Source organism: Vagococcus sp. WN89Y (assembly GCF_052220145.1).
Classification (GTDB): domain Bacteria; phylum Pseudomonadota; class Gammaproteobacteria; order Enterobacterales; family Enterobacteriaceae; genus Kosakonia.
Window position 1 is genome coordinate 1 of record NZ_JBQPOM010000011.1, and the last position, 57,671, is coordinate 57,671.

42 protein-coding genes and 2 pseudogenes (1 of these 44 running past the window's edge) are annotated in these 57,671 nt (G+C 52.1%); 22 read left to right on the top strand and 22 right to left on the bottom strand.

From position 1 onward, the window contains the following. The 4 genes from ACTU3N_RS01870 to ACTU3N_RS01885 all read right to left on the bottom strand — a co-directional run. Positions 1–808, bottom strand: an 808-nt coding sequence (locus ACTU3N_RS01870; RefSeq protein ID WP_443084611.1) for a hemagglutinin repeat-containing protein, incomplete at its 3' end; no start/stop codon positions are given. A 310-nt stretch (positions 809–1,118) separates the two neighbouring features. Then, positions 1,119–1,451: a hypothetical protein gene (locus ACTU3N_RS01875; RefSeq protein ID WP_443084437.1), complete on the bottom strand. Its 333-nt coding sequence runs from the start codon at positions 1,449–1,451 to the stop codon at positions 1,119–1,121. After that, a complete protein-coding gene (locus ACTU3N_RS01880) occupies positions 1,448–13,174 on the bottom strand; it encodes a hemagglutinin repeat-containing protein (protein ID WP_443084438.1) in 11,727 nt (3,908 codons plus the stop codon). The genes ACTU3N_RS01875 and ACTU3N_RS01880 overlap by 4 nt, the downstream gene beginning before the upstream one ends. Positions 13,175–13,185: 11 nt before the next feature. Continuing rightward, positions 13,186–14,838, bottom strand: coding sequence for a ShlB/FhaC/HecB family hemolysin secretion/activation protein (locus tag ACTU3N_RS01885; protein ID WP_443084439.1), 1,653 nt, complete (start codon positions 14,836–14,838; stop codon positions 13,186–13,188). A 427-nt stretch (positions 14,839–15,265) separates the two neighbouring features. Between ACTU3N_RS01885 and ACTU3N_RS01890 the strand changes: the two genes are divergently transcribed. Beyond that, positions 15,266–15,403, top strand: a complete 138-nt coding sequence (locus tag ACTU3N_RS01890; protein WP_443084440.1) for a bacteriocin immunity protein — start codon at positions 15,266–15,268, stop codon at positions 15,401–15,403. Positions 15,404–15,511: 108 nt separating this feature from the next. Here the strand turns inward: ACTU3N_RS01890 and ACTU3N_RS01895 are convergent, their stop codons facing one another. After that, positions 15,512–15,838, bottom strand: a complete 327-nt coding sequence (locus tag ACTU3N_RS01895; RefSeq protein WP_443084612.1) for an EamA family transporter — start codon at positions 15,836–15,838, stop codon at positions 15,512–15,514. 222 nt (positions 15,839–16,060) lie between these two features. Here ACTU3N_RS01895 and ACTU3N_RS01900 point away from each other — a divergent pair, with 222 nt between their 5' ends. Continuing rightward, entirely contained in the window at positions 16,061–17,395 is a 1,335-nt protein-coding gene (locus tag ACTU3N_RS01900) for an aminotransferase-like domain-containing protein (RefSeq protein WP_443084441.1), read from the top strand. A gap of 138 nt (positions 17,396–17,533) precedes the next feature. Then, positions 17,534–17,839 carry a hypothetical protein gene (locus ACTU3N_RS01905; protein WP_443084442.1) on the top strand — a complete coding sequence of 102 codons (306 nt, stop codon included), beginning with the start codon at positions 17,534–17,536 and terminating at the stop codon, positions 17,837–17,839. A gap of 432 nt (positions 17,840–18,271) precedes the next feature. On the opposite strand, the gene ACTU3N_RS01910 is transcribed toward ACTU3N_RS01905, so the two are convergent. Beyond that, positions 18,272–18,751 carry an Hcp family type VI secretion system effector gene (locus ACTU3N_RS01910; protein ID WP_443084443.1) on the bottom strand — a complete coding sequence of 160 codons (480 nt, stop codon included), beginning with the start codon at positions 18,749–18,751 and terminating at the stop codon, positions 18,272–18,274. Positions 18,752–19,010: 259 nt separating this feature from the next. Here ACTU3N_RS01910 and ACTU3N_RS01915 point away from each other — a divergent pair, with 259 nt between their 5' ends. Together ACTU3N_RS01915 and ACTU3N_RS01920 are read left to right on the top strand one after the other, a co-directional pair. Continuing rightward, positions 19,011–19,535, top strand: coding sequence for a TetR/AcrR family transcriptional regulator (locus ACTU3N_RS01915; RefSeq protein ID WP_443084444.1), 525 nt, complete (start codon positions 19,011–19,013; stop codon positions 19,533–19,535). Continuing rightward, on the top strand, positions 19,532–20,692 hold the full coding sequence (locus tag ACTU3N_RS01920) for an MFS transporter (protein ID WP_443084445.1): 1,161 nt from the start codon (positions 19,532–19,534) through the stop codon (positions 20,690–20,692). Before ACTU3N_RS01915 ends, ACTU3N_RS01920 begins: the two co-directional genes overlap by 4 nt. Positions 20,693–20,854: 162 nt before the next feature. Here the strand turns inward: ACTU3N_RS01920 and ACTU3N_RS01925 are convergent, their stop codons facing one another. Together ACTU3N_RS01925 and ACTU3N_RS01930 are read right to left on the bottom strand one after the other, a co-directional pair. Continuing rightward, the gene (locus tag ACTU3N_RS01925; protein WP_443084446.1) at positions 20,855–21,637 is read right to left on the bottom strand and encodes an ABC transporter ATP-binding protein; all 783 of its coding nucleotides are present in this window, start codon (positions 21,635–21,637) and stop codon (positions 20,855–20,857) included. Positions 21,638–21,655: 18 nt separating this feature from the next. Then, positions 21,656–23,374: an ABC transporter permease gene (locus ACTU3N_RS01930; protein WP_443084447.1), complete on the bottom strand. Its 1,719-nt coding sequence runs from the start codon at positions 23,372–23,374 to the stop codon at positions 21,656–21,658. A 1,068-nt stretch (positions 23,375–24,442) separates the two neighbouring features. Here ACTU3N_RS01930 and ACTU3N_RS01935 point away from each other — a divergent pair. The 6 genes and pseudogenes from ACTU3N_RS01935 (at position 24,443) to foxA (ending at position 30,529) form a co-directional block, all read left to right on the top strand. Continuing rightward, positions 24,443–25,123 carry an OspG family effector kinase gene (locus tag ACTU3N_RS01935; RefSeq protein ID WP_443084448.1) on the top strand — a complete coding sequence of 227 codons (681 nt, stop codon included), beginning with the start codon at positions 24,443–24,445 and terminating at the stop codon, positions 25,121–25,123. A gap of 234 nt (positions 25,124–25,357) precedes the next feature. Beyond that, entirely contained in the window at positions 25,358–26,311 is a 954-nt protein-coding gene (locus ACTU3N_RS01940; RefSeq protein ID WP_443084449.1) for a ChuX/HutX family heme-like substrate-binding protein, read from the top strand. A 308-nt stretch (positions 26,312–26,619) separates the two neighbouring features. After that, a complete protein-coding gene (locus ACTU3N_RS01945) occupies positions 26,620–26,844 on the top strand; it encodes a hypothetical protein (RefSeq protein ID WP_443084450.1) in 225 nt (74 codons plus the stop codon). Between the two features lie 39 nt (positions 26,845–26,883). Further along, positions 26,884–27,096, top strand: a pseudogene (locus tag ACTU3N_RS01950) (hypothetical protein); the annotation flags it as partial. Between the two features lie 211 nt (positions 27,097–27,307). After that, complete coding sequence (locus ACTU3N_RS01955; protein WP_443084451.1) at positions 27,308–28,297, top strand: helix-turn-helix domain-containing protein; 990 nt, start codon at positions 27,308–27,310, stop codon at positions 28,295–28,297. A 138-nt stretch (positions 28,298–28,435) separates the two neighbouring features. Continuing rightward, positions 28,436–30,529: a ferrioxamine B receptor FoxA gene (gene foxA, locus ACTU3N_RS01960; RefSeq protein ID WP_443084452.1), complete on the top strand. Its 2,094-nt coding sequence runs from the start codon at positions 28,436–28,438 to the stop codon at positions 30,527–30,529. A gap of 111 nt (positions 30,530–30,640) precedes the next feature. On the opposite strand, the gene murP is transcribed toward foxA, so the two are convergent. Next, positions 30,641–32,080: a PTS N-acetylmuramic acid transporter subunit IIBC gene (gene murP / locus ACTU3N_RS01965; RefSeq protein WP_443084453.1), complete on the bottom strand. Its 1,440-nt coding sequence runs from the start codon at positions 32,078–32,080 to the stop codon at positions 30,641–30,643. Next, positions 32,080–32,991 (bottom strand): N-acetylmuramic acid 6-phosphate etherase, encoded by a 912-nt coding sequence (gene murQ, locus ACTU3N_RS01970; protein WP_443084454.1) that lies wholly within the window; start codon positions 32,989–32,991, stop codon positions 32,080–32,082. The genes murP and murQ overlap by 1 nt, the downstream gene beginning before the upstream one ends. Positions 32,992–33,414: 423 nt before the next feature. On the opposite strand from murQ, the gene ACTU3N_RS01975 reads away from it, so the two are divergent. Continuing rightward, positions 33,415–34,392: a sigma-54-dependent transcriptional regulator gene (locus tag ACTU3N_RS01975; protein ID WP_443084455.1), complete on the top strand. Its 978-nt coding sequence runs from the start codon at positions 33,415–33,417 to the stop codon at positions 34,390–34,392. Between the two features lie 591 nt (positions 34,393–34,983). Here ACTU3N_RS01975 and ACTU3N_RS01980 read toward each other — a convergent pair. Together ACTU3N_RS01980 and ACTU3N_RS01985 are read right to left on the bottom strand one after the other, a co-directional pair. Beyond that, the gene (locus ACTU3N_RS01980; protein WP_443084456.1) at positions 34,984–35,454 is read right to left on the bottom strand and encodes a hypothetical protein; all 471 of its coding nucleotides are present in this window, start codon (positions 35,452–35,454) and stop codon (positions 34,984–34,986) included. After that, entirely contained in the window at positions 35,426–36,391 is a 966-nt protein-coding gene (locus ACTU3N_RS01985) for a winged helix-turn-helix domain-containing protein (protein WP_443084457.1), read from the bottom strand. The genes ACTU3N_RS01980 and ACTU3N_RS01985 overlap by 29 nt, the downstream gene beginning before the upstream one ends. Positions 36,392–37,137: 746 nt before the next feature. Here ACTU3N_RS01985 and ACTU3N_RS01990 point away from each other — a divergent pair. From ACTU3N_RS01990 to ACTU3N_RS02015, 6 genes are all read left to right on the top strand, one after another. Next, the gene (locus ACTU3N_RS01990) at positions 37,138–37,746 is read left to right on the top strand and encodes an ATP-dependent Clp protease proteolytic subunit (protein ID WP_443084458.1); all 609 of its coding nucleotides are present in this window, start codon (positions 37,138–37,140) and stop codon (positions 37,744–37,746) included. 106 nt (positions 37,747–37,852) lie between these two features. After that, entirely contained in the window at positions 37,853–38,902 is a 1,050-nt protein-coding gene (locus tag ACTU3N_RS01995; RefSeq protein WP_443084459.1) for a DUF1176 domain-containing protein, read from the top strand. A gap of 62 nt (positions 38,903–38,964) precedes the next feature. Continuing rightward, entirely contained in the window at positions 38,965–39,381 is a 417-nt protein-coding gene (locus ACTU3N_RS02000; RefSeq protein ID WP_443084460.1) for a FosA family fosfomycin resistance glutathione transferase, read from the top strand. Positions 39,382–39,479: 98 nt separating this feature from the next. Next, positions 39,480–39,944, top strand: a complete 465-nt coding sequence (locus tag ACTU3N_RS02005; protein ID WP_443084461.1) for a MarR family transcriptional regulator — start codon at positions 39,480–39,482, stop codon at positions 39,942–39,944. A gap of 4 nt (positions 39,945–39,948) precedes the next feature. Next, entirely contained in the window at positions 39,949–41,016 is a 1,068-nt protein-coding gene (locus tag ACTU3N_RS02010; protein WP_443084462.1) for an HlyD family secretion protein, read from the top strand. Next, complete coding sequence (locus ACTU3N_RS02015; protein WP_443084463.1) at positions 41,006–42,073, top strand: DUF2955 domain-containing protein; 1,068 nt, start codon at positions 41,006–41,008, stop codon at positions 42,071–42,073. Before ACTU3N_RS02010 ends, ACTU3N_RS02015 begins: the two co-directional genes overlap by 11 nt. 6 nt (positions 42,074–42,079) lie before the next feature. Here ACTU3N_RS02015 and ACTU3N_RS02020 read toward each other — a convergent pair whose 3' ends face one another. The 5 genes and pseudogenes from ACTU3N_RS02020 to ACTU3N_RS02040 form a co-directional block, all read right to left on the bottom strand. Then, positions 42,080–42,322, bottom strand: a complete 243-nt coding sequence (locus tag ACTU3N_RS02020) for a DUF3343 domain-containing protein (RefSeq protein WP_443084464.1) — start codon at positions 42,320–42,322, stop codon at positions 42,080–42,082. Beyond that, positions 42,322–43,091: pseudogene (yjiL, locus tag ACTU3N_RS02025) on the bottom strand (putative 2-hydroxyacyl-CoA dehydratase activator YjiL). Before yjiL ends, ACTU3N_RS02020 begins: the two are co-directional and overlap by 1 nt. Positions 43,092–43,094: 3 nt before the next feature. Continuing rightward, a complete protein-coding gene (locus ACTU3N_RS02030; RefSeq protein ID WP_443084465.1) occupies positions 43,095–44,246 on the bottom strand; it encodes a double-cubane-cluster-containing anaerobic reductase in 1,152 nt (383 codons plus the stop codon). An 87-nt stretch (positions 44,247–44,333) separates the two neighbouring features. Next, a complete protein-coding gene (locus ACTU3N_RS02035; protein ID WP_443084466.1) occupies positions 44,334–45,614 on the bottom strand; it encodes a DUF445 domain-containing protein in 1,281 nt (426 codons plus the stop codon). 113 nt (positions 45,615–45,727) lie between these two features. Continuing rightward, positions 45,728–46,243, bottom strand: coding sequence for a VOC family protein (locus tag ACTU3N_RS02040; protein ID WP_443084467.1), 516 nt, complete (start codon positions 46,241–46,243; stop codon positions 45,728–45,730). 87 nt (positions 46,244–46,330) lie between these two features. Here ACTU3N_RS02040 and ACTU3N_RS02045 point away from each other — a divergent pair, with 87 nt between their 5' ends. Continuing rightward, positions 46,331–46,588, top strand: a complete 258-nt coding sequence (locus tag ACTU3N_RS02045) for a type II toxin-antitoxin system RelB/DinJ family antitoxin (RefSeq protein WP_443084613.1) — start codon at positions 46,331–46,333, stop codon at positions 46,586–46,588. 444 nt (positions 46,589–47,032) lie between these two features. Continuing rightward, the gene (locus ACTU3N_RS02050; RefSeq protein WP_443084468.1) at positions 47,033–48,403 is read left to right on the top strand and encodes an NAD-dependent succinate-semialdehyde dehydrogenase; all 1,371 of its coding nucleotides are present in this window, start codon (positions 47,033–47,035) and stop codon (positions 48,401–48,403) included. A 58-nt stretch (positions 48,404–48,461) separates the two neighbouring features. On the opposite strand, the gene yjiA is transcribed toward ACTU3N_RS02050, so the two are convergent. The 4 genes from yjiA to ACTU3N_RS02070 form a co-directional block, all read right to left on the bottom strand. Next, positions 48,462–49,418 carry a GTPase gene (yjiA, locus tag ACTU3N_RS02055; RefSeq protein ID WP_443084469.1) on the bottom strand — a complete coding sequence of 319 codons (957 nt, stop codon included), beginning with the start codon at positions 49,416–49,418 and terminating at the stop codon, positions 48,462–48,464. Between the two features lie 10 nt (positions 49,419–49,428). Further along, positions 49,429–49,632, bottom strand: a complete 204-nt coding sequence (locus ACTU3N_RS02060; protein WP_443084470.1) for a YbdD/YjiX family protein — start codon at positions 49,630–49,632, stop codon at positions 49,429–49,431. An 83-nt stretch (positions 49,633–49,715) separates the two neighbouring features. Then, positions 49,716–51,869, bottom strand: a complete 2,154-nt coding sequence (locus ACTU3N_RS02065; protein WP_443084471.1) for a carbon starvation CstA family protein — start codon at positions 51,867–51,869, stop codon at positions 49,716–49,718. 234 nt (positions 51,870–52,103) lie between these two features. Next, a complete protein-coding gene (locus ACTU3N_RS02070) occupies positions 52,104–52,646 on the bottom strand; it encodes a hypothetical protein (RefSeq protein WP_443084472.1) in 543 nt (180 codons plus the stop codon). A gap of 301 nt (positions 52,647–52,947) precedes the next feature. Here ACTU3N_RS02070 and tsr point away from each other — a divergent pair, with 301 nt between their 5' ends. Together tsr and ACTU3N_RS02080 are read left to right on the top strand one after the other, a co-directional pair. Further along, positions 52,948–54,621 (top strand): methyl-accepting chemotaxis protein, encoded by a 1,674-nt coding sequence (gene tsr / locus ACTU3N_RS02075; protein ID WP_443084473.1) that lies wholly within the window; start codon positions 52,948–52,950, stop codon positions 54,619–54,621. An 86-nt stretch (positions 54,622–54,707) separates the two neighbouring features. Continuing rightward, entirely contained in the window at positions 54,708–55,550 is an 843-nt protein-coding gene (locus ACTU3N_RS02080; protein WP_443084474.1) for a GNAT family N-acetyltransferase, read from the top strand. On the opposite strand, the gene opgB is transcribed toward ACTU3N_RS02080, so the two are convergent. Then, on the bottom strand, positions 55,525–57,671 hold the 3' portion of the coding sequence (opgB, locus tag ACTU3N_RS02085; protein ID WP_443084475.1) for a phosphatidylglycerol--membrane-oligosaccharide glycerophosphotransferase. The gene runs 145 nt beyond the window's last position; only the last 2,147 of its 2,292 coding nucleotides appear in the window; the start codon falls outside the window, past its right edge — the gene reads right to left on this strand; the stop codon is at positions 55,525–55,527. The genes ACTU3N_RS02080 and opgB overlap by 26 nt on opposite strands.

Genomic DNA, 57,671 nt, shown 5'->3' on the forward strand with positions numbered 1-57,671 from the left:
CCACATCAGCCACTACCCGGTCGCCGCGCAGCTCTGCACCCAGCAGGAACGTATCACGGCCGCTGTTAACGTTCAGCGTCTCATCCGCATGAACCTGGCTGTTATGGTTGACCAGGCTGGAGCCATTCTCTTTGCTCTGCGAGCGGCTGGCACCCACATCCACACTGAAGCCATTTTGCTGGCCAATCAGTGAGAAACTCACGCCCAGCGAGTACTGATTACCGCTGCTGTTACTCTTTTCTTTTTCCGTATTCAGCGCAGCGGTCAGACTGATATCGCGCCCGGCGCTCAGCAGGACATTCTTACCGGCAATATTGACGCCCTGACCCTCGATATCCTGGCTGGCTTTAAGAATGACCGATTCCCCGGCTGCCAGCTGACTCCCCAGCTGTTGCTGGTTCCGGTAATCCTGCTGTTCTTTTGATGACCCGGCGGAAACACCCACACCCACGCGGATCATGGATGAGTTATAGGCATCCTGCGCCACGTTAGCCGCCGTGGTCAGCCCGGCCTGCGCTGCATAAATAGCCGTCAGACGCGGATCGCGTCCTTTTTCCTGCGAGCGGGCAGCACTTTCCAGCGCCTGCGCGGCCGTCACTGCCCAGCCGGAGGCGTAGGCGGTGGCTGCATACTGTGATGAGGAGAATTCACTGCGCGTATGCAGACGATCTTCGCTGACGTCCAGGCGTATATTTTCGCCACTCAGCACCAGCGATTTTCCGGCGCTGATATCACCACCGTTTACCGAAACATCCTTCTTCGCCTGCAGTGAGACGTTGCCCTGCTGGCTGGCAATCTGGCTGCGCAGCGTGCTTTGCTGGTTGCGAAGGCCGGACTCGAATTATCTTCTATTCTTTTGAAATAGCGATAAATATTGATTTTTAATTTTTGGACTTGCCCCCAGAATGGACTTTAATTACAAAAGCTGAGAGGAAAGTCACAAAAATTGGTGGTTTATGCGCTGCATTAAAGGCTCGTCAGGTTAAAAAAACCTCTTTAGCTTTTAACTCGTATCGCTACGAACACTGGCTTCAATATGGTAAAACTTATCTCTACAACTAACAGATTTATAAGCCTTTACCTTTACCTGCCCCTCTACGAAATCGCCGCATGTTATATTAATTATCATATTTAAAGTCGAAATTTATTTTACCATTTTTTATATCTACGACAATGGTACATTGCGTCCATACTGGTTTCCCATTGGTCATATTTTTTTCAATATATATATTTCTCATTTCTGTTAATAGCAATCGAAGATCATGACTTGCCAGGCCGTCAGGAACAAACCAACTTTCGTTCCCATCAAAATCAATATAGTCGTATTCATACTCACACGACTCCCCATCTAAAGAAAGCTTTGCACGAACAATAATCCTTTCCGCATTAGCAGGGCCTGCATCAACTAAAAGTTGGCCAATTTTATAATTAAAAGTTTCTAATTCACTCATTTTGTCCCTCCAGGCATATTATTGATGTTTTGTACCACGGGTCGGCCATCATTGACAGAATAAACGACGTCAAAACTGGCTGGTCTGGGGCTATCATCGATATAAACTGGATTTATTTTTACCTTAACGGTGTTACCAGCCTTAAGTTCATTAGCCCATTTGTTTTCTAATTGTTTCCAAACACCTCGGTTAAGCTTAGCGTCCATAGGAACAAGATTAATTTTCTCTCCTGGACCATCAAAAATACTGGCGATCAAATGTCCACCTTCATCACCGTCAAGGCCACATTTTCCTGCTTTACACTGCTGATATTTATTACGATCCTTTGTATTTAGCTTTAACGTTCCTTCTACTGAATCAACCCGTCCTGCAGCGTCAGTTCTGAACGTTTTATCACCATCAACCTTATAAAGTGTATTAGGCTTTGGATTATTTAACTCTTTTGTCCAGTTGTTTTTACCGCCTGAATTTAGGTGAACTATATCTAACCCGGAAGCAGCCTCTGGTTCAACAATTTGCTTGATCGTAGTTGTACCAAACTTTTTCCCTGTTTGTTTCTCAACAGCCATTAGGGCGCTCAGTTCTGCAAGCTCATCCAGTGCTTCTTTGCTGACTTTACCTGTCGTAAGGGCGATGCCCAGGCCAGCAGGTACAGCATCCCCCATACCGGCTTCCGCAAGCCATATGGAAACCTGGTTAGCACACAAAACCGGATTCGCGGAGCACGTCGCAGCCGCCGCTTGTGCACTCGCTACCAGCGCAGGTGTCGCTGCAATTATTGCTGCGCCTGCGGCACCACCGCCCAGAGCTAAAGCGATCGCTTTGTTAACCGCCAGACCACGCTGGCACGCAGTCCCACCAGCATCCGTTGCACAAGAAAGAACATCTTTCCCATGTGCCTGTACCAGGCTCGTTTGCCCAGGCTCAGTACCACCCATCAGATTATTTTCTACGGTGGTTTTCCCGGCCTGCGCCCCTGCAACAGCATTCGCACTACTGTCTCCGATCAGCCCACCTGCAAGGCCGGACGCCAGTGTCGCCAGGACGCTTACCGTCTGTTTTTGTTCCTCATTCAGTTCACCGACTTGTTTTTTGTACAGCTCAAGGGCAAGTTTGCCGGCAATCTCACCTGCTGCCGCTCCGGCAGCTGCCGCAGCAGCATTCTTGCCAGCGGCTGCCGCCAGTGCGGCGTTGACCACCGCGTGAGCAATAACTTTCGCGGCATCATCCTTAACGTTTTGTCCGATGAGATAAGCAACCTCTGGTGCTGCGGCTCCCGCAAGCGCAGACTTAATATCGCCGCCAGCCAGAGCCTGCACTGCCGTTGTCGCAGCAGTGATGCCGCGCTGCAAGCTACTTCCCGTGCCATACTGCGCTTCTGCAATTCTGCCCGCCTGCTCGGTAATTTCTTTCTCGGTGGGAGCCTGCTTACCCATTCCGACCAGTTTTTCTTTCGCCGCCTGCAGTGCAGCCGGGTCTTTCATCGCCTTCTCTTTGGCAATTTTTCCTTGTGTACGGGCAATATCCATTGCCTGGCTGCCAATATCGCTGATGAGGCTGACCGCCTTCAGGCGGTTTTGCTCCTTCTCCTTGTCAAAGATCGGGCTGATGCTGTCGTTGGCGTGTTCCGTGTCACGGCTGAGCGCGGCCACGTCCTGCTTCTGGTTCTGCTGATCACGGACAGTAATTGTGCCGTCAGCCACTGCTGCCTGTGTAGTACCTTCCGCGTGGCCGCTGTGGCTTGCGGCAGAGAGCATACCGCCCGGCATATTCCCTGTGAACTGACCGCCGCCAAACGAACCGCCACCGCTCAGGCTTATCCCGCTATGGCTAACTTTATAATCTGCCTCATTATGGAGATCGCTGAAGCCCAGGGTGCCGGTATCAAGCCTGTTTTTATTCGCTGCGGCAGTGGAGGCGATGACAGCGCCGTCCAGTTGCGTGTGGTTGCCGACATTGACATCAAAACCCCCGTTCCCGGCGAACAACCCGGTCTGCTCCTGCACCGAGTCGTAGTTACTCTTCATCTTGTCCTGGCTGGCGCTGATGTAGCCTGAACCGGTCATGCTGCCAAAGGTGAAGCTGCCGCCAGCTGCCACGCTGGTCTGCTTCGACTTGTAATCATTGCTGTCCTGCTGGCTGCTCATCCAGAGATCGCGACCGATGTTGGCGGTGATTTTATCGCCGCTGACCTGTGCGCCATTCAGAATGGCGTCACGCCCGCTGGTCATGGAAACCACGCCGCCGCTGTCCAGCGTTGTCTCCGTCCATGCCGTGCCGTTGCCCTTATCGTTGCCTTTTGAGGCGTTGACGTTGGCGAAAACGCTGATACCGTAGCCGTTAGTACCGCCGCCAATGCTGACACCCACGCCACCGCCGCTGCTGCTGTTTTTACCGGTAGTTTTCTGGGTATTGGCTGCACCGCTGAGTACAATATCGTTCGCGGCAGCGATCGTCGTGTCGCCTCCGGCTTTTAGCTGGCTTCCCGCAATCACAATATCGCCGCTGTTCACTGACTGGCCTTTGCCTGTGGCAGTGACAGCAAGATTATTCCCGGCGTTCAGCGTGCTACCTGCCACGCTGTCACTCTCTGCATGCTGTTCAGATTTTGAACTCTGCGAGGTCAGCGAGATGCTGACACCAATACCATTGTTCGGATCGCCTGTGGCCTGCGCCATCGCCACACCCTGCGCCGCCTGCACACCGGAAAGGGCTGCTTTGGTCGCCTGCAGAGCGGCCAGACGATCATCGCTTTCACCTTTCACTTCCTGAGCGGTCTGGACGGCGCTGTTAATTGCCGAGCCCACCGCGCCGGAGAGCGCCACTGTCAGGCCGCTGCTCTTCTGCTCGAAGGTCTGGTCACTGGTGCGTTTATCATGACCCGGCTCAATAATGACGCTATCGCCGGTCAGGGAGAGATCCTTTTTCGCCACCAGGTCCGCGCCGCCCACATGCAGTTGGTCACCTGCGTTAATGGTCACGTTGCCGCCGTTGCTGCCAACGGTGCTCATACTCTGGCTCTGGGTGGTGCCTTTCTCTTTCAGATCCTGTTTGGTCTTACTACTGCCAATGGTAAAACCGATGCCGCCAGAACCCATCAGGCCGCTCTTTTTCTTCTCCTTGAATTGCCAGTTCGAGTCGGTGTTGGTGGCGGCTTCGATGCTGACGTTATGCCCGGCGTTCAGCGCCACATCGCCATCGCCCACTACCGCAGAGCCTTTCACCAGCAAGTCATTGCCGGATTTCAGGGTAACGTTATCGCCGCTCAGCAGCGTACCGGACTCACGCGTGGCGCTCTGCTCGGAAATGGTGTGGGTTTTGGTTTTTTTCAGGAAACCTTTTTTGGTTTTAGTTTCTTCCTGGTAGTGGTAATCGCTCTCGGTGGCGGTGATAAGATTGATATCGCGCCCGGCCTGCACGCCAATATCACCTTTCGTTGTCACCTGTGCCGCTTCGGCGTTCATATCGCGCCCGGCAATAATCGTCGTGCCCGCGCCGCTGGCAATTTCCGTACCCTGCTGGCGAACCTGCTCATTGATGATGGTTTTCTTTTTCGCTTTATAGCTGTCGCCCTTCGTGGTTTCTTCAGCCAGAAGGTTCACATCACGGCCAGCCTGTATACCGACCTGCTGTTCTACCACCAGTCCGGCAGCCTGCGAATTGATATCCTGCCCGGCGGTCAGCGTCAGATTGCCGCCCGCGCTGACGGTCGTCCGATCCAGGCCAGTGCTGTGGCTTTCACTGTCGCCGTTACGGCTGTTATGGCTGGTTTGCTGTGCATTCAGGTTCAGGTCATTGCCTGCGGAAAGCTGCGCGTTTTTGCCTGCGCTGATATCACTGGCGCTCAGTGTCAGATCGTTACCTGCCAGCATGGCAAGATTGCCGCCCGCGATGATAGCGCTGCCTTGCCAGGAAACATCTGCATCGCTTGTTGCGGTTTTGCGACCAAAACCGGACTGGCCAAAAGCGTCATTTTTCGCAATAGCATTGACGGCAATATTGCCGCCAGCATCCATCAGCAGATCGCCACCTGCATCCAGTGTGGAGCCGGTGAGGGTGATATCCTGTCCGGCAGCGAGCGACAATCCATCCAGCGCAGTGATATCAGCAATGCTGCCGAGGGTGGTGTCCTTCAGGCTAATCGAGCCGTATCTGCCCTTCGCATCCAGCGAATACTGGTCGGCCAGGGTAATGTTACTGATGCTGCCGTCGAGGCTATCCAGCGCGACTGTTTTGCCGCTGATGGTGGAGCTGATGTTACTGATGTCGCCAATAGCGCTGAGATCGACTTTACCGCCTGCTTTCAGCAGCGCATCGTTGCTGTTGGTTATCTGCCCCGCGCTGTTGACACTGAGATCGTTGCGCGCCAGTAGCGTGCTGCCGCTGTTGGTGACATTCCCGCCTTCAAGGCTGATATTGTTCCCGGCAATCACGCTGCCGTTATTGACGGTGACATCTTTCGGCGACAGGTAGAGCTTGGGGATCAGCACCGTTTCGCCATTAATCGTCGCGCTTTCCCACCACAAAATGCTGTGGTCGAGGGCAGCGATCTGATCGGCAGAGAGGGCAATGCCAAATTGCAGGCCGAGCGACTGCTGCGCACTGGCGGCGTTATCCATCAGGTACTGCATCTGCGCCAGATCAGAGCCGATACCGTTGAGATAACGGTTACCGGTCTGGTTCAGCAACGCATTGCTGACGTAGCGGGTGTCGAACGCCGCATCACCGAGGAAACGGTAGTCATAATCCGGGTTTAGCCTGATGCGATCCAGCATGTAGGACGAGCCGAGGAACTGCTTCTCGTCGGTGTAAGCGCTGTTGGTTTCGCGGGGCGAGGAGGGTGGGGTGATGCCCAGCAGTTTGTTCAGATCGCCAAACAGCGCTGGATCCAGCGCACCAAGACCATCGAGTTTCGGGTTAACGGTGATCAGGTACGGGCTTTTCGGGTTTTCGGAAACGACAAAGTAGCCGTTATTTCCTGAAGGCAGCGGATAGGCGCTGGTATCGACGGATTTTCCCTGATACTGGCCGGGCGCGCCGTTGCCGGTGTTCTTGAGTACCGCATTCGTCACACCCGCGTTGGTCAGGCTACCGGCATTACCGAGGCTGGCACTGTCTTTTTGCTGGCCGCTGATATGACTCAGCGCTGCGCCGGACACGTTGCTATTATCCAGCGCACCACCGCCGTTAATCTGTTGCAGGGCGTTTTGCAATTGATCCTGCCACTGTAGCGAGTTGACCGCGACCGGCGAATTCGTCAGCGCCTGTTTTGCCACGCTACCGCCGATACTCTGATTGCTCAGGGTATTCAGGGAGGGGGTAGAAATCGTTGAGCTTACTCTGCCTGCGTTTGAAGCCGTTGTTGTATTGCTGATATCACTGGTGAAATTAGCCGCTACATTACCGCCCGCCTGAATAACTGCACGCGCAATTGTTCCACTTGCTTCATACTCCTGGCTTCTGTCCGAAAGAACATAGCTAACGCTACTGGCATTAATATTTGTGGCTTTATAAGTTAAATAAGTAGTGGTCCTGCCTGACTGATAGCTTTTATTATTCAGCGTTGTACCCAACATATTTATATCATGGCTGGCAGATACATCACTGGCATCATTATCCAGCCTGGCAGCCTGAATACTGATATCTTTGCCCGATGCGATTCTTGCTGCGCCAGCATTACTGCTGACATCAGATATGATCTGTTCAGTCGCAAAACGCTGCGTTTTTCCAGACTCAGTTAACTGGTAAGAAACATTAAAGAAAGGCTCACCCATCGTGCAGGCACCTGGATATGATGGAAATGCATTACAACTACCGACATAAACTTGGGTTCTTATTGATACTTTTTTGTAACTCCCTGGGGACATGTCCTTGAGCGACATACTGAATGATGCATTTCCCACATAACCAGGGTTTGTTATCTGGATTGTGCCATTTTTTACAGACAGCCCATCCCGCTGGTTCAGCAAATGCCCGGTCTTAACAGAAATATCACCATTTCTGGTTTCGATATTCCCTGACGTGTTGATGACTTCACTGTTGGCATTACCCGCCGCATCGCGTTGCAGCCAGAGGTTATTTCCCGCCAGCATATCGCCGCGCTGGTTGGTAATACTGTTGGCATAGAGCGCGAGGTTATTTGCCGCGTACAACAGTGCAGTGTTCACAATACTTCCCGGCGCGCTCAGCGTCAGGCTGCCGAGCGTCCCGGCAAAACCGTTGGCGGTGATATTCCCCCGACTGGCAAGCGTAATATCGCTGCCGCCCTGCAGCGAACTATTGCCGTTGAGCACAATATTGCTGCCGCTTAATGTGCTGGCGCCGCTGCCGGTGGTGATTTGCCCGCTGTTTGTCAGCTGGCCGCCCGCGCTGAGGTTAACCGCCTGGCCCTGCATCACGCTCTGGTTATCAATCGCCCCGTTGCTGGTAATACTCAGCGTTTTACCCGCCGCTAACTGGCTTTTCCCGCTAAACGCATTCGTCAGCTTCAGCGTCAGGTTACCCAGCGCCACCACCTGGCCCAGCGCATTCATCCCGGTTGCGCCAACAAACAGATCGCCGCCGCTGAACAGCTTCCCGGAAGCGGACTGATCCACCTGCGTCGCGTTAACGGTCAGCTGATTGTTGCCGAGCAGCGTGCCGTTATTGGTGAGCTGTCGGTAATTCAGCGTCAGGCTACCGGCCTGGGTGGTGCCTTTATTGATGAAGGTATCGCCGGTCAGCGTCATCTGGTCGGCAAGCAGCGTCCCGCTTGCGGCATTGTTTGCCGCGTTAAGGATAAGGCTGGTCGCCTGTAACCAGCCCGCGCCGCTGTACTGCGGCGTGGTTAATGTCAGGCGGGTGCCGGAAAGCATTTTGCCTGCGTTCATCGCCTGAGCGGTGGCATCAATGCGGGTTTCCCCTGCGCCCTGAATCAGGCCGTAGTTGAAGAGTGACGGCGTGGTGAGCGTCAGCGCGCCTGCGCTTACCGCTTCTGCGCCGCTACGGTTCGTCAGTGTCGCGGCGGATACCGTCAGGTCTGCGCCCTGTAATTTACCTGCGTTATCTACCGAAGCCGCGTTCAGATTCAGCGCGCCGTTGCTGGCAAGAGTGGCGCCTGCCTGCTGGGTGAGATTGCCGGTCAGCGTCGCGGTCAGGCCATCGCTACCGCTGATGGTCCCGCCGTTAGCCAGGGTGTCCGCGTTCAGCGTCAGGTTCTTCGCCGCCCACTGCCCGTCATTGGCCAGTGCGAGTGCGTTAAGCGCTGCTGTGCCCATGGCGGTGATTTTGCTGCCCGCCGTGGATTTCAGGTTGCCTGCAAGCGCCATGTTCAGCGCCCCGGCGCTTTGTATCGCCCCGCTGTTATCCAGCGACTGCGCCGCCAGCAGGATTGTATTGCCCTGCCAGAGTCCGGCGTTACTGACCGTTCCGGCGTTGATATCCAGCGTGCCCTGTGTCAGCAGCGAACCTTTTGCGCCGTTGATCAGCGCCAGCTGAGGCGTCGCCATCGCCATGCGCGCCATCAGTGTTGCGCTCACCTGGCGGTTATCCAGCGTCAGGTTATCCAGCCCGGTCAGCGTGCCGTTGTTGATGATTTGCGCTTCGTGTGCCGTCAGGGTTTTACCCTGTATGCTGCCGTTATTGGTGAGCTGTTGCCCGCGCAGGGTGATATCCCCGGCGCTGAGTAACTCGCCGTCGTTGTTCAGCGTCTGCGCACGAATATTCATTGCCTCCTGGCTGGTCAGCGTCCCCGGCAGCGCCAGCGTTCCGGCCACACCCGCGGTCAGGCCGCCCTGGCTCAGTAACGTACCGCCAAGCGTCCAGTCATCGGCCGTCACCGTGACCTGCCCGCCCTGCAGCGTGCCGTCGGTGGAAAGTTGCCCGGCGTTAACAGTAAAGCCACCACCGCTCAGCGTGCGCGAGCCCGCACCGGTGGTAACCCTGTCGGCGTCCAGTGTCAGGCCGTTCGTCCCCTGCCACAGCCCGTCGTTGTCCAGCGTGGCGGCGTTCAGCGCCAGTGTGTCGCCAGTGATGCGCCCGCTGTTGCGGATACTCTCTGCCCGTAAATCTGTAAGACCGCCGCTGATAAGCTGGCCGCTGTTACTGATATCACCGCTATAGATTCCGCTCAGGCCGTGCTGGCCATTGATGACTCCGGCGTTATCCAGCGTGGTGCCGGTGAGAGCCACGGTGTCGCCCTGTACCGTTCCGGCATTATCCAGGCTGCCATCAAGCGTCAGTGCCCCGCCGGAGAGCCAGCTTCCGCTGGTTGTGTTAGTGATAGAATCAGCCGTGGCCTGCGCCTGCTGCGCGCCCTGAATCAGGCCGCTGTTGCGAAGGGTTTTCCCGGTCAGGGAGACAGTGCTGGCGGCAATCTGCCCGCTGTTGCCAGTCTGGTCTGCGTGCAGCGTGGCGGCATTGTGCGCCAGCAATGTACCGCTGTTGGTCAGCGTATCGCCGAGCGTGATATCCAGCGCGCCCGCTTCCAGGCTGCCGCCGTTAAGCAGTTGGCGGGCGTTGAGCGTCAGCCCGTCTTCAACATAAAACAGCCCCTGGTTTTCCAGCGAATCCAGGTTCAGGCCCAGCGCACCACCGCTGGCAAGCTGGCCATTGCTGCCATTAAAAAGCGTCCGGGTGGCCAGCGTCAGGCTGTTATTGCCCTGTAAAGTGCCGTTGTTGGTAATATCAGGCGCGCTGATGGTGAGGTCTTTTGCCGCCAGTTTGCCGTCATTCGTAAGCTGTGCGGTACGGATATCAGCCAGCCCCTGGCTCAGCATCTGCCCCTTGTTGTCGAGCGTGCTGCCAGATGCAACGCTGAGCTTCTCCTGCGCCTGTACCGTGCCGCCGTTGCGCCAGTTATCCGCTGTCGCTGTCAGGCTGCGCCCCTGCATTCGTCCGTCGTTATCAAAAGTTTTGCCCTGCAACGCCAGGTTGCCGCCGCTGACAAGCTGCCCGTTCGCGCTGTTGGCAAGTGTAGCGCCGCCCCATGCCAGGCTGTCCGCGCCCTGAATCAGGCCGCTACTCTGCAAATCACCGTGCAGGGAGAGCACTTTTGCCATCAGCGTGCCGCTGTTATCTGTTGCGTTGGCCTGTACCGTCAGCGCCTGCTGGCTGACGATTTTGCCCCGGTTATCGAGCGTGCCGTTAACGCTGGCATTCAGGCCGTTCTCACCCAGCGCAACCCCGGTATTTACCCACTGACCGGTCGCCAGGTTAAGCGTATTGCCCTGTATCTGCCCGGCGTTATCCAGGCTGTCGTTTTTAAGCGTGATATTACCGTTACTCAGCAGCAGGCCGCCCTGCTGGTTGGTCAGTTGCCTGCCGGTAACGGTCAGCGCATCGGTTCCCTGCAGCGTGCCGCTGCTGATGATATCCGCGCCCGTGAGCTCGAAATTTTCCGCCGCAACAAGGCCGCTGTTCAGCAGTACCGGTGCATTCAGCGTCAGTAAATTGTCCGCCACCATGCGCCCTGTTGACGCGTTGTCGAGCTTTTGCCCCAGCGTCAGTAACAGCGCGGTAGCGTTAAGACTGCCGCTGTTATCCAGCATCTGTCCGGTCAGTGTCAGCGCGCCCGCACTGCGCAGCGCCCCGCTGTTGGCGGTGTTCTGCGTCGCCAGCGTCAGGGCGTTACTGCCCTGCACGCTACCGGAGTTGTTCAGGGTTTTCGCCGTGACAGTTGTGTTCCTGGCCGCCACCACGCCGCTGGTGTTGATGCTGTCTGCCGTCAGGCTGAGCGCGTCATCCGCCAGCAAACGCCCGCTGCTGGCGAGGCTTTCATAATCACTGAACAGGCTGACGCCGTTTATTTCGCCGCCATTGCTCAGGCGGTCACCGTGCAGATGCAGGTCGCCATCGGTGGTAATTAAGCCGCTGTTATTCAGCCCGGGAATGGAGAGCGTTAAATCCTGCGCACTGTAGAGCGTGCCGCCGGAGAGGTTATCCAGCCAGTCCGTTTGTAAGTCCAGCGCACGGGTGCCCTGTAACAGCCCGCCGTTGGTGATGCGACCGCTGCTGAGGTTCAGCGTATCTGCAACCAGCGTGCCGCTGTTGGTGATGCTGTCCGGCCCGTTCAGCGTGATGGTATGGGCGTTTGATTTCCCGCCGTGGCTGAGTTGTTTTGCCGTTGCTTCGAGCGAGCCTTTCGCCGCCTGCGTGCCGTCCAGCGTGGCGTTACCGACAGCGGTCAGCGTCATATCGCTGCCGCTTTGTAACTGCGCATTTCGCCGGGTCTGTAATTCTCCGGCATGAACGCTCAGCGCCTTATCCGCATTGACCTGCCCGTCCAGATCGGCGGCGGCCTGCGCCGTCAGTGTCACATCGGTTTTGCCGGTAATAACGGAGTCGTTCCCCGTGGTCAATGCCCCGGCGTCCACGCGCAGAGTGCCGTCAGAAGCCAGCGTGCCGCTGTTCTGTACGCTGTCCCCCCTCACCGCGAGCGTCTGCCCCTGCAGGGTGCCGCTGTTGGCAAGCGTGGTGGTCGTGGCGGTAAGTTTGCCTTTCGCCGCCACCGAACCCTGGTTATCCAGCCGGTCAGCGGTAATGCGGGTATCGCCGCCAGAAATCAGTTTTCCCTGCTGATTAATACGCTGCGCCGTCAGCGACACATTCCCCGCCGCATTAACCTGGCTGGCGCTATCGCTGGTGAGTTGTGTCCCGGTAAGCGCCATATCGCCGCCGCTGGTCAGCGAGCTGCCGTTCAGTTGCGTGCTGCCTGCACTGCTGAGCATCAGTTTGCCGTCGGCAGCCAGCGTGGCGTTATTTAGCGCCAGATCCTGCGCACTGCTCAGCGCTATATCCCCGCCCGCCTTATGGCTGCCATTCAGCGTGACGCCTTCACCTTTCGCCGCCAGAGAACCGCTGGCGATGCTGTCCCTGAGAACCATCTTACCGCTGGCATCAAGCTGAATATCGCCCTGGCGCGCGGTGAGGTTGCCGAGGTTCACCCCGACGCCTTTTTCGCTTGAGACCAGATGAATGCGGTTAGCGTACATGCCGCCGAGCGCGCCGGTGTCCACCGCGACAGACGGTGCCTTGCCCTCTCCGGTTATCGCCGTGGCTTTACCGTTCGCATCTACCCGGTTGGCCCCGGTGGTGACGGTTAAATCTTTTGCATGAATGGCGGCGTTGACTTCCGTGGCGCGGGAGATCAGCGACAGGGCGTCGCTGGCGCTGGCATCCAGCCCCTTCCCTTCCACCGTAATGGTGCCCTTTGTTACTTCCAGCGCTGCGAGGTTGCCCGCTGCATCAAACTGCGGCTTGCCGGTGGTCAGCGTCGCATTCGGCGTATTGATAAAACCACAGCCGTTACAGGTGATGCCGTAAGGGTTGGCGACCATCACATTTGCCGCCTTGCCCGCCACCTCGGTGTAGCCCTGCAGCTGCGAACGGCTGCCGCCGGTCACTTCGTTAATAATGCCGCGCGCTTCCTGCCCGGCGCGCAGGTTCGGGTTGTTCTGGATAAGCCCGCCAAGCTGCGTCTGCGTCAGCTGTCCGGTGGCGTTGTTGAGGATTAATCCTTCCTGGCCGACGTTGTAGTCCTTAAACTGATTATGTGAGATGCCCGCCCCGTTGGGCGTGGCGATATTCACCACCGGCACGCCGTTGGCGGCTTTGTCCATCGTGGCCGGGCCTGCCGGCGTGATGGCCGCCGCAAAAGAAGGCGCAACGGGCTGCCAGACCAGCAGGGCGATAATCAGCCAGCTCAGCGCACGCTGTGAAAAACCAACCGGTTTGGCAGTATTCATCTTTTTTATCCTTAAAAAATGACAGCAACGCGCCAGTTCACACTGACGTGGTCGGGGGCAAGCCAGCCGGGGTAGCGCAGCGGTGTGCCGACGGAAACCTGGCTTGCCAGCCAGCGGCCGTTGCTGGCAAGGCCTGCAGCCGCGCCCCAGAGGGTGCCGCAGGCATAGTTATCGAGACGGTCTTTTTCCAGCCAGCCGCCATCCAGCGCCACTGTTGTGCTGATTTGCCCGAGCACAGGCAGGGTGAACAGGGAATAATTCAGTTCGTTGCGCCAGTAGCCGCCGTTATCGCCGGAGAGATACTGCTCTTTGAAACCGCGCACCGAGCTTTCGCCGCCGATGGTCAGGCGCTCGCTGCCATAAAGACGGTCCGGCGACCACTGGCCATACAGGCTGCTCAGCCACCATACGTCGTTTGTGAGCGGGCGCTGGAAGCTGGCGCTCAGGCTCCACTTACGAAACTGCGCGCGCGGCACATCGCCGGTTTTGCCTTCATCGGTTTCCGCTCCGAACCAGGGCATGCCGTGGCTCCAGACCGGGTTAAAGGTGGCGACGCCGCCGAATAGTTTCTGCGTGTGGCTGATGCCAAGCTGGAGACTGGAAAGTTTGCGGGTGCTGCTGGAAAGCGGCGCATCGTTAAGCCAGTTACGGCTGCTGCGTTGCGTGACACCCGCCACGAGCGCGGTTTTGATGTTGCCGTTGCGAAACACCACCCGCGAGGCATTCAGGCGGTGGGTTCTGGTGTCGCCGGTGGAAATCCACGGGAAACCCATATTCATAATGGTGGTGCGGTAGTTGCTCCAGGCGTAGCTGTAATCCAGCAGGGAATAACCGTAGGGAAGACTGACCCCGGCCTGAAAATTCTGCGCGTCATACGCGCTGGCGAAATCGCTGCTGCGCCCGCCGCTGACAAACCATTTATCCGCCAGTCCGAGCAAATTATTCCCGGTCAGGGAGCCGTTTAACTGTTTTTCGCCGGTGCTTTTCTGCCCGCTGTTATCCAGCGACAGGGAAACACTTAATGGAAATTCCGGCGTGGTGGTTAAATTCACAATGGAATAACCCGGTTCGCTGTCCGGCAGGATTTCTATCTGCACCGGTTCACTGCGCAGGCGGTTAATCTGCTCCATCCCCTGTTCGATATCACGTAAATTTAAAACCTTTCCTTCGAGGCCGGGGAATACCATTTTCAGCATACGCGGCGATTTCCCTTCAAGGCGTATCTGCTTTAATTTTCCTTCCAGTACCACAATATGTAATTCACCGTGAGAAAGGTCCTGTTCGGTGAGAAAGGCACGGCTGGTAATATAGCCGCGGCTGATATACCAGTCAGAAATCGCGGCGGTCAGCGCGTTTATTTTTGCCATATCCAGGCAGCGGTTCTGCCAGGGGGAAATAAGTTTCTGCTGCGCTTTTGCGCTGATAAGCATGACGCCGTCGAGCGTGATGGTATGGATATCAAAGCAGGGGCCAGTGGCGGGTAAGCCGGGCGCCGCCTGACTGGCGCGCGGAAGCGGCGTGCTGCGCTCCAGCTCGTCGCGCTGCTGTTGATTCTGAATTAACAACTGTTCCTGCTGCTGAAGGACAGCATCACGGTCAGCAGGAGATAAGGGCGCGGCCTGCGCCGTAGCCATAAATAATAATAACGCTACCAAACAGCGCATGTTGCCCATCCCTGACGAAATACCCGCACCCTGGAATTTGAGTTAGGTTAATTTTATTAATTAATTTTATGCATCTTCTTACAGAATAAAATAAAAGGCAATGTCGTTGTAGTAAAAAGAGAGTTTGCGTCTGTATTTGGCTTTAGGACTGAATATATTCGGCGAAAAAATTAACTATAATCCTTACTGATAAAAATTATAACCTGGCGGATCAGAATTTATTTATAATTTAAACCCATTTTCATCAGGTAATAATATTTATATTGTGTAAAATCATCAATGGTTATGTTGTATAATATATTTTATATTTATGTATAAGATCGAAATGCTATCTTATCTATTTTTAATAACAGACTCATGCATCTGAGTTTAGTGAGTCCACTGACCAGTAATCCGGCAGCCCTGGTTTTAAATTAAGACATAAATCGTGAGGGCCTCCGTACGCTCAGAATTGCTGTTTGAAGAGTTTACAGGGCATCCGGATGGTTCAGTTCTTCTCTGTTACCCACGCGATGATCGCGAAGACAGCCCTGCGGGGATTGTTAAAGAAGTCAGGAGCGACTAACGGCAAAGCAGGTTTCGAATCTGCTTAATTATCCTGTGGATTAATATTCCCGATGGCGTGTTTTGCCGGCTTAATCAGAGCCGCACGTAACCACCCAAAGCATAAAATTTAGCGGGCAAATTTCCTCGATCCGGCAACACAAAGGATCACGCCAAGCGTGACGGCAAGCATTAGCGGACTTACGGTTTCGTGCAAAATCGTTACAGACAGGCCCAGGCCAAAAAACGGCTGTAACAGTTGTAATTGCCCGACTGTAGCGATGCCGCCTGCGGCGAGACCTTTATACCAGAAAATAAAACCAATAAGCATACTGAAGAGTGAAACGTAACCCACGGCAATCCAGGCTCTGGCACCGATGGTATGAAAATGTTGAGGCCGAAACAGAAACATGGCAATCAGCATAATGGGAAGTGAAATAATCAGCGCCCAACTAATTCAAGCACCGCAATTTTAGTCGCGGGTAAAGAACCACTGAAAATCACCACGCCTAAGAATCCATTCAGCCAGCCGGAAAATACGCCTGAGTCTGTTTTATGCGTCGCTGAATTAACCATGTGGGCCTCACTTTACAGGATGGCATCAGGGATTGAGCCATAAACAAAGCGATGGTAGTTTGCTTAATCTAATACAATCAAATTATTGTCATGGATACATTTCATGAAAGCGCGTTATAAAACAATCGTGGATGACTATGCGCAGGCTATCCGTAGCGGGAAACTTCCGGCAGGCACTCGGCTTGCGACACACCGCCGCCTGGCCTCTGAAGAACATATCTCACTGGCGACAGCGACCCGTGTTTATGCCGAGCTGGAAGCGATGGGGCTGGTCAGCGGAGAAACCGGGCGGGGAACGTTTGTCAGGGAAATTTCTTTACCAGCCGGGCACGGTATAGATCAGCTTGCCGTCGCGACAGATGTTATCGATCTCAATTTTAATTATCCCTCCCTGCCAGTGCAGGGCGAACTATTACGTGATGCGCTTAAACAAATGTCTAGCGCAGGCAATATCGAGTCACATCTTCGCTACCTGCCTCATGCCGGGAGACTGAGCGAGCGGAAGATTGTTGCCAGGCATTTGGCCGGGTATGGTTTTAGCCCGGATGCGGAAAATGTTCTTATCGTCAATGGGGCACAGCACGGTCTTGCCATTACTGTTATGGGGCTTCTCCGACCGGGAGATGTGGTGGCGGTCGATGCGCTAACATACCCCGGATTTAGGGTTCTGGCGTCGTTTTATCATCTTGAGCTCGTTGCCATACCTTGTCACGCGGATGGACCTGATCTGGATGCGCTCCGCCAGCTTTGCCAAAAAAGACTCGTTCGTGCGATATACACCATGCCAACTCTGCACAATCCTCTCAGCTGGGTGTTAAGCCGCGCGCAACGGAAAGCATTGGTTGAGATTGCTCGTCAGCATGATTTGCTGATTATTGAAGATGCTGCGTATGCCTGGTTAGCGAGAAGATCGCCGCCTCCGGTTGCTTTTTATGCGCCGGAAAGAACGGTGTATGTCACCGGTTTTTCAAAAAATGTCGCCACAGGATTGCGAGTCGGGGCGGTGATTGGTCCGGCGCAGCATCGTGCTGCACTGGAGCGTGCGGTACGGGCTACGACATGGAATACAGCTTCGCTGATGACCACTCTTATTTGTGGGTGGATTCAGGACGGAACCGTTTCACGACTGGAAACGTTGAAAAGGCGCGATGCGCGGATGCGTCAGTTGGCCGCGCGAGAAATCCTCGGAGCGCTACCTTATATCGCCCATCCGGCTTCGTATTTTCTCTGGCTTCCCCTGGAAGAAGAGAGCAGAGCCGATCGCCTGGTAAAAATGCTAATGGACAGCCATATTTCAGTTTCTACTGCAGAACCATTTTGTATATCGTCCAACGTACCGCAGGCGATACGCATAGCGTTAGGTTCCGTTCCGATTGATATTTTACGTGATGCCCTATTAAAAGTGCGGGAATTAGTAGGGCTGGAACAATATCGATAGATATATAACGTGGTGCTGATGGAATAATACATCAAAGCCTGTTAACAACCGGAGTTTTTATGCATTGCTCATCACAGCGTAATCGAACTGCATCAGTGGATTGAAGAAGTATTCACCGGTCGTTCTGGCCATCCCGCTGTGCTGGCAAAACTGCTCGACAGTTTTAGCCCGGCGTTCAGCATGGTGACCACGCAAGGGCTGACGATAGGCTTAGCTGAGGTGGAAGCACTTTTTCGCAATAATGCCAGTGGGCGCCCGCATCTGCACATAGAAATTGAGGCATGTGAAACGCTCCAACTGACAGAGGACTCGGTAGTGTGCCGTTACCGGGAAACGCACCGCAATCAGGGCGATGTGCAGGCACGCTGGTCGGTTGCCATCATTGATATTCACGATGGTAAACCGCTCTGGCGTTATTTACACGAAACGATGATTGCGGAGTGATAATAAATCTTGCTTTGAGCGAGCAATGAAGCGTCAGGATATAGTTTTTCTACAGATTAACCTAAATACCCCAGGATTCCCCTGGCATGATTCAACATCAGGCTTATTGTGCGACCGTATAGATAATGCTGACAATCTTCATCCTGGTTCGGAGGATTTAAATTATTTAACGAAATCGTCCCCATATATTGAGGACGATGAGTGATAAAGAGTACCGTATGGAGGATAACTGGCCACGTCAGTCGACTCGGGTGCGGGTAAGCTATATGGCAAACTGATGCATTTCGTCGGGCATATTGGACCATCTTTTGCGCAGATTTGCTGGCTCAGGCCTGCACTGAGCCAGGTGGGCCACCTTCCGGACGTAAATCCAGGCGTTGGTGTGGGAACAAAGGTGGAAATACATTATCAATACGTTATAGCATTATCCTTTCAACAAACCGCATCCTCCCACAGCAAACAGGAAGAGGTTTTGGCCGTCACATGTTCCCACATTATTGATGAAAATTTAAAAGAAATGCCTTCATAAGGTTGTATTTCATTATGGCTTATTGCATTAGGATGGAAAAAATTAATATTGCTGATAATGGCATCCTTAAGGGTCATCTTAAAATAAAATTCATTGCCGCCATAGCTGGCTGTTCTGTAAAAGGAAAAAACGCATTCAAGTTTTTCATTCTCGCCTAAAGCCTGTGCCAGCAGTGGCGTAGATTTATCAATTGGCTTCCTGATTTGAAGGGGCTGCATTGCCACCTGTTCGTCCCGGCGGACGGTATTGCTGACCTCATAAACAATTATTTCATCTTTATGGATCATTTGAAATTTATTACCTACTGAATCAATAGCGGAACATCCTGAGGAGATTAATCCTTGCTTATCGCCTGTTATGCTTAAATAAATAATATTAGACATAGCATTCCCTGTTGAGTGTGCATTCCTTGCGGCAGTCAGTAAATTATCATGAGCAATAGTAAGCTTCTGCTAAAAAATAGACAACGATGCATTTAGCGCAAAGGCATATATTGATGGAATGGTTATCATTCTGCGAATGATATATATATTGTGGAAATGATTTATGGAGGATATATCAACGACAGCTTTGGAAAGCCGTAACGCGCCAGGAGTGACAGGCTTGTTTGCAAAAGTAAAACGATCGGTTTACTTTTAAAGTATGCAAAAACGAAAAGATATCATCCAGGCTGCTGAACAGCTGTTCTACAAAAACGGTTTTCACGGCACAAGCACAGACCGAATCTGCATTGAAGCAGGGGTGTCCACGCGCACGCTTTACCGCTATTTTCCCTCTCGCGAACAGCTCACCGAAGCTGTGATGATGGCGCGCAGAGCGCGGTTTTTCTCGGGGTTATATCCGCCAGACAACCCGCAAGCTATCGAAAGATTATTTGGGGAGCTTGCACGCTGGACTGCGGAATACGGTGCGGATGGCTGCTTCTTTTTGAAGCTGTCGGGCGAATATGCACAAGAAAACATGCGACTGTCAGCATTGGCACTGGATTTCCGTTACGCGCTACGGGACTACATTTTTACCTGTGTTAAAAGTGTCGGGCTGGCTGATGCTGTCTGGATGCTCTTCGAAGGCGCCATTACCGCAGCAGTGATCCTCGGCCCGCAGGCTGCTCATCATGCCGGTAATGCTGCCGCTATCCTGATGACTCACAAGGAGGAGGGTGAATGAAAACATCCCGCGCTCTGGCGTTGACGGGTTTTTCGTTAATCGCTGTTTCCTACGGGCTGGCTCGCTTTTCGTGGGGATTGATGCTGCCAGCGGTCACGCAAGACATTCCTTTTAGTGCTCAGGTTGCCGGGATCATTGCGGCCTGCAGTTTTGTAGCCTATTGCGTGGCAATAAGCACAGCATCACGGCTAACGGCTCGCTTTGGTCCCCGACGGGTTGCTGGCGCATCCGCTATTTTTGCAACGGCAGGCTTGCTACTGCTTGCGGTTTCCGCCTCCCCAGTAATGTTGGCGGCAGGCATCTTTATCGCGGGTCTGAGCGCCGGGCTTTCATCTCCAGCGCTTGCGGTCGCCGTTAACCGAGCCATCAACGAGCAACTGCACACGCAGGCCAACACGGTTATCAATGCAGGAACAGGGGCGGGGATAGTTCTCTCTGTGCCGGTGCTACAGTTTTTACCCGGCGGATGGCGAGCGGCTTGCGTAGCTTTTGCTTTTCTGGCGCTGCTCTGCCTGCTGCCGGTAATGCGCTATTTGCCTCGCGAAGGCCATTCGTATGAGCGCAAAAACTGGCGGCAAACGTTTTTCCAGCGGCAGGTCATTCGCCTGGCGTGCATTGCGTTTATGAGCGGTGTGGCAAGCGCAGCGTGGTGGAGCTTTGGGCCGAATGTATTGCGCGAGCATGCGGGCGTAGCAAGCAATATTATCAGCATACTGTGGCTGGTGTGTGGTGCGGCGGGCATGGCAGGAGCGCTAACCGGCCCGGTTAGTCGGATCATTGGCATGCGGCAGGTGTATCGTCTGGCACAACTCTTTATGGCGGTGCCGTTGCTGTTAATAGCATTCAGCCACGCATTTTCCTGGTGGATGATTCCCGCAGTCGCTTTGTGCGGCGTGGGTTATATCACACTCTCTGGCGTGCTGCTGGTTGGCGGCACGCAGGTAACGCCGGACTCACCGGCAACAGGAGTGGGCGTGGCCTTTTTTATGCTGGCAGCAGGCCAGGTAGCAGGATCTGTGGTGTTTGGCATTATCTATACGCATACCGGGGCGTTACCCGCATTGCTGTGTTTTGCCATGCTCTCGCTGGTTATGCTGTGCTACGTGCCAGAGACCGGAGCGGAGCCGGGCAGGAAAAACGCTGAGGCTCGGTATTAATGCCTTAATTGCGATGTCGCAAAATAGCGCTGGATATAATATAAAAATCAACTATCTCACTATTTTTTAAGTTCTTTTTTATAATTCTGAGTGCTATGTATGATGTTAAATGTTTTTTCAAAAGTATGGCGAACAACGATGTTCGCCAAAACGGATAAGCGCTCAGGGATGGGCTGCTATTAGCCTCGTTAACGCCTCACTTATCTCATCCACCAGCGGTGTTATAGTCTGTTTTGTGCGGTTTTTGCGATCGAGCGTAATGTCAAAGCATTCGGTTATCGTTCCTGGATGGCTGCTAAGTAAACATACGCGATCGGAAAGCATCACGGCTTCCTCCACATCATGGGTGACTAACAACATTGCTCGCGTTTTTATTTCACGGTTTTCCCATAATTCCAGCAGATCGCTGCGCAACTTATTGCCGGTAAAAATATCCAGAGCTGAAAAAGGCTCGTCCAGCAGGAGAAGCTCAGGCTCAACGGCCAGTGCGCGCGCAAATCCTACACGCTGGCGCATACCGCCGGAAAGCTCACGGGGATAGGCTGCGGCATAATCGGCAAGACCGATAAGATCGAGCATCTCCATGGTGCGCCAGTCCACTTCATTGCGCGCTAGCCCTAGTGCTTGCAGGCCGAGTGCGACGCTCTGGAAGACATTCAGCCAGGGAAATAAGGCAAAAGACTGAAATACCATACTGGTATGATCACCAGGCCCTTCTACCGGCCGATCGCAGCAAATGATTGAGCCTGAATCAGGTTCTACCAGGCCAGAAATCATTCTGAGCAAGGTTGACTTTCCTGAGCCTGATTTTCCAAGCAGCGCAACAATTTCATTCTCTTCAATGCGTAGATTGATATTCCTGAGAATCGTGGTTTTTTGCTTGTGCGCATTATTAAAGGATTTTTCAACGTTGTGTATTTTTAAAATTTCCTTGCACGCTTTCATTATTATCTCCTGTGATGATCAATCAAATCTGAAACGGTTTTCTGCAAAGCGATATAAAGGTTGCCAGATAAAAATGATGCACAGAGCAACTAAAAAACACATGGCAACGCAGCCGAGCGCTTCTTCGCCATTTAGTCCGGCATCACTGGCAGTTGAAATAAATGCACCTAAGCCCGTGGTATGGAGCGTTATTTTCCCCCAGTTAAGTACTTCGGCTGCAATAGCGGTATTCCATGCACCTCCTGCTGCGGATATCACACCTGTGACGATATATGGAAATACCGCAGGTAAAATAAATTTACTCCACCACATGATTCCCCGCAGATGAAAAACTTTACTGGCTTCCATCATTTGGCTGGGGATCATGCTCGCCCCGGCGATGACATTGAAAAGTACATACCATTGCGTACCCAACATGATCATTGGCACTGTCCAGCTATTAAGATCCTGATGCCAGCTAATAATCAGAATGGCAATCAGAGGGTAAAATACGTTAGCTGGTATTGCGGCCATTATTTGAATAAGCGGCTGGAAGAAGCGTACTAAATTGGGGCGTAAGCCTATCCAGACACCCAATGGTGTAAATATCGCAACGCTAATCAGCATCGCTGCAATAACCCGGGCTGCAGTGAGTCCCATCCACTCAGGGAGCGAAGCTATATACTCTTTTGGTACAAACAACCATAATTTGTAACCGTAATAAATACAGGCGACGGCAACAATCAGATACCAAATCCCAGACCATAACCAATTCATCATGCCGAGCAGAGTAAACAGGCGATTGAGACGCAGCGCATACCAGGGTTTTGGTAAAGAAAATAACCAGAAACGGGAAAAACAGGTGCAAAGATACCCTAATATTCTACCCACAGTTGAGTGTGACAGGCAGTAATAAAACCATGACGAGGGGGCTTTACGATCGCTGATATCTTCATATTTAAAACGATGTGCATAGCGAATTAGCGGGCGAAAAAATAACTGATCGAGCAAAATAATATTAACGATCAGTGCCAGCACACCCAGCAAGACACCTGAAACAGAACCATGAGATAACGCTACGCCAATATAAGATCCGACGCCGGGTAAATTGACGCTGCGATCGCCAATTGTCAGCATTTCGGAGGCAACCAGCGCAAACCATGCCGCTGATTGCGAAACCATTGTGTTCCACAATAGACCGGGTATGGAGTAAATAAAACCCAGTCGCCAGAAGCGCAGCCAGGGATTGTAATGAAACACTTGCGTGGCTTCGGTTAACTCGGCTGGAACGATACGCAGCGTTTGATACAATGTCAGCATCATATTCCACGCCTGCCCGGTAAATACCGCGAAAATAGCCAGGCCCTCCAGTCCCATTACGCTGTGTGGATATAACCCAAGAAAAAATGCCGTGGTAAAAGTCAGAAAACCGACCAGCGGAACAGACTCCATAAAATTAACAAATGGCAAAATGATGCGTCGCATTGGCGTATAATTTACTGCCAGCACAGCAAAAACAATGGAAAACAGCAGAGAATAACCCAGACCAATAATCAGTCGCATGGTCGTGCGCAATGTATAATAAGGTAATGCCTTATAATTCAGACTCAGCGGTGGGAGTTCGTTTCCGTTAAAGGACGTATGCATATCTTTCCAGCCCAGAATAAATAAAGCTATGCTTACGGCAAGGATTAAGATAACAATAATATCATAAGTAGTGAATGTAATTTTTTGCGGCTTAATGGCGAGGGTTTGCATAAAAAATCTCCTGAGGCAAACGGTCTCTGAATATAAAATACACTAATCGTGCGCGTAGCAAACTGTCCACTTAGCTAACGGCAGCGGAATTTTATTAAGAAAAATGGAAATGCGTCGCCACATAAAACACAGGCGAGCCTCGCATGTGTTTTATGATACGCACCTGTTATGGAAGAAGTGTATCAACGATTGATTCTATCGCCCGGCGTCGATTATTGTTTAGCTTTTGCAAAAATTTCCGCAGGAATTTTATCCAGGCGAAAAGTATAAAGTCTTTTCGGGAATTGGATGCTGAATGCTGTGAAGAATCAGCACAAGGAGATATGTATTTTCTTGTGTTTACAATAAATGCATGGGGAATTGTGATGTAAAACATCCTACACCTCGTTTTAAGTGCAATAAAATAAAAATAATCAGTCCCGAAAAATTCCGGGTGCCGTTGATTACCTCTATTTCATTTCTTAAAACGATACGCAGGTAATCAACAGCAACATTTACTCCAACAAGGAGGTTCTCCAGATAAACCAGCAGGCATATAAATCTCCAGGTTAATAATCATACCTGTATAGCGTAGCAGTAAATAACTAAACGAAACGTATACAATTCAGGAAGCTGATATTAGGATTTTTGCAATAATATTTTCCGCAATTTATCAGAAAACAGTATGTAGCCAGAACCAGATGACGTGGTTTTTCCCTGTCTGGCAGCTAGTGGTGCGTTGAGCGACACCCTTACCAGGACATCATGCACTTCGGTAGCCGCGTTTTCTGACAGGGACAACGTTGCCCGGTAAGCCGTTAAATTTATCCACTCGTAATAACCTTGCTATGCCTGGAGAGCCTGTAAAAGGCGTCTGGTCGCGGTAAAAGCAAATGGCATACGCGCATGCTAATAAGCGCAAATCCACAGGCGGCCGTGTTCCTTATTGTAAAGCGCTGGCAGATGAATCAGGCTCTCACATACAAATTTGTTTTAAGATAAGCGATAAATGACAGAAAAAAATCAAGGTTCCGATAAGCTGCGCCGCGCATTAAACCATAGACCATAATTATATTTTAAGGATCAGTAATGCCTGTCAGCCTGCGCATCAACCGAGTCGCTAACTTCTTTTCTATAAGAAAAACGCAAAACAAGTGCGATAGAAATAATATTTCCCCTGGTGAGAAGATTGGCGAAGGAGAGTATGGCGTCGTCTGGCAGGATGCCGATAATCCGGGCATGGTTATTAAAACATTACGAAGAGAAAATGCTTTTAACAAAGAGCAACTCGAAGAGGAGTGTGATCTCTTTAATAAATTTTACGGGGCCGGATCGGCATTTTTACTTGATTTTGATGGTCATTTCTGTCTGAAGATGAATAAACTGTCAGGAGAGTCCATGGATCGCATAACGTATTTTCCAGCGAATGCGTTACATTTTTTTTTGCAAATGCTGCATGAGATGGAAAGGAAAAGTATTTTTCACGCTGATCTGAAGCTGGAGAATGTGCTTTATTGTGAGAAAGAAAACCGTTTTTACCCCATCGATTTTAGTAATTTCTTCGAGCTCACATTGCAGTCGGGTAACGCTGGCGCGCAGGTGATGGGCAAGCTGTATCAAATCAAAAAACAGGAACTTATTGATTTTATTAATGACAGAAGCTATTCCTCCCGACAGGATTACTCAACTGTTAGTAAACAAAAGGATTTGAGAAGCAATAATTGCATACGAGGCAATGCTTATCACAAAGATCTGATCAATCATTATTAGCTATTATGTACAGCTAATAGCTGTGACTAATTTTTGAAAAACGCTTTTTGCGCAGAATGTTGTTTGTAATCTGTTTCTATCTGCGCAATTAAACGTCATATTATATTTGCAGTTGGGTAATTTTAGATTTTTATTTTTTTCAAAACATCTCCAGAATATAAGGCGTTATCCTCCTGCTGTTAATACACGGTTGTTGAACCATAATCCGTTATTTAAGTATATGTGGGGCTTGTAATGATAAATGCATCAGGTAGGGCAGACTATTCTATCAACAATACCAGTCAGGATTGGGGGATTGATAATACGCCATCGACTTCCCAAACTTCTCTTGCAAAAATATTTTCCTTTATCAAAAAAATATCCCCGGGAACTATGGAAGTTACCACCAACGGGCCTTCAGCGCATTCCCTGATGCGTGTCCAGGGAAAGATTGCTCATCCTTCCGCCAACGGCCACTTAATTTTAAACCCCAATGGGGTAGATCTGCGTATCATCGCAGGGGAAATCGATCATGTTATGTACGACACTCTCTCTGAGGGAAATTTTAAGGCCAGCTTCAGAAACAAAAATAGCGAGACAGTATTAACAATACATTTTCCTGCGAAAGAGAAGCCTTGTGAAGGAACAACGGCTATCTGCTCCCGGCAAATAAAACGTAAAGCATTCGACAGCGATAAAAGCATTGAAACGCTCTGGCGCAACATGACCGATGTGCACCATTTCTATCCTATGTTAAAGCAATTCAATATCAGCAAGCTGGATGCTTTTCGCTCTGTGCCGGAGGATCTCGCTGTGCAGGTTACGACACAAAGCGTAATGACAGTTTTGAAAACCATAGAAAAAGAGCACTCGCTGTTTATGGCTTTTGTCGGCAACGATGCGGTGATTCAGGTCTATACAGGCCCGATTCGAAAACTCGTCCACCTTAAAGCGGCAGAGAAACTGGTTGTGCACGGCGTCTCCAGGGAGGGGGAAAGCGCGGTAATAAAAATAGCCTTAAATGAAATAGACCAGGCCTGGGTGGTGAATAAAAACTCTACCCAAGGGTTTATTACCAGCCTTGAAATATTCGATAAAGATAGCAACCATATCGTGCAATTCTATGGCAAAAGGGCTGAGGGCGAAAAGCAAGATAAACAATGGGCTGCGCTTATGCATAGCCTTCCTCGTGCACCAGCCAGAACGTAGTCGTTTACGCTATCCCCGTTGCAATAGCCCCGTATCGCAGGAAAGCGTTATCATCACCACGATGACGGGGAATTTTTTCATCTGTTTTACCAGGGCCGTGGTGTTGAGAATCAGCCTGGCAGTAAACAGAATGTCGCAAAAGTGGCACAGTAATAGTGGGTAAATAAATGACACGTTTTTTTGTAATTTTATAAGTATTTACTTAATCATGAGCGTTTATTGAAAGAAAAAATTGAACAGGGGTGTAAGGTTCACCCGGCTTGTAATCCATAAGGAAAACCTTACATTTAAATTTTACAGGCATAATAATGCTTGTTACCTCGTCCTCAACTCTTCGTTCAGAAATATTTACCCAATCTCAGTCCGCCTTTCACAATAAAGAATTATCATTTTCTGATGATGATGTTATTGGTGAGGGTGTTGATACTTTAGTGTATGAAGATAATCCGACTAAACTTTATAAAGCATTAAAAGAAGATACGCCAGAAGGGCGAGAAAAACTTTATAATGAATGTGCGGCGTTCATTAAATAATATGAAGAAGGATCGGCGTGCTTAGTTGAGAGCAACAATGTTTTTTATGAAGCAGAAACGAATCGTTTCTATCCAATAGATATGGCTAACGTTTATTATCACTATTTTTCCGCAACGGATGCAGAGAAGCAGCTCGCCAATGAAGAACAACTGGATGCACATGATTTATTAATAACAGAAATAAAGGCGCGGGTTTCAGATAAATTAGCTGAGGTTGAAGGTGATGATTTTAGTGAGACAGGCGAGCTCTGATTTCTTTTTATAAATATCTTTCACTATCAGGGGTTTTTTATTAATTGAGTGGCGCTCTTTAGGTTTTTTGTAACTCTGTTACGCCGCCGTTGGCGGACGAAACGCACAGACAGTATTTCACTGTACTGCTAACGGATAGCATCGCTGAGCTATTGCTTTTACATGAGAATGGTTATCAATATTATTGAAGCGGCATGACGTGGATGCTAATGTGTACAGCGTTTCGTCCGACGTTGGGCAATGGGATCGCGGCGGCTGCGCTATGCAAAAAAAATACTTTTCGATTGACGATTTTATCGGCTTTGGTGAGCGTTACGGGATAGATTACCGCTTCCCCTCGCTGGCTTCGGGTCGTGCGTTCAGTAAAGAGCAGAGCAGGGTGCTTCAGGGAGACGTTGAAGAAATAGCGCTTTCCAGTGGTCTTAGTTTGACCCGCTCTGATGTTCGTGTGCTGCAACCTTATGAAACGACCTCGCTACATTACTGCCCGCTCTATCTTCTGGTTGTGCTGGAAGGCAGTGTGATGCTGCGCGTCAACGGCCAGCAATATGTGGTGCGTTCCGGTATGGCTTTCACATCACGCCTGAGCGAGCATCAGGTGATGAACGCTAGCCATCTGGCAGATTATCACCTGCGTACCTTCTCACTGGGCGTCGATCCTGATAGCTACAGGCAGTCACCGCTGTTGAGCGCGCTTTTGCAACAGTGGGAAGCGCACGGCGCTCCCACCTTTATCTGGCACGTTCCTGGCTTTCTTCTCTCCGGCTTGCAGCAGCCTACGGTTGCGGGTTTGTCCCGCCAGTTGATCGTCGAAGGGATCATGCTGCAATTATTGGGTCATGCGCTCGCCTATCGTACACAAGGTTTTGAGAAACGTGTGCCTGGCGGTGAGCTGAACCGGCTGGAAACGGTGCGCCGTTTACTGGAGCAGCAGCCAGAAAAAGCGTACACCCTGGCGGGATTAGCCCAACTGGCCGCCATGAGCTCCAGCAGCTTGCGCGTTAAGTTTCGCCAGACCTATGGTCATTCTGTATTTGATTATTTGCGCGACCGCCGTCTTGAACTTGCCCGGCGCTATTTGGCGCAGGGCTACTCTGTGCAGCAGGCAGCCTGGATGTCTGGTTATCAACACGCAACTAACTTTTCTACTGCTTTTCGCCGCCGCTACGGTGTGGCGCCGAGCGAAATGCGGGCCTCCTGATACTTATTCTCCACCTCAATGCTTTTAATCATGCGTTTTGTCACTGCGCATAGGTGAATCGTCATTGCGCATAGCTGTTTGTTGAGCCAAAAAGGTAATAATTCTTATTTACAATAATAATGGCTTCTGGAGATTTTCATGTTCGCAAAAACGCGACTGGCACTGACGATTGGCTTGATTACCGGTGGGATAAGTATCGCGGCTCAGGCCCAGGAAACCGCTGCGGTGCCGGATACCGTAGTGGTAACTTCATCCATGCAAAGCGGTGCAACTAAGCTTGAGACACCGGACATCGAAACGCCGCAAGCGGTCTCAATTGTTACACGCCAGCAGTACGAAGAGCAGGGCGCAACGAGTGTACGCCAGGCCGTGAGCTATACCCCTGGCGTATACAGTAACCAGATTGGTGCATCGAACCGCTTTGATTACATTGTCCTGCGCGGTTTTTCCGATGGGAGCCTCGATAATATCTATCTCGATGGCTTAAAAATGATGGGGGATACCAACTCACACAGCTCGCTGGTTGTCGATCCCTGGTTTCTCGACAGCATAGAAGTGGTGCGCGGTCCGGCTTCCGTTCTTTATGGGCGCTCATCGCCTGGCGGGATAGTGGCGCTGACGTCGCGCAAACCGTCGTTTGATGCCGGCGGCGAAGTGAAACTCTTCGGCGGTAACAACCATCAGCGTGGCGCGGCTTTTGATGTGACTGGCCCTGTTGATGAGAACGATCGTGTCGCGGTACGTTTAACCGGGATGACGCGTTACGCCAACTCGCAATTCGATCATCTCAAAGAGCAGCGCTATGCCATTATGCCGAGCCTGACCTGGCGTATCAGCGATCAAACGCGTCTCGAACTGATGGCCTATTTGCACCGTGATCCGCAAGGGGGCAGCCACTCCGGCCTGCCTTATGAAGGCACCGTTACGCCGCACGCGGGCAGGAAAATTGCCAACACCTTCTTCGAAGGCGAAGATAATTACGACAAATATCAGCGCCGTGAAAATATGGTCGGCTATAACGTTGAACACGCTTTCGACAGCGGCTGGTCAGTGCGCCAGAAACTGCGCTACCTGCGAACAAAAGTTTTACTCAATCAGGTTTATGCTTCGGGCTGGCTTAATGAGAGCGAGCTGAACCGTGGCTATTCCGGTTCTGATGAGTCCCTTTCGGCCATCACGCTGGATAATCAGCTCGATGGCAGCATTGATACCGGCAGTATCAATCATCGCGTATTGTTTGGCGTGGATTATCAACGCCGCAGCAACAATGTCACCGCCTCTTCCGGCAGCTTCCCCGCACTGGATGCTTTCCATCCGGTATACGGTGCCGATCCGCTGTCGATTTCTGTTTACAGCCGCGAAAAACACAAACTTGAGCAAATCGGGGTTTATCTACAGGATCAGCTGTCGCTGGACAGATGGCGCCTGACGCTGGGTGGCCGTCACGATCGGGTTAAGATAACCAATGTGAATAAAATGAGTCAAACCAGCGATACGCTGGAAAAGGGGCACTTCAGCAGTCGCGCGGCGCTAATGTATCTCTTTGATAGCGGTTTTGCGCCCTATGTCAGCTACTCGACAGCGTTCACGCCGACCAGTTTTGCTGATGAAACCGGTAAACTGCTTGAGCCAATGAAAGGCCAGCAATGGGAGGCGGGGCTTAAGTTGCAGCCGGAAGGCGCACAGACGATGTATAGCGCGTCGCTGTTTCGTATTAACCAAAAGAATATCGCCACTAAAGTTGAACCGACCGATCCTTACCGTTCCGTGGGGGAAATTGAGTCCGAAGGTCTGGAGCTGGAGGCGGTAGGGCAGTTAACGGATAACCTGCGTGTGCAGGCGGCGTATACCTATACCGATATTCGATACAAAAAAAGCAGCGCAGACGAGCAGGGGAAACGCGCCGTTTATGCGCCGCGTAACCAGGCCAGTGCCTGGTTAAGCTATGAGGTCAAAAGCGGGCCGCTTAATGGCCTGACCCTCGGTTCCGGCGTGCGTTATGTCAACGGACTGACTTCAGACAGGCAGAATACGCATACGCTGCCCTCTTATAGTCTGTGGGATGTTGCGGTGGGTTATGATATGACGAACATCGGTTTAAAAGGGTTACGTGCACAGCTGAACGTCAATAATGTTGCTGACAAACGCTATATCGCGGCCTGTAATTCTCTCACATACTGCTACTTTGGTGCTGAGCGCAATATCATCGGTAGCCTTACTTACGCCTTCTGACAACAGAGTGGCCCGACGTTTGCCGGGCCACGCATTGCAGAAAGATGCAAGTTAAAAACTTTTTATATTTCCGGGAACAATATCAACCATGCCAGTTCGGCATTCACTTTTTTAACTCAAGTCGACGTTTTTATGCCCAAAGAACCAGGTAACCACAAAACCTGACAGGTACGCAAAAACCATGCCCGCCGCATAGACCGCCATCCCGGTGTAAATACCGACTGCGGACGTCATTAAAGGTAATGCCACCAGACCGGAGGGGCCAAATACGGTATTGAGGCCGACCGGTAAGCCAAACCAGGCGATAGTGCCGACAAAAAAACCGCCGCACGCGCCGCCGATACAGGCGGTGACAAAAGGCTTAACGCGCGGCAGGGTAACGGCATATATTAACGGTTCGCCGATACCCAGCAGGCCTGGAATTATCGCCCCGCGAATCTGCGTGCGGATAACGGATGTTTTTGCCGCGCGAAAATAGAGCGCTAACGCTGCGCCTACCTGACCGCCGCCCGCCATTGCCAGAATCGGAAACAGAGAGTTAAAACCCTGGGTATCCATCAGCGCGAAATAGACCGGGATAAACCCCTGGTGTACGCCAAAGACGACAGAAATCAGGAACAGACCGGCCAGCACAGCGCAACCGAGCGGATTACCATTCAGGTGCAAAAATAGCCATGACATACCTTTAAATAGCTCGCCACCAATCGGCATAATGACCGTAAACGCCAGCGCGCCGGTGATCAATAACGTCAGCATTGAGGTCAGGATCATGTCCAGGTTATCCGGCACAACTTTGCGGATCTGTCGCTCTATCCAGGCTCCGATGATTGCGGTTATCAACACGCCAATTATATTGCCGCGCGGATCGATACCCATGCCGAAAAAGTTATCGATACCGGAGAAGTAACCGCTGGTGGCCGCGGGGTTGTAACCCAGTACAAACAGTGCGGCAAGGATCGCCCCATTGACGCCGCTGCCGCCAAAAGCTTGCTGCGCGTTATAGCCAATCAAAATCGGCAGGAAAGTGAACAGCGCCTTACCGAAGATTTTCATATAACCGACGATATGCACAAGTGTTGCATTTTTTGATGCGGCATCGGTCAGCAGACTTTGCTCAATTAGCGTGGCGAACCCCAGCAGCATCCCGGCGGCGATAAATCCAGGAATGAGCGGAACAAAAATTGTGGAAAATTTAGACAAAAACTGATGCACGCCGCTGGTCTGCCTGGCTTTCATCTGTTTTTTTGTATCGCTGGCGACACTTTTTAGCGACGCCGTTTCGGTATGCACTCCCTCGCCTTCGATCAGGGTGTTCATTATCTCTGCCGCGGTTTGTGCTTTACCGGGGCCGACGATTATCTGCAGTTGATCGTTGCTGTTGATGACACCCAGCACGCCGGGGAGAATTTTGAGGCTATCGTAATCGACTAATGCATCGTTATTCAGCGTTAATCGCAGTCGCGTCATGCAGTTTCCGCTGGTTTTAACATTCTCTTTCCCACCCACCCTTTCCAGAATTGCTTCAATAAATTCCCCTGTCATTTTCGCCATCAACTCACCCTCGCGTTGCCCAAAGCCTTGCGGATAAATCCACCGTTATCTTCTAAGAGTTGTTTTGCTTTTGCGGCGCTGATTTGACCCAGCACCATCACGATGGCCGTTTTACAATGGCCGTCGCATGCTTTTAGCGCCTGAGCCGCAGCCTGCGCATCGCAGCCGGTCGCCTCCTGCACAATATTAATTTGCCGTTGTACCAGTTTTTGATTCGTTGCCGAGACGTCAACCATCAAATTACCGTATACCTTGCCGCTGCGGATCATTGCACCGGTGGTAAGCATGTTCAGTACCAGTTTTTGCGCCGTACCTGCTTTCATCCGCGACGAACCGGTGACGACTTCTGCGCCGACCACGGGTTCGATAGCAATATCAGCAATGCGGGCCATTTCGCTACCTTTATTACAACTCAGTGCCACGGTGGTTGCATGGAGGCTTTTGGCGTATTGCATGGCCCCAATCACATAAGGCGTACGGCCGCTGGCAGCAATGCCCACCAGTACGTCCCGGGCATTAAAATTAAGCGCTTTAAGCTCCTCAACGCCCAGTGTAAGGCTGTCTTCTGCATTTTCCACGGCTTGTAAAATCGCGCGCTGGCCTCCGGCAATCAGGCCGATCACCTGCTCTGGCGGCGTACCATAGGTTGGTGGGCATTCACTGGCGTCAAGAATACCTAAACGACCGGAGGTGCCCGCACCGCAGTAAAAAAGGCGGCCACCTTGCGAAAAGGCGGCCACAATAGCATCTACAGCCTGGGTGATTGCCGGAATCACGCGTTCGACAGCCAGCGCGACCTTTTGATCTTCGCTATTAATCACTCTCAGCATCTCTTCGGTTGAGAGCATATCGATATTGGCGCTTGCGGTATTACGTTCTTCGGTAGTCAGTTTGGTTAGATCAAGGTTCATTAACATCTCGCTTAATTCTGTACTTGTTTTCCTGCCGTGCAGAAGCTGCGGCGCGTTAAGGATGGATGATATATTATTTGCGCTAATATAAATAAGAATAATATATTCTTTTTAAGCAATTATGACGCGGCTCATAAAGAAAATTTTATAACTGCGGTTGATAGTCACGTCTCGTTGACAGTAGAAAAATCATCCGTTATGCCCGTGAAGATAGTGACCTGAACTTAATATAAATTGATATGTTTTAAGGAGCTATCATTAAAAAATTATTTATCCCTTATGTTCTCATGTGTATACATATGCATTCATATGTTTTATATGAATTAATCTTTTAATGTTAAGGAATGATAAGACATTCAGTTTCGAATAAGTATACTTTCGGAGCTTCGGCAGGTAATTTTTTAATAACCAAAATATTACGTCATGAAAAATGAATTTATTACGTATTCCTCATCGGGTCTGGATGTATTTTCATTAGCGCTTCGGGCCGCAAAGTATAATGTCCCGGTGCTTATTAACGGAGAAACTGGCACAGGCAAAGAGTACGTTGCCAAATTCATTCATGCGAATGCCAACGATAATGCTGCACCTTTTGTTGCGTTAAATTGTGCAACGATTACCGAAGCCAGCCTGAATAAAACATTATTTGGCTATGTAAAAAACGTAATCAATGAAGAAACTAATGGTCTTAGCCAAAAATATGGCCCGGCGACCGGGGGCACATTACTGCTCAATGAAATAGCGGATATGCCTGCAACGCAACAGGCAAAATTAGTGCGAAGGTTGCAGGAGCTGGAAATAGCCCGACAACCTGCGGCTGCGCTAAATATCCGGCTAATAGCTACCACTAATCGTGACCTGCATAGCGAGATTGCCGCCGGTCGTTTTCGTCAGGATCTCTACTATCGTATTGCCGTGGTGCCACTGACTATTTTGCCACTGCGCACTCGTCCGCTGGAAATCTTGCCGCTGGCACAACGCTTTATTACGCAATATCAGGCCTTTCATTCGGGGCCGGTTTTTCTCAATAAACAGGCACAACAGGCCCTACTGAGTTATGACTGGCCTGGCAACGTGCGCGAACTGGAAAATGTCATCCAGCGTGCGCTTATTTTCTGCAATGGTGAGGAAATCACCGCAGCCGATCTGGGCATTACAGCGCCGGATTCAGGCGTCGGATTACCGCTTTTGCATGCGCAGCAAGAGCCTTCTTCTGGTGAGATAACTGATGTGAAGCGGCACGGGCGACTGGCGGAATACCAGTACATTATTGAGTTGCTCAAACGACACAATGGCAGCAAATCCAGGACAGCGGAGACGCTGGGTATTACTCCACGCGCGTTACGTTATCGTCTCGCTTCCATGCGTGAAGATGGTATCGATATATCTTGTTATATCTAATCGTGACAAAGATTGTGATATAGAAAGGCACGCAACGGTTAACTGACCCCCTGGTCAAAGTGGTACTGTTGCTAAATGGCCAAAATGAGACGGAACTGTCGGCCTGTTATGGCGCGCTTGTTCGCCAGGGTGTGAGCGCTAACCAACTATGGTTGGACGAAAAACGCGTGGGAAAGATACATCGATTTCCGGGCTACAGACGCATTGTGTCGTGCTGGATGAGGCGCAGCGCCAGGGATGGCGCAATGTGCGCTGCTGCTGGATTTCCCTACCGTTTATACCCAGGATTAAGCCTCTCACCGCGCTTTTGACACCCCTGAAAATGTACCTTCACGTCAGCGAAAACCTGAACAATTCAACCAGCCGGGTTCGCTTACCTCACCGGGGCTGTGTGTTTAGTTAACGCTTGTCATTATACATTGCTGCAAAATGCCTGATGCCGGGCGCTGGAGCACAGTGTCTGTATTGATAATCTGTCGGGATTCGTACGGGAAGAACATGGCTGGCAAAAATTAACCATAAACGTTGCCAGGCAACCGTAAGAAATGCGGTGCCTTAGCATTTGTCAAGACACCAGTTTGAAGTAGGTACTTACTTATCTTCTAAAGGATAGAGGTAAATCATGCCGTTTTGCATCATAACGAGCTGTACGCCGTCCAGCGTGTATTGACGCATCCAGAATTCAGAGTTCACCAGTAAGTCAACATTCCCACCCAGCATACGGCTGTGTTCTGCGGGCATAAAATAGATAGGTGTATAGGTAAAGTAGAGCCTGTTTCCTACCTGGCGGCTTTGTGTAAAATCGCCCTTCAGCACAAACTTTTTATCGTCAGGGCTGGTGATATTGCTCATGATACGATTACCGGCGGTCTTCATGCGCGAGTCATAAATTTCTTTTTGATCCAACATCAGGTCATAGAAACCGAATTGCAGCGTGGCGTTACCACCCGGTTTAAGTTCCATATGCAAGCTACGGAACAGGTACACAGAGGCTACAACAACAAGAACAATCAGTGTCGCCAGAATAAACAGATTACTTCGCTTTACAGGTTGCCATTTCATTGATTTTTCTCTGAGTTTCGGTTTGGATCAAAGTTTTAAACGCGTCCGGATTTGCGCGCCAGTGATAAATCTGCATAGCCAGCAATTTCTGTTCGCAGCCGTTATACAAACGCATGGTGTAATTCAGCGTTTGGTTAGCGTTGTTGTAATAGACGCTGAGTTTGATGGACTTCGCCTTAAGCTCTTGATCTAATATGTAATACAGGTCTTTCAGACGATTATATGTCGAAGCCTGATCCTGCAATGGCCCACCGTGCTCGGGCAGCGTAAAGAGGTGGATATTGCTATAAACCCCTTTTGCCAGTTCTTGCGGTGCGCGCCTGCTGTAAGGGTTAGACAGCAGATACCAGCAAGTCATAATACACAGCACAATCACTGCCAGCGTTAGTCCTCCCTTCCAGCGGTTGCTTCGGGCTGGAGCCACAGGCCCGGGGCGCTGCACTAACTCAATCGGCGCAGGAGGAGGCGCAATAGCCACCGGCAGCGGGTCACTCTCAACATCGGCTTGCAGCTGCAGAGTTTCTTCGTCACCTTCCGCTTCAGACAGGATATCTTCCTCTTCCTCAGGCGGTGGCAGGCTGGGCAGATTGACCTCTTTATCATCTTTTTCAACGACCTGGCAAAACTCTGGCTCCAGCACATATCCGTGCTTAGGGATGGTTCTGATAATGCGCTGCTGCTTGCCGTCATCTTCAAGCGCGGTGCGCAGCGCGTGGATTGCGTTTGGCAAACTATTGTTACCAATGACACGACGTTCCCAGACCAGCGTGGTGAGTTCCTCGCGAGTAAAAATTTTGCCAGCATTTTTAAGCAGGACATCAAGCAGCTTGAGTTGATACATTCCCAGGCGTTTACTTTCTCCCGTCACTAAATGAAGGATAGAGCCTGAGGGTTGATCAATTAGCCAGTTGTTAATGGTGCAATAATGTTTATTCATATTTACTCAAGAGATCAAATCTATCCTGTTGCAATATTTAATGACGATAAACAAGTGAATAAGCTACAAAAGTGCAGGCTTATAAACGGTTTGTTTTTATCGCAATGCAGAGAACACCCACCTGTCTGGCAATGATTAACCATTCTCAGCGTACTGGTTATAAGACGACCGTGTTGATAATTTTAATCTTATAAAACGATTGTTTTATAAGATAAAAGTTATGCTACCGTTTACACGGTGACCTGAGGGTATGTTTTTTAATTACCGGTCTGGATATCAAAAGTCATATTGTTCATAGCGCTGCATTATATATTAATTTTATTAAAAGAGGCATGTCTTGTTCCAACAAAAAGCGGTCATTCCTGGCGATTAAGCGAAGGATGAAGCTTTTCAAATTAAAAAAAGCAACCAGTATATGAGCAGAGTCCGGAGATTAATGTTGTGGAATTTTATTTCCTCTAATACTTCCTTAATCTTAATTAAGCGGAAAAGAATTTTCACTTAATGTTTTAATTTATTGATTTCTTAATTAGTTAAACGTCGCTGCGTTGCGCATGACAGCGGTAGCCTTTCAGCCATTTTCTGCGCTTATGTATTGAAGTGGTGAATAAACTGTCTGTGTCGGTGTGATACTGGTCGCGCTGAACTAAAGGAACCGGGGCGTTCCCGGTGGGTGCAAAGCTGTTGTTTCCGCCAGTGCCGGGTTGGGCTATGCTTAGCTGAATAAACTGATGGGGAGCAAAGAGATGCACTTTATTAATAGTGAAGAAGACGACGACAAAAAAGAGCCGGGTTCTGCCAATGTTACGCAGCTTATGCAGCAAAAGCTGCTGGATTCCCGCTCGATAATCATCTCCGGCGAGATTAATCAGGCGCTTACTGAGAAGGTGGTGACGCAACTGTTACTGCTCCAGGGTATCAGCGATGCGCCAATTAAAATCTATATCAATAGTCAGGGCGGGCATGTCGAAGCGGCTGACACCATCCACGATATGATTAAGTTTATCACCCCGGAAGTGCATATCATCGGCACCGGCTGGGTGGCCAGCGCCGGGATCACTATTTTCCTCGCGGCGAAAAAAGAGCACCGCTATGCGCTGCCGAACACCCGCTTTATGATCCATCAACCGCTTGGCGGCGTGCGTGGCCAGGCGAGTGATATTGAAATAGAAGCCAAAGAGATCATTCGTATGCTTGAGCGCGTCAACCAGCTCATTGCCGATGCAACAGGGCAGCCGGTTGAAAAAGTGAAGCAAGATACCGATCGCAACTTCTGGATGAATACAAAAGAGGCTATCGACTACGGTATTGTTTCCCGCGTGGTGAAATCCTTTACTGAACTGAACCTTGATTAACGTACCAGGCCTTCCTCATTCGGGGAAGGCTATTTCTCTGTTCATTCCCCTTCTTCCTGACACATAATCTGCACCCTGGCGGCATGAATATCTACGGAGTGATAGCATGAAAAGCAGTATTAAGGCGGCGCTGTTATGTATGGCGTCGCTGAGTTTCCCCGCGCTTGCAGAACCCAACGGCATCTCATTTGACCATAAAGACTGGGAAGTGGTGTGTGATAACACCCTGACCTGCCGGGCGGCGGGTTATAGCGCGGAGGAAGAGGCCAGCGGTTCGGTACTTATCACCCGCAAAGCGGGGCCAAACACGCCAGTGACGGTAGACGTCGTGCTGGCAGAGATGGACGCAGACGAAACCGCGCCGCAGGCACCGTTGACGCTATGGATTGATGGCAACTCGCTTGGCGATATTGCCACGGAAGATAATGACACCTGGCGCTTAACTGACGAGCAGGCAAGCCGCCTGATTGAAGCGGTAAAAGGCAGCAGCAAGGTTGAATTTAAAGGTGGCGCAAAGCCGTTTGTGCTCTCAGACGATGGCGCCTACGCGGTGCTGCTGAAAATGGATGACGTCCAGCGTCGCATAGGCACCCCTGGCGCGCTGAGTAAGAAAGGCGATAAAGCGGAAGATAGCGTAGCCGCAGCCATTGCTGCGCCGGTGATTCAGGCAGGATCGGTGGCGGAGGGCGAAGATCGTCCATTGACGAAGGCCGAAATCGCGACCCTGAAACCGCGTCTGCTTGCGGCGCTTAGCGCGAGCAATGAGTGTGAGCGTCTCTCCGCGCCACAAGAAGAAGTGATTGACGGGGACAATGACATCACCCTGACGCCGCTGGATAGCAAGCACGCCGTGATTTCTGCGCTCTGCTGGCGCGGTGCGTACAATGAAGGTTACGGCTTTTGGGTTGTCGATAACGCCCTGAAAGGCGAACCTAAATTTATCACCAACTCGGCGACGGATTACAGCGACGGCGTCATATCGCTGGGCCAGCGCGGGCGCGGTATTGGCGACTGCTGGGCTTCGGCAGAATGGGTGTGGGACGGTGAAACCTTCCGTAAGAGCAGCGAATCGACAACCGGCATGTGCCGCTATATCCGCACCGGGGGCACATGGGATCTGCCGGAGTTTGTGGCCGAAGTTAAAGACGCGAAATAGACTAGCCTCGCACCTATGCGTGAAGGGGCAAGTAGTGGCGTGGCACTATATCGGTGAGAAATATGTTAAGCAGCCTTAATCATTTAACGCTGGCAGTCAGTGACCTTGATCGTAGCGTTGCGTTCTATCATCAGTTGCTTGAATTAAAACTGCACGCGCGCTGGGACAGTGGCGCGTATCTTACCTGTGGCGATCTCTGGCTGTGCTTGTCACTGGACGCACAGCGCCAGGCGCTTTCTGCTGTGCAAAGTGACTACACCCATTATGCGTTCAGTGTGGAGGCGCGCGATTTTAGCGCGTTTGTTGACCGACTGGCGCGAGCGGGCGTGGTGAGCTGGAAAGAGAACAAAAGCGAAGGCGCATCCTGGTATTTCCTCGATCCTGACGGCCACAAGCTGGAAGCACATGTGGGTAACCTGGCGCAGCGCCTGGCCGAATGTCGGGCGCACCCTTATAAAGGCATGGTGTTTTTTGATTAGCATCGTTCTCTTTCGCAATCCATGCTCTTTGGCTCCCCATTTCTTGATACTTACCCTGATAACTATTATTTTACTCCCCCGGCAAAATGAGGGACTGCATGACCGAAGAAGAACTGTTTGCGCGTCGACCGCTGGGTATGCGGATGGCGATGGTTGTCCGCCAGTGGCGCGCCACTATCGACTGCGCATTGAGTGATACAGGGATAACCCAGTCGGGCTGGACGGTGCTGATGCAGCTGAGCCAGCTGGGCGATAACGTTTCGGTCAGCGAGCTGGCGGAAGTGCAGGGCATTGAACTGCCGCCGCTTATGCGCACCCTTACACAGCTGGAAAAACAGGGGCTGATTGTGCGTACGACATCGCCGTACGACAAGCGCATTCGCCTGCTGGCGCTAACGGCAGAGGGAAAGCAGATGCTGAAGAAAATTACGCACGTGATCGAAACCTGCCAGGCACGCGCGGCAAGTAACATCCCGGCGGCGGAATTACAGCAATTTAGCGCCACACTGAATCATATCGCCTGCAATTTGCGCGTAATGCGCGAAGAAGATAAAACCGAATAAGAAAATGATGACGCCAGAACAGAAATTTGCCCGTTGGGTAAGGGTCAGTATTGCCTCTTTCCTGTTGATGTTTCTCTATTTTATCGTTGCCGACATCTGGATCCCGCTCACACCTGATTCCACCGTGATGCGTGTCGTGACGCCGGTCTCCGCCCGCGTCTCTGGCTACGTCGCACAGGTGCACGTGCAGAATAACAGCCAGGTGAAGCGCGGCGACGTGCTGTTCGAGCTGGATGCGACACCCTTTAAAAACCAGGTCGAAGCGGGCGAGATAGCTCTCGCACAGGCGCGTCTGGCCAACCAGCAGCTGGACGCAAAAATTGTCGCCGCGCAAGCCAGCCTGAAGAGCGCACAACTGACGGCGCAAAACGACAGGCTGACGTTTGATCGCTATCAGCGCCTTAGCGCGATGCAAAATGTCTCGCAAGCCGATCTGGATAAAGTCCGCACCGCCTGGCAAAGCAGTGTGCAATCGGTTGATAACTTGCGCGCCAGTATTGATGAGTTAAATATTGAACGCGGCGAGCGCGATGAGGCCCGCAACGTTACGCTGCAAAAATACCGTAACGCGCTGGAACAAGCACAGCTTAATCTCGGCTGGACGCAAGTGCGCGCCGAAATGGATGGCACGGTGAGCAACCTGCAACTTAGCCCCGGCTTTTACGCGCCAGCGGGCAGCGCTGCGCTGGCGTTGGTACATGATAAAACCGATATCGTGGCGGATTTTCGTGAAAAGAGCCTGCGTCATACGCAGGTGGGTACCGATGCCGCCGTGGTGTTTGATGCCCTGCCAGGGCATGTTTTTAAAGCACATGTGACCAGCAGCGATGCGGGGATTCTGGCCGGACAGGAAGCGGTCAATGGTAAGTTGTCGGCACCAGAAACGTCGAACCGCTGGGTACGTGATGCACAGCGTATGCGCATTCATCTGGCGCTTGACGAGCCATTACCCAGGCAGCTTCCCACCGGCGCGCGCGCCACGGTGCAGCTTTATAACAGCGAAGGACCGTTTGCTCGCTTCTTCTCTGGCTTGCAAATCCATCTGGTGAGCTTGCTGCACTATGTCTATTAACGCGTTGGCCCGTGTGTTCACCCCGTACGGGAATATCGTTTATACCGCGAATGATTTTCGCCAGACCTTGCGCATCGTCTTCGCCGGGATGATAGCCCTGAGCGTGTCGAGCTTTTACAACACGCAATACGGCGTGTTTTACGTGGTCTACCCGGTAATGCTGCTGTCGCTGGTGCCGGTATTTAACCGCCACGTGGCGAAACAGTTTATTTTCAGCGCGGTCATCAACTGCGTCGAAATGGTGTTTATCATCGGCTATTTGTCGCGTTGGCCGGTTATTATGACGCTGGTGGTGTTTGCGCTGTATGTGATGCGTTTTCGCTTTATGAGCAAAGGCGCGCTGTTTCTGTTTGGATCGACGGGCGTTGTGTGCCAGAGCACGATGCTCAATTTTATGAGCTATCCCTCCAGCGACTGGCATACGCTTTTGTTTTCCAATATTGAAGCCAGCATCATGGCCGTGGCGCTAAGTGCGTTGATGAATTACCTGATACCGGATGTGGAGCCGCGCAACCGCCCGCCGATAATTGAGAAGAACGCAGCCCGCGTGCGTCACGAATCTCTGCTGGCGGGAACGGTAGCGACGCTTATCTTTGTGGTCTTTCAAATCAGCGATCTGAGTGATTCACTTTCTGCATTGATGGCGGGGATTTTGATCCTCTTTCCGATGCATTATCGCGGCGCGGTACTTAGCTCGCTGTGGCGCGTGGTCGGCGTGATCATCGCCTGCCTGTATATTTTGCTGGTGCAGTTGATTCTTTATAACCACAGCAGTCATATGCTGCTAATGATGCCGCTAATTGGCCTGGGGCTGGCTTTCAGCGCGCGGCTGCATGTGATGGAAAAAGTCGGCGCGGGCGTTGGGTTTTCCAGCGTCACCACCATTGGCATTATGTTTGGCCAGAACCTTCACCCGGACACCGACCTGGTATTCAGCGATCTCTATCGTATTGTGTCGGTCACCGTAGCGCTGTTAGGCACCTTAACGATGATCTATCTGGTGCATCTGATTTTGAATCGTTTTGCAGCCACTCGCTACGTGATTGAGGAGCAGTAGGCAGGGTCAACATTCTTTCACCAGCACATATTCTTCTCCGGCGCAGCGGTAAATCGCCTGCGTTGCGCCAGGGATAACCCAGCGCAACGCGTCCTCTGGTAAGCAGTGCAAGCGAATGCATAGCCCGCATCCGCCGCGAAGCGCGCGCGGAATATCCTGCACGCGAAACTCCACATTAGCGGCCTGTAAGGCTTTGCGTGTTTGCAACACGCCGGGTGTGTTATGAAACAGCAGCAAATACGCATTCATCAATGCTTCCTCTGGCGCTGCCCAATCAGCGCGGCACCAAGCGCACCGGCGTACTGGGCGTCCGGATGAGTAAAAACCTCGCTGTTAAGATGCGCTGCCAGCATCCGGCGAAAGGTCGCGCAATGGCTGACGCCGCCGGTAAAGAGCAGCGGCCCTTGCGTGGAGAGGCGGGCAATAAAATGTGCGCTGCGCCGGGCCATCGCGTTAATCACGCCGGCCAGAATGGCTTCCGGCGCGATGCCCGCAGAGCGCAGGCTGATCACCTCTGATTCGGCAAAAACCGTGCACATGCTGGTCAGCGGGTGCGGCTCCACGCCATCGGTGATAGTATCCAGATGTTCGACCTGCGTTCCCAGCGTGCGGGAAATCACCTCCAGAAAGCGCCCGGTTCCGGCCGCACATTTATCATTCATCAGAAAATCGGTCAGATTCCCCTGCGCGTCCAGCTCGATAACTTTGCTGTCCTGGCCGCCGATATCAATCACCCTGCGCGCATCGGGTTGCAAAAGGCGCGCGCCAAGACCGTGGCAGGAGATTTCGGTGACCTGTTTGTCGGCAAAATCCACCAGTTGTGCCGCCCGTAACCGGTCAGCGTCAGGAAGGGTTTTTGTGTGAGATCGGCGCGTAATGTTTCCCACGCTGTGACAATCGAATCCGCCGGGCGAAACGAGGTCGGGCAGAGAAAACGCCGCACGACAGTGCTGCCGTCCAGCAGAATGCCTTTGGTGGTGGTCGAGCCTGAATCAATACCTATGCTAAACACCGTCATGCCTCACAGCATCTCTATAAAAGCGGCGACACGGGTGCTGAGCTGCCCGATATCAGACGTGGAGTAATCCGTCTCAATAGCCATATAAGGAATGTTATGCTGCTGGCGCACGTGGCGTTTGATGGAAAGCGATTCAACCGCATAGGTGTGGCAGGCCTGCAAAATCACATCAATCACGCCGTCGGCCTGATATTCTTCCACCATCTGGCTCAAAAGCTTCAGCCGTTCATCGTTGGGCGAGAGGCAGGAGCAACCAATCGCCAGATATTTATCGGTTAGCGCATCGTAAACATCGCCGTGCTCATCAACGCAGCGCTCGGTGGCTTTCGCGCCGGTGCAGTTCTCATAGCCCACGACCCAGCCGCCGTTCTCCTCGATGGCGCGCACGACTTTTTCCGCCGCACCGCCTATGGGGCAACCGGTTATCAGAATGCGCGGGCGCGCATCGAGGCGTTTTCCTGCTTGCCAGTCTGCGTGGATTTGCGCGGCCATCGTATTCAGCTCGTCAATCAGCGCTTCTTTATCAAACCGAAACGTCGCGCCGTACACCACTTTCAGGATATCCGTACCGCTCAGCGCAGGAGGATTAAGCTGCCCGACGCGGTAGAAGTTAGCCAGCGCTTGCCGCTCGCGGTTTTTCAACCGGATAGCGTCACGCAACGCGGCTTCGCTGATGGGCTGACCAAATCGCTGTTCGATGGTTGTTTGCAGGCGCAGGATCTCTGCTTTCCACAGCGCGCGCGAGGCCGCATCGGCGGCGCTGTTTGGCAACTGCATAACATGCACCGCCTTGAACTCCGCCATGTATTCATACATTTTCTTCTTGCCGTCGCAGGTCGTTTCTCCCACCACCAGGTCGGAAAAATAGAAGTAGGGGCATTTATCGGTTTTGCCAAAACCATAGCTGCTCTTGATAAGCGGGCAGAGGTTGCGCGGCAGATCTTTCTCCGCTTCCTCAATGGTTTCATCATTTGTGGAGCACAGCGAAACCACCACCGCACCGGCGGCCATCGCGATCTCCTGAGGCATAAAAGTGCAGTAAGTGCCCACTAATGGAACACCGTGCTCTTTGAGATCCATCACGGTCAGAAAGCCTTTCTGGCGGGCGGCGGAGAATTGTTCGAAAATGGCCGGCAGTTCAGTGATAAGCGACATGATTTCCTTCCCCGTGACACGGGAGATGATGAAAAAGACGCCGCATTATAACCGTGTAAAAATAAGGGGGATGTTGATCCCGGCGGGTTAAAAAGCAGAAAAATTTATCAGCAGAGGAAGTTGTGACAGCAGATAGAGAATTAGCCCGATGGTGCCGCCAACCAGCGTGCCGTTGATGCGAATAAACTGCAAATCTTTACCGATATTCAGCTCAACTTGCTGCGACATATCCCGCGCGTCCCAGCTTTTCACCGTGTCGCTGATATGGCGCGTCAGAAATGCGGCAAAGTCCGGCGCGACGCGGTAAGCGGCCTGCTCCAGATGCTCATTCAGCGATGTGCGTAGCGCCGTATCGGCCAGCAAGGTTTCGCCAAACCACAGGCCCGCATCGGTGATGCGTTTTTTCATTCGCGAATCTTCGGCCTGCATATCGGCTTTCATCCAGTTGCGCAAATCTGCCCACATCTCGCCGATATAGCGGTTAAACGCTTCATCGTTTTTCAGATAATCTTTGATGTTCTCTGCCCGTACGGCCATCTCCGGATCGGTTTTCAGGTTGGCGATCAGTTTTAACGTCGCGCGATCGAAAGCCAGGCGGATCTGGTGCGCGCGGTCATCATTGATATCGTCCAGCAGTGAATTTACCGCATCAGAGATAAGATCCGCGCTCTGCTCGCCGAGCCACTCCGTTGGCAGCAGTTTCGCTTTCAGCGGATGATCGGTTTCCAGCCAGTGCACTATTTGGTGCGCAATAAAGGTGCGGCTGCTCTCCCGCTGCAAGAGCGCGATAAGCTGAGCTATGAGGCTGTCGAGCAGCACCTGATGGCGGTTGTTGCGGGTCAGGCTTTCAAGGATAAGCGCACTGGTTTCGGTAAGATCTACTTTATCGAGCGCTTTATGCACCGCGCGCTTAAGTAGCCGTTGGATGCGCGTATCGTCGGTCATCTCCAGAAAACCGCTCATCACCTGCAAAAGGTGCTGGCCGACGCGACGCGCGTTATCCGGCTGGCTAAACCAGACGCCTATCATCTGCGCGGGCTGATGGCGCTGAATAAGCGTCACCAGCGATTGGGTATCAAGGAATTTTTCCTGCACAAACTGGCCAAGATTGTCGCCGATCCGGTCTTTATTACGCGGAATAATCGCCGTATGTCGCGAAATAAACGGCAGCGGCACGCGGCGAAAGAGAGCGACGACCGCAAACCAGTCCGCCAGCGCGCCGACCATCGCTGCTTCGGCAATCGCTTTGACACCGCTGACCCAAAAGTTAGGCGGCAGAAACAGCGTAGTAATAAAAACCGCTGCCGCAATCAGTAGCAGGGAGAGTGCCAGGTGCTTGGCGCGTTTAAGTTCTGTGACTTTGTCCATGGTTTAAGCATATAACCCAACGACAGGTTTATGCAAAAGGTTAAATCATAAGCAAATTGCGCAACGTAAATGTCAGAAGCTTTGCGCATGATGTTTAGCGAGGAACAAAACGGCTATGGCTTCCAGCGGCGCAGCGAGGTGTCTTGTTCATAAGGCATTGGTGAAGGCCAGGTTATAAACTCGACGATAGTGCCCCAGGGCGTGCGGCCATAGCAAAACTGATTCCCTTCGCCTTTCTCGGTCGGGAAACCGAGCGGCTGCGGCGCGGTAAACACTTCGCCACCCGCCTCTTTAAACTGCTGCAATGCGGCGGCGATATCATCGGTATAGACAGCAAAATGTTGTAGGCCAAAATCGCTGGCGCGTAGCGGTTCGCGCTGGTCAGGCCCTTGCATTTCAAACAGTTCAATCCCTGGCCCGTGGTGTAATTTCAGCATTCTTATCGCTTTGATTACCGTGCCGGGCACCAGGCGCAGCGTTTTTTGCTGTGATTCATTATCCAGGTCTTTTTCGTCCGGCGCGACGGACTGGTAAATAAGTTCGGCACCCAGCGCTTCAATCAGAAAACGCGTAGCAGCTTTAATATCCGGGACGGTAATACCGATATGATCGATTCCGCGAATGGTCATGGCTCCTCCTTTAACGAGTCAGTTTTAAGCATAGACGACGTGCAAAGTACATTTTTTGTGGCTACAAGCTAAGAGGAGGTTTTATGGATTCCATTATTCGATAGCGATTTAAAAGCCCGCGCTGGTTCGGTGCTTGAAAGCTGTGGCCTGAACTGGAGTACCGCCATTCGCTTGTTTGCCGAACAGAGTGTGAAAACCGAAGGCATTCCCTTTGAAGTGACGCGTAAACCCACGGCGCGACTGCGTAAAGCAATGGCGGAAACCGAAGAGATAGTCGCACATCAACATGGACGCTTTAAAGGTATTGATCAGCTTATGGATAGCTTAAACGATGGGAAAGAGTAAACGCACGCCACTGCCTTACCGTTCTGATTATACAAAAACCCTTTATTAAAGCCTGGTGCGCTACAATAAATCTTGCCGGAGAGATAGGCATGAGACGGCAGTTATTATGTCTCTGTTTCTTTCCGGTAATACATTATTTTGTGGCGATGGTAAAGCAGCCGTTCATTATTTCAATATGCACTTGAGAACCTATTATCTACATGTAAATACAGTGAAAATAAAATGCGAGGCAATTCGAATAAATATAACCCTGTTAAAATGGATAATAATTAATTTATTGGCGGGTTTTCTGTGTTTATTTATTATCTTCACGATTCTCCAGCCCGGTAAGTGCGATCCATGATTTTATATCAGAACCCTCCGTATATACTCAACTTTACTTTTAACCTCAGCCATTTTTACTACCCTTAATACCCTAAGCAGTAAATTAAGGAGAAAAGAAATATGGCTTACCAGACAGTGAATCCTTTTAACAATCAGTTGATTAAAGAGTATCCCAACCACAGCGAAGCAGATATTGAAGCGGCACTGAAGCAGGCCGATGCGCTCTATCATTCAGAATGGTCTAAAGGCAGTATCGACAAGCGTCTGCCGGTGCTGCATAAACTTGCTGACCTGCTGGAAAGCAATCAGGAAGAACTGGCAAAAATCGCCAGTCAGGAAATGGGGAAATTAATAGAGCAAAGCCGTGGTGAGGTAAAACTCTGTGCGCAAATCGCTCGCTATTATGCGGATAACGCAAAAACCTTTCTTGCACCGGTAAAATACCCCTCTGAACTGGGCGAAGCCTGGGTTGAGCATCATCCTGTCGGGCCGATTATGGTGGTTGAACCCTGGAACTTCCCTTACTACCAGTTAATGCGCGTACTGGCGCCGAACCTTGCCGCCGGTAACCCGGTGCTGGCGAAACATGCCAGTATCGTGCCGCACTGCGCCGAAGCGTTTGCGCATCTGGTGCGTGAAGCCGGTGCGCCGGAAGGGGCGTGGACCAATCTGTTTATCTCATCGGATCAGGTCGCGGCAATTATCGCTGACCCGCGTGTTCAGGGCGCAGCGCTGACCGGTTCGGAAAAAGCGGGCAGCGCGGTGGCGGCACAGGCAGCGAAACATATCAAGAAAGCGACGCTGGAGCTGGGCGGTAACGACGTGTTTGTTGTGCTGGATGATGCCGATCTGGAAAAAGCCGTGAAAATCGGTGTGCAGGCGCGCCTCAATAACGCAGGCCAGGTCTGTACCGCCGCCAAACGCTTTATCCTGCATCAGGATATTGCCGAGGAATTCCTCAATAAATTTACCGAAGCATTCCGTCAGGTCAAGATGGGCGATCCGCTGGATGAAAGCACCACGCTTGGCCCGCTTTCCTCGAAAGAGGCGCTGGAAACCCTCTCTCAGCAGGTGAGCGCTGCCGTGCAAAAAGGCGCAAAACTGCATCTGGGCGGAAAACCTGCGGACAGCCAGGGGAACTTCTTCGAACCGACGATTTTAACGCATATCACGCGGGATAACCCGGCGTACTTTGAAGAGTTTTTCGGGCCGGTGGCGCAGATGTATGTCGTGAATAATGACGAAGAAGTTGTTCGCCTGGCGAATGACTCACACTTTGGTCTCGGCGGGGCGATTTTCAGCCGTAATATTGAGCGTGCGAAACAGATGGCCTCACGTATCGAAACCGGCATGGTTTATATCAACTGGCTGACGGATACCGCCGCAGAACTGCCGTTTGGCGGGGTGAAACGCTCCGGTTTTGGCCGAGAGCTTTCCGACCTGGGGATTAAAGAGTTTGTGAACCAGAAACTGGTTGTGGTTCGCCGGTGATTTCCTGACATCCTCTCCCCGGTCGGGAGAGGATGAAGTATAAAGCCAGGGTTGTGTGTTATTTACGCAGCCCCGCAAATGCCGCGCGGATCTCGTCTTCGGGGAGCTGCACACCGATAAACACCAGCGTGCTGTGCGGCGTTTCCTCGCCCCACGGCCTGTCCCAGTCGGCGCTATACAGGCGCTGCACGCCCTGAAACAGCAGGCGGTTCGGCTCGCCGTCAATCCACAGCATCCCTTTATACCGCAACAGCTTTTCGGCAAAACTGAGCAGCAGATTTTCCATCACCCGTGAGACCTCGCCAATTTCCACCGGGTAATCCAGTTCCACCACAATCGAGCTGATATCGTTTTGCTTATCCGCCATAAAATGGAAGCGGGGTTTTGCCGCCACGACATTTTCTTCCAGCATAAAACCATTGGTATTAAACAGTTGTGCCAGCTCGATTTTGCCATGCGTCACGGTGTAAATAGGCGCACGGGCGTTGATACGGCTCAAGCGTTCGCGCAGTTTTTCGTTTTCCGGCGCAACGTCTGTCTTGGTGAGCAAAATTCTGTCGGCATAGCCCACCTGCGACTGCGCCAGCGTGAACTGATTCATCTGCTCGTCGGCGTGCACGGCATCCACCAGCGCAATCACCCCATCCAGCAGATAGCGCTGGCACAGGATCTCATGAGAGAAAAAGGTCTGGATAATCGGGCCGGGATCGGCCATACCGGTGCATTCAATCACCAGTCTGTCAAAGTCGATATCGCCGCGATCGAGGCTGTCGAGCAGATCGAGCAGCGCGTCTTCCAGCTCGTTCGAGCGGCTACAGCAGATGCAGCCATTGGTCAGGGTTTTGATTTGCGTAGCGCGATCGCCAATCAGCTGATCGTCTACAGAAACTTCGCCAAATTCGTTCTCAATCACCGCTATTTTGTAGCCGTGCTGTTCATTAAGAATATGACGCAGAAGGGTAGTTTTACCTGCGCCGAGAAAACCGGTTAACAGGGTCACTGCAATGGGGGTCATAACGTCTCCTTTAGCAACAGCGAACACCGCCTTTGCCATCCCCGCCGTAACGTGCCTGCTGACGCTCGCGGAAAAATTCGTTGTAGGTCATGTACGGTTTATCCGGATGGTTGGTCTTCATATGCTCAACATAGTTGTCGTAATCCGGGATACCAATCAGCATTTTCGCCGCCTGACCGAGATATTTTTTGGCTTCGCCTAAGTTACCAAACATAACCCATCCTGATGAACAAAGCCCGACAATAGATGCCGGGCGATGAGGTGTGTTGCCCCTCCCACGACTGAGAGGGGGCGCTATTAATGGTGCGAAGAGGTCTTCACGCCACCTTCCGGTACCGGCACATACGGCGTTTCTTTATCGGTACGCACCGTGTTGTTGCGTACTTTCAGCCAGGTTTTGATGCCATAGAAGATGATGCTGTAGACCACCACCAGGAACAGAATGCTCAGACCTGCGTTGGTGTAGTTATTCACCACGATATGGTTCATGTTAGCAACCTGTTGCGCAGTCAGCTCGCTGCCGCCCGCCGCAATCTTCTCCTTGTACTGATTTGCCATATAAAGGAAGCCTTCGAGCTGCGGATTGGTGCTAAACAGCTTCAGGCCCAGCGCCCAGGTGGTGCACAGCAGCAGCCACAGTGCCGGAATAACGGTTACCCAGATGTATTTGGTACGCTGCATTTTTACCAGGATAACGGTGCCGAGCAGCAGGGCGACGGCGGCTAGCATCTGGTTAGAGATACCGAACAGCGGCCACAGGCTCTTCACGCCGCCCAGCGGGTCGACCACGCCCTGATAGAGCAAATAGCCCCACAGACCCACGCAGCCAGCGGTACCAATAATACCGGCCACCAGCGAATCGGTCTTCTTCAGGAACGGCACGAAGTTACCCAGCAAGTCCTGCAACATAAAGCGGCCCGCACGGGTACCTGCGTCCAGCGCCGTCAGGATAAACAGCGCCTCAAACAGGATGCCGAAGTGGTACCAGAAGCCCATGTCTGCCATCGGGATGATTTTGTGGAAGACGTGCGCGATCCCGACCGCCAGCGTCGGCGCACCGCCTGCGCGGTTCAGTACCGACGGCTCACCAATATCTTTTGCGGTTTGCAGGATCTGCTCAGGCGAGATAACAAAGCCCCAGGAGCTTACCGTTGCCGCTGCATGTGCCGTCACATCTTTCAGCTGCGCCAGAATCATCGGCGCATTGTCACCGCCCAGTTCATGCAGGTTCGGCATCGTAATACCAAGGCCCGCTGGCGGCGTGTTCATCGCAAAGTAGAGGCCCGGTTCGATGATGGACGCGGCAACCAGCGCCATCACTGCCACAAACGACTCCATCAGCATCGCGCCGTAACCGATAAAACGCGCGTCGGTTTCGTTCGCCAGCAGTTTCGGCGTCGTACCGGAAGCAATCAGCGCGTGGAAGCCCGAAACCGCGCCACACGCGATAGTGATAAACAGGAACGGAAACAGCGCGCCCTTCCACAGCGGGCCGGTGCCATCAATATACTGCGTCACCGCCGGCATTTTCAGTTCCGGGTTGAGGATCATAATCCCCAGCGCCAGGCCGACAATCACCCCGATTTTCAGGAAGGTCGCCAGATAGTCGCGCGGTGCAAGAATCAACCATACCGGCAGCAGCGCAGAGATAAAGGCATAACCAATCAGCGCATACGTAATGGTGGTGTCTTTAAAGGTCAGCGCCGGGCCCCAATATGGATCGTGCGCGATAACACCGCCAAACCAGATGGAGGCAACCAGCAGCACGATACCAATAACCGAGACTTCACCCACGCGGCCAGGGCGCAGAAAGCGCATATAGATACCCATAAACAGCGCGATCGGCACGGTGGAGCAAACGGTGAACACACCCCACGGGCTTTCCGCCAGCGCTTTCACCACAATCAGCGCCAGCACCGCAAGGATGATTATCATAATCAGGAAGCAGCCAAACAGCGCAATCGTACCCGGCACGCGGCCCATCTCCTCTTTTACCATCTCACCAAGAGAGGCGCCGTTACGGCGAGAAGAGATAAACAGCACCATAAAGTCCTGTACGGCACCGGCCAGCACCACACCTGCCAGCAGCCACAGGGTGCCCGGCAGGTAACCCATTTGCGCGGCCAGAACCGGGCCAACCAGCGGGCCCGCACCGGCGATAGCGGCGAAGTGGTGGCCGAACAGCACGTAGCGGTTCGTCGGCACATAGTTCAGGCCGTCGTTATTAATCACCGCAGGTGTCGCGCGGGTGGGATCGAGTTTCATCACCTTCTGCGCGATATAAAGGCTGTAGTAGCGATAAGCCACCAGATAGACGGAGATGGACGCGACAACGATCCACAGGGCGCTAACGTGCTCGCCCCGGCGCAGCGCCACTACCGACAAACAGAAAGCACCGATTATCCCGAGGATCACCCAGGGGATGTGCTTGAAGAGTTTTTTTGTATCCATATCAGACCTGGCTTTGTCAGAAAAAAGGAAGTGGATGTAAGAAGTTGTAATGCCTGTATGTTGACCTTAATGATGACAAAATGCGCACGCGAAACGGCGGCGAAATGGCTGAGTGGTTAGAAAGGGAGGGTAAGCGGTAAAGAATGCGTACTGAGCGGTTATCGGCAGGGCTAAGTGGCGGAAATTATGTGAGTTTGATCACGCATGCGTTGCGCAACGGACGTCTGCCCTTGATCATATAACGATATAGCAAAACGGTGTCTGCTCGATAGGTTGCAGCAGCACGTGCTTTTCGCGGCTTTTGGTCTGGTAATACTTCTCCTTGAGATAGCGATCGATAAGCGTATTCAAACGCTCTGCGTCAATAGTACGGGTGATGCCGAGCGTCCAGAAGCTGCGCAGATCCAGCTGTGAGCGTTTGATTTTGGCAGATTTGACCAGGTCTGCGATCATATTTTTCACGCAGCTGGTGGGATCGCTATTTTGTTTCACCTCCAGCGCAATGTAGCTGTCGAGCGCCCAGCCTTTTTTGCGCAACAGGAAATCGCTGCGTAGCGATAAACGCCCCGGGTTTTTACGCTGATCGCAGCCCAGCGTCTGTTCGCGCCACCACTCATGATCCGTTGCCGCCAGAAGATTGGCGAACTCAATTTGCATCCAGATTTCCCAGCCTGAAATATTGAACTGGTCAATGATGTTGAGTTTTTGCTGAATATCCTGACGACTAAAAAAGAGCTGAAGCAGGGTGGAAAGGTGATCAAAATCACGATTAATCACGGCTAAGTCCATGATGAGCAAAGAGAAAAGTCTATTTTACGTAACGAACCGGTAGCAATAAAGTCCTCATTCAAAGTAATGATATCAATAACCGAGCATCTCTCTCCTTGAGTGAAATTTTTGGCATAAGCACAAGGTCATTTCTGTTTGTCAGCGTTACATCAAAGATATTTATCTGGTGAATATGTAATACCGCAGTAGCACAGTGCGTTTCCCTAACCAAAAGCTCAGTGCGATCTCCCATAAAGTTTTCTTTATCCAGGCCGAAAATCCTCCTACTACCTATAAGGAAAGAGAAAGCATGTTAACTCGCATTAAACTTGTCACCAGCTTATTGCTGGTCTTAGGATTATTTGGCCTTTTACAACTCACCTCCGGCGGCTTGTTTTTCAATGCATTGAAGCAAGACAAAGAAAACTTCAACGTGTTGCAGACGGTTCGCCAGCAGCAATCCACGCTGAATGCCAGCTGGGTCGCACTGCTGCAAACCCGTAATACGTTAAACCGTGCCGGGATCCGCTACATGATGGATCAGAACAATATTGGCAGCGGCGCAACCGTTGCCGATCTGATGCAGATTGCCAGCACCTCGCTGAAACAGGCGGAAGCGCAGTGGAACGCTTACCTGGCGTTGCCGCGCGATCCGCGCCAGAGCGACGATGCTGCGGCGGAGATCAAGCGTACGTACGATATTTACCATAACGCGCTGGCGGAGCTGATCCAGTTGCTTGGCGCAGGCAAGATCAACGAATTTTTCGATCAGCCTACCCAGGGTTATCAGGACAATTTTGAGAAGCAATACGTTAACTATTTACAGCAAAACGATCGCATGTATGAAGAAGCGGTTACGGATAGCGAAAGCTCTTACGGATCGGCTATTTGGGTGATCATCACGGTACTTATCGTGGTGCTGATCGTGATAGTTGGCGTATGGATGGGGATCAAACGTGCGCTGATCGCGCCGCTGAACCATCTGATCGACAACATTCGCCATATTGCCGGTGGCGATCTGGTGCAGCGCATTGAGGTGCAGGGTTCCAATGAGATGGGCGTGCTGGCAGACAGCCTGCGCCATATGCAGAGCGAGTTAATGCGTACCGTTAGCGATGTGCGTAACGGCGCAAATGCTATCTACAGCGGTGCCAGCGAAATCTCCGTCGGTAATAACGATCTCTCTTCGCGCACTGAACAGCAGGCGGCCTCTCTGGAAGAGACGGCGGCCAGCATGGAAGAGTTAACCGCAACGGTGAAACAGAACGCTGAGAACGCCCGTCAGGCGAGCCACCTGGCGCTGAGTGCTTCTGAAACCGCGCAAAAAGGCGGCAAAGTGGTGGATAACGTCGTGCAAACTATGCGTGATATCACCGCCAGTTCGCAGAAAATCGCCGACATTATCAGTGTTATCGACGGTATTGCTTTCCAGACCAACATCCTGGCGCTGAATGCGGCGGTAGAAGCTGCGCGCGCGGGCGAACAAGGTCGTGGTTTTGCTGTGGTTGCCGGTGAAGTACGTAACCTTGCCCAGCGTAGCGCCCAGGCGGCCCGTGAAATCAAAAGCCTGATTGAAGACTCGGTAGGCCGTGTCGAAGTCGGTTCGACGCTGGTAGAAAGCGCCGGTGAAACGATGGATGAAATCGTCAACGCCGTAACGCGCGTCACCGATATTATGGGCGAGATTGCCTCTGCGTCTGATGAGCAAAGCCGTGGCATCGACCAGGTGGGTCTGGCGGTTGCTGAAATGGATCGCGTGACGCAGCAGAACGCCTCGCTGGTCGAAGAGTCTGCCGCTGCCGCTGCGGCGCTGGAAGAGCAAGCCAGCCGCCTGACGCAGGCCGTTGCCGTGTTCCGCATTATGCAGGCGCAGCAAAAATCCGCTGCCTCCCGGCCATCAAGCTTTGTCAAACCGGCACCTGTAACGCAGCTTGCCGCAAAAGTGGCGGCAACTGATTCAGGTGATAACTGGGAAACCTTCTAATCATTCTCTGCGCCTCGTCACGCGGGGCGCAATTTACTGAAGCCTGTCCGTGCTATGCTCAACAGAGCATCCTGCGGAGAAGCTTTATGAATCTTGTTGCTGTTCCTGCCACTGATTTTAGCGCTGTACAACTTGCTACTATTCTGAGCGATTGCTTTGAGGGCTATCACATCCCCGTGCATTTATCGCCTGCATTATTCGCCCAACGTTTTATTGCTGAAGGTTTAAGCCTGGCGGATTCGCGCGTCTGGAAAGGCGACACCGCGCCGGAAGCTATCGCCCTCGTCGCCAGGCGTGGTACCAGCGCGCGGCTGGCTGCGTTTGCTATTCGCCCGGCGTATCGCGGGCAGGGGCTGGGCAAAAAACTGATGCTGCCGCTAGTCGCCGAGCTGATGGCCGAAGGGGTGCAGCAGCTGTGGCTGGAGGTCACCAGCGACAACCTGCACGGCCAGGCGCTGTACCACTCGCTGGGTTTTAGCATCGAACGGCTGCTCTGTGGCTACCAGTGTGTGGAAACAAGTGCCCCGGCGCACAGTGTGTTGAGTGAGGTCGATCCGCTGGACGTGGTGCGAAAAGCGGTGGGGGAGTGCAGTAGCAAGCTTCCGTGGCAGATAGACCCGCTCACCGCGGTGTCGCTCCCGGCGAAGGCGTTTGAATATCGCAAGCATGCGTACGCGATTGTTTCGGGCTGGCAGGATAAACCACTGCTCCGCTTTATTTATGTGGAGCCTGAGTACCGGCACAAAGGCTTCGCCTGCGAACTGCTGCGCGCGTTGTCCCCGCACTTTCCAGCGCTTTGCACGCCGGTCTCGGTGCCGGAATCTTTTACGCCGCTGTTTCAGCGCGCAGGCTACAACACGCTTGCTATTAGCCAGTATGAGATGAGGGCGAGCCTTAAGGCTGTCAGCCCGCCGTTTTCACCACCTTAATTTCCACCATACCGATCCCGAGCTTACGCGGCGAGTGACCGAGAATATTGCCTTCATTGGTGGACTGCGGTGCGGGCGGCACAATAACTAACGTGTTGCTGCGGGCTGGGTTAGTAAAACGCAGCGTCGTAGTGCTCAGTGTGTTACCCAGCGTCAGCGTCTGCTCCTCGTTGCCAACACGCACCGGTATCGGGCGGTTGGCGTTCGGCCCGTAGGCTTTCGCGGTGATCACCAGATCAAAGCTTTCCGGCAGCGGCTGTTGGTATTCAATTTTCACTTCCTCGCCCAACTGAGCATTTGACCAGCGCCCCCAGCTTTCGGGGCGGGAAATACCGCTAAACTGTTTCACCTCTTCCGGCGCGCCCGCCACATTAAAGATAAAGCTATCGGCCTGGTAACGGATGTTATCGTCGACTATCTTCAGGGTATCGACGTTTTTCTTGTAGCGATCGGTATCGATCACGGTATCTTTGAATGCCGTTTTCCCTTGCCAGCTGTCTTTATCGACCCGCTGTACCTGCTGCTTACCACCCAGCTGCCCCTGGGAAACGCACCAGTCGGTGGAGAGCGCCAGCGCTGGCGCCCACAGGCGAGCCATTTTGTAACACTGATCGATCCAGACAAAGTTATCGCGCGGGGCGAAATCGGCCAGCTGGAAACGCAGCGGCGCGGAATATTCGCTCTCCGGCAGTGGCTCTATGCGCTTGTCCGACACCCGCACCAGCAGCGGCAGGCGGAACTGACTGCCGGAGATAGCGATCATCTTTTTGTCCCTGTCGATGGTGAACGTATCCATCTCTTTGGGGAAATTCCATAGACGAATAATGTCCGGCTTCCACGCCAGCACTTTCTGTTTCATATTGAGGAAAATACCGGAAAGCGACTGGCCGGAGATGCTGCTGCGCCCGAGGCCGAGGAAATTATCGCCACCGAGAATATCCAGCACCGTCGCGCCATTATCCAGGGTGCTACGTTTAATTCCTGATACATCCTGCTCAGGACGATCGCCGCGCAAGACAAAGAACAGGTTGCTGCGATCCTGCTTATTAAGGTATTTCCAGGCGGTATTGTTCATCGCCAGGTGATCCGATGAGACAACGATGACCGTGTTTTTAAACCAGGGAGAAGCTTTGATTTTGTTGATAAGCCGGGCGATATGCTGCTGGCTGCAGCTGACGGCGCTGAAGGACTGGTTAGGTTTGCCGTCGAAAGTGTAACTTTTGCGCTCACAACTGCGCGAGATAAAACCGTCCGGGTGGTGCGTATCGACCGTCAGGGCAAACAGGGAGAAACGCGTGCCAGCGCGGGACAGCGCTTCGTAGCGCTTCCATACCTCGTCGAGTACGGTGTCGTCATAAAAGCCCCAGTCGTTGCGATAGCCCGGATCCTCTACCTGGCCTTTCAGTTCTTCGGCACCGGTGAGGTGGTCAAAACCGTGCGATTTAAGAAACACATCTTTACCGGCAAAGCGCAGGTTTGCACCCTGGATAAAATGGTTCTCATAGCCTGAGTTTTTCAGGATATCGCCCAGGCAAATATTTTGCGGGAAAAAGCTGGAAACCGATGCCGAGGCATTGCCTTCAAAAGGCGCAAAGAGCGGAATACCGCACTGGGACGAAACCATGCCTGCAATGGTGTAATCCGTGCCGGGCAGTTGTTCGGTATGGCTGAAGTCTAGCCCTTCATTTTTTAGCGCACCCAGCTCGGGAGCCAGCTCCGGGAAAGCCTGATCGTTGAAATAGGTACGCTCCAGGCTTTCGCCATAGATATAGACCAGGTTCAGCTGCGGATTGGGGATTTTTTTCGCCGGTTCTTTGTAATAGACGCCAAAATCCGGGTCGCCATCACGCGACTGGGATTTCACCAGTTCGGTAATTTGATGAAATGCCGGGCTGGCATCAACCGAACCCAGTGCCAGCACCAACGCCAGCAGGCTGTAACCGAAGTGGTGCGGCATATGGCGGCGACGGCGCAGCACCCAGCCAAGCGCACAAAACACCGCGACCAGTGCCAGCACAAGCCCGGCTCCGGGCAACAGATATTTGCCGACGCCCGCGCCGGTCAGACTGTTGGTCAGGGTATAGAGCACCGCATCGTTAATACCGTCACCGGTAAAATAGT

Coding starts and splice junctions, on each gene's coding strand:
- ACTU3N_RS01875 (WP_443084437.1), bottom strand. CDS start 1,451: ATGAGTGAATTAGAAACTTTTAATTATAAAATTGGCCAACTTTTAGTT.
- ACTU3N_RS01880 (WP_443084438.1), bottom strand. CDS start 13,174: ATGAATACTGCCAAACCGGTTGGTTTTTCACAGCGTGCGCTGAGCTGG.
- ACTU3N_RS01885 (WP_443084439.1), bottom strand. CDS start 14,838: ATGCGCTGTTTGGTAGCGTTATTATTATTTATGGCTACGGCGCAGGCC.
- ACTU3N_RS01900 (WP_443084441.1), top strand. CDS start 16,061: ATGAAAGCGCGTTATAAAACAATCGTGGATGACTATGCGCAGGCTATC.
- ACTU3N_RS01910 (WP_443084443.1), bottom strand. CDS start 18,751: ATGTCTAATATTATTTATTTAAGCATAACAGGCGATAAGCAAGGATTA.
- ACTU3N_RS01915 (WP_443084444.1), top strand. CDS start 19,011: ATGCAAAAACGAAAAGATATCATCCAGGCTGCTGAACAGCTGTTCTAC.
- ACTU3N_RS01920 (WP_443084445.1), top strand. CDS start 19,532: ATGAAAACATCCCGCGCTCTGGCGTTGACGGGTTTTTCGTTAATCGCT.
- ACTU3N_RS01925 (WP_443084446.1), bottom strand. CDS start 21,637: ATGAAAGCGTGCAAGGAAATTTTAAAAATACACAACGTTGAAAAATCC.
- ACTU3N_RS01930 (WP_443084447.1), bottom strand. CDS start 23,374: ATGCAAACCCTCGCCATTAAGCCGCAAAAAATTACATTCACTACTTAT.
- ACTU3N_RS01935 (WP_443084448.1), top strand. CDS start 24,443: ATGCCTGTCAGCCTGCGCATCAACCGAGTCGCTAACTTCTTTTCTATA.
- ACTU3N_RS01940 (WP_443084449.1), top strand. CDS start 25,358: ATGATAAATGCATCAGGTAGGGCAGACTATTCTATCAACAATACCAGT.
- ACTU3N_RS01945 (WP_443084450.1), top strand. CDS start 26,620: ATGCTTGTTACCTCGTCCTCAACTCTTCGTTCAGAAATATTTACCCAA.
- foxA (WP_443084452.1), top strand. CDS start 28,436: ATGTTCGCAAAAACGCGACTGGCACTGACGATTGGCTTGATTACCGGT.
- murP (WP_443084453.1), bottom strand. CDS start 32,080: ATGGCGAAAATGACAGGGGAATTTATTGAAGCAATTCTGGAAAGGGTG.
- murQ (WP_443084454.1), bottom strand. CDS start 32,991: ATGAACCTTGATCTAACCAAACTGACTACCGAAGAACGTAATACCGCA.
- ACTU3N_RS01975 (WP_443084455.1), top strand. CDS start 33,415: ATGAAAAATGAATTTATTACGTATTCCTCATCGGGTCTGGATGTATTT.
- ACTU3N_RS01980 (WP_443084456.1), bottom strand. CDS start 35,454: ATGAAATGGCAACCTGTAAAGCGAAGTAATCTGTTTATTCTGGCGACA.
- ACTU3N_RS01985 (WP_443084457.1), bottom strand. CDS start 36,391: ATGAATAAACATTATTGCACCATTAACAACTGGCTAATTGATCAACCC.
- ACTU3N_RS01990 (WP_443084458.1), top strand. CDS start 37,138: ATGCACTTTATTAATAGTGAAGAAGACGACGACAAAAAAGAGCCGGGT.
- ACTU3N_RS01995 (WP_443084459.1), top strand. CDS start 37,853: ATGAAAAGCAGTATTAAGGCGGCGCTGTTATGTATGGCGTCGCTGAGT.
- ACTU3N_RS02000 (WP_443084460.1), top strand. CDS start 38,965: ATGTTAAGCAGCCTTAATCATTTAACGCTGGCAGTCAGTGACCTTGAT.
- ACTU3N_RS02005 (WP_443084461.1), top strand. CDS start 39,480: ATGACCGAAGAAGAACTGTTTGCGCGTCGACCGCTGGGTATGCGGATG.
- ACTU3N_RS02010 (WP_443084462.1), top strand. CDS start 39,949: ATGATGACGCCAGAACAGAAATTTGCCCGTTGGGTAAGGGTCAGTATT.
- ACTU3N_RS02015 (WP_443084463.1), top strand. CDS start 41,006: ATGTCTATTAACGCGTTGGCCCGTGTGTTCACCCCGTACGGGAATATC.
- ACTU3N_RS02020 (WP_443084464.1), bottom strand. CDS start 42,322: ATGAATGCGTATTTGCTGCTGTTTCATAACACACCCGGCGTGTTGCAA.
- ACTU3N_RS02030 (WP_443084465.1), bottom strand. CDS start 44,246: ATGTCGCTTATCACTGAACTGCCGGCCATTTTCGAACAATTCTCCGCC.
- ACTU3N_RS02035 (WP_443084466.1), bottom strand. CDS start 45,614: ATGGACAAAGTCACAGAACTTAAACGCGCCAAGCACCTGGCACTCTCC.
- ACTU3N_RS02040 (WP_443084467.1), bottom strand. CDS start 46,243: ATGACCATTCGCGGAATCGATCATATCGGTATTACCGTCCCGGATATT.
- ACTU3N_RS02050 (WP_443084468.1), top strand. CDS start 47,033: ATGGCTTACCAGACAGTGAATCCTTTTAACAATCAGTTGATTAAAGAG.
- yjiA (WP_443084469.1), bottom strand. CDS start 49,418: ATGACCCCCATTGCAGTGACCCTGTTAACCGGTTTTCTCGGCGCAGGT.
- ACTU3N_RS02060 (WP_443084470.1), bottom strand. CDS start 49,632: ATGTTTGGTAACTTAGGCGAAGCCAAAAAATATCTCGGTCAGGCGGCG.
- ACTU3N_RS02065 (WP_443084471.1), bottom strand. CDS start 51,869: ATGGATACAAAAAAACTCTTCAAGCACATCCCCTGGGTGATCCTCGGG.
- tsr (WP_443084473.1), top strand. CDS start 52,948: ATGTTAACTCGCATTAAACTTGTCACCAGCTTATTGCTGGTCTTAGGA.
- ACTU3N_RS02080 (WP_443084474.1), top strand. CDS start 54,708: ATGAATCTTGTTGCTGTTCCTGCCACTGATTTTAGCGCTGTACAACTT.